The sequence below is a fragment of the Brevundimonas sp. C43 genome, from assembly GCF_030732185.1.
In the GTDB taxonomy this organism is placed as follows: domain Bacteria; phylum Pseudomonadota; class Alphaproteobacteria; order Caulobacterales; family Caulobacteraceae; genus Brevundimonas; species Brevundimonas diminuta_C.
Window position 1 is genome coordinate 2,560,960 of sequence record NZ_CP132231.1, and the last position, 56,434, is coordinate 2,617,393.

Consider the following 56,434-nt stretch of genomic DNA (forward strand, 5'->3'; position numbering starts at 1 on the left):
GTGTTCAGGACGCGCTGGACGCCGCCGCCCTGGCCGCGGCGCGGTCGTCCTATACCGATCCGAAAGACCTGAAGACCGTCGCCCTGGTGGCGCTGAGAGCCAATTTGCGCAACGCCTCGGTGGAGCCGTTCGCCGACGACGCCGTCAAGATCGAGCTGACGAAAGAGCAGATCGTCATCGCCGACATCCAGGTTCAGGTGAAGACCCTGATCGCCAATGTGGTCCTGCCGCCCTATGGCAAGATTCTGGACGACACCCTGCCCGTGAGCGTCCACTCCGAGGTGAATCGATCGTCCAAGGACATCGAGGTCTCGCTGGTGCTCGACATCACCGGCTCGATGGCCAGCAACAACCGGATCGGCGATTTGAAGAACGCCGCGAACCAGCTGATCAAACTGGTCGTTCAGCCAGCCGCGAAACAGACGCCTTACTATTCCCGCATGGCCATTGTGCCCTATTCGATCGGCGTGAATCTGGGTTCTCGCGCCGACGCCGCACGCGGCGCCTCGATCGGATCGACCAGCATCACCGGAGCCGCATGGGCGGCGGCGGCGGCCAAGTCGATCTCTGGCATTACGCGCGCTTCGCCCGGCGTCGTGACCGCCAACGGACACGGGCTATCGACCGACGACTACGTCTGGATCAGCGGCGTCAGCGGCATGACCCAGATCAACAACCGCGCTTACAAGGTCGTGCGGATCGACGCCAATCGGGTGTCTCTGCAATATCAATCCGGCGCGAATTGGTATGCGCTGAACACCACCAGCGGCAACGGATACAGCAGCTACAGCTCTGGCGGTCAGATCCGCAAATGCATGCGCTCCGACTGCTTCGTCACCATCACGTCCACCAATCACGGCTTGTCTGAGGACGAGGGTGTGCAGATCACTGGCGTGAACGGCATGACAGCGCTGAATAACAGCAGCGGCCTCTTTGAAGTTTACGAGCGCACATCAAAGGACGCCTTCGTCGTGCCGGTCGGGGGCACAACCTACGCCGACTATTCCAACGGCGGCGCTGTTCAGTGCGGCCGCGACGGATGCGCCAAACGTGTCTTCCGCGATCCGCAATACAATCGCTTGACGGTATTCGACAATACGACCTGCGTCAGCGAACGCGCAGGATCGTCCGCCTATACCGACGCGGCCCCCAGTTCTGCCTACGTCGGCCGAAACTACGCGTCTCCACGCAATCCCTGCCCAGCAGCGACCGTTCAACCACTGACGTCCAATATCGACACCCTGACCAGCCTGGTGAACGGGCTGTCTGTCACAGGCTCGACGGCAGGCCAGATCGGTCTGGCCTGGGGCTGGTACACGGTATCCAATCAGTTCAATGGTTTGTGGTCCTCAAACCCGGCCGCCGCCTATGCGCCGACCAAGGTGCTGAAGGCCGTGATCCTGATGACGGACGGCGAGTTCAACACCCCCTATTGTGGCGGCGTGATCGCTCGCGACGCCGGGTCCGGATCCGGCAATCTCTACGACAAGATCGCCTGCGACGCGACGAACGGCGACCCGTTCGATCAGGCCGCAAAACTGTGCACCGGCATGAAGGCCAAGGGCGTGATCGTCTACACCGTGGGCTTCTCGATCACGCCCGGCAGCGACGCGGCCAACATCCTCAGCACCTGCGCTACCGACAAGGACAAGGCCTTCCTGCCGCAGTCGGGCGCGGACCTGTCCAACGACTTCCAGGCCATCGGACGCGACATCACCCGACTACGGATTTCCCGCTGACGGCCTAGAGCAGGCGGATTTCGCGCAGGCGTTCGGTCAGATAATCCTCGGCCAGGATGGTCTTGCCCGCATAGCGATCGGGATTGTCCGGCGTGATGGCGCTGGCCAGGGTCTCGATCGGGAAGTCCGGGTTGAAGTGCAGGAAGAAGGGCGTCGAATAGCGGGCGAAGCCGCGACGCTCGGGCGCCGGATTGACCACGCGGTGGGTGGTCGATGGCAGAACGTGGTTGGTCAGTCGTTGCAGCATGTCGCCGATATTGACGACCAAGGCGCCGGGCGGCGGCGCGATGTCGAGCCAGCTGCCGTCCTTTTCCTTTAGCTGAAGACCGGCCTCTTCGGCGCCGAGCAACAGGGTGATGACATTGATGTCTTCGTGCGCCCCGGCGCGCACGCCCGGTGCATCGGCCGGAACCGGCGGATAGTGCAGCATGCGCAGGACGCTGTTGCCCATGTCCACCTTGTCGGCGAAGAAGTCGTCGCCCAGCTTCAGATAGCGGGCGATGGCGCGCAGGATCTTGGCGCCAAGCGCATCCAGGTCCTCGAACATGCCATAGAGATGCTCGCGGAAGCCCTCGACCTCGGTCGGCCAGACGTTGTCGCGCATATAGCGGCGATAGGGGTGGCCTTCGGGCAGTTCCCGGCCGACGTGCCAGAACTCCTTCAGATCGACCGTCTTGGCATCCTTGGCCGCCTCGACCCCGAACGGGGTCAGGCCGCGCGCGCCGCCGGTGCCGGGTTGATGATACTGACGCTTCACCTCTTCCGGCAGGGCGAAGAAGGCCTTGGCGTCGTCGATGGCTGCGGTGATGCGCGCCTCGTCCAGACCATGGTCGGCGACCACAGCGAAGCCATAGCGGGAGAAGGACGCGCCCAAGGCGTCGCTGAACGCTTGAAAATCGGCGTCGTACTGCGTCATCGAAACCGGCTGAATAGCGCGGTCGGTCGTGTGGTCCTTCTGGGTCACGCTCACGGCGTCGTCCTCGATCTGGGGATGTGCGGCGGTTCCCATACGCCTAATCGGCGGCCTTGTCAGGGCCATGGCGGGTGCGGACGTGGAAGGCATTCATGCCCCGTACAGATTGGAACCTTCACAGTAAGCGCACGTTTCCGCGCCAGATCGCTCAGAAGAAAGGGACTATTCCATGCGCGCCAAGTTTATCGTCGCCAGCGTTTCCATCGCCGCCCTGCTGGGGGCCGCCGCCTGCACCACCACCGACCCCTATCGTTCAGGTCCGGTTCGCAACAACACCGGGACCGGCGCCATCGCGGGTGCGCTGGGCGGCGCGGTTCTTGGCTATCTGACCAACACCTCGAACGGCGAACAGGGCCGCAAGAACGCTTTGATCGGCGCCGGGATCGGCGCGCTGGGCGGCGCGGCGGTCGGCCAGTATATGGATCGCCAGCAGCGCGCGATGGAGGCCGAACTGTCCGGTTCCGGTGTCGGCGTGGCGCGTCAGGGCGACCTGCTTGTGCTGCGGATGCCGTCGGACGTGACCTTCGCCACGAACCAGTCCTCCATCGATCCGCGCTTCCTGCCCGTGCTGGACGATGTCGCCCGCGTTCTGCAGCAGTATGACCAGTCGACGGTGGACGTGATCGGCCACACCGACTCTTCAGGCGGCGACGCGATCAACCAGCCCCTGTCGGAACGCCGCGCCAGCAGCGTCGCCTCCGAGCTGGTGCGCCGTGGCGTTCTGGCCCAACGCCTCTACGTCGCCGGTAATAGCTCGCGGAACCCGGTGGCCTCGAACGCCACCGCCGAAGGCAAGGCGCAGAACCGCCGGGTCGAGATCCTGATCCGTCCGTTCACCGGCTGATCGGCGTCAAAATCAGAATTCTTGAGGGCGGCGTCGCGAGGCGTCGCCCTTTTCTCTGCGTAGAAGCGTCACGCAGTAGTGAGACGGCGCAAAGAAAAACGCCGCTTCCTGTCGGAAGCGGCGTTCTGTCTTTCGACAACTTCGAAGGTTGAAGCCGATCCGGACGAACCAGATCGGCTCCTGGAAAGTCTTAGAAGTTGATGTCGATGGTCGCGCGGCGGTTGAGCGGTTCGCGCACACCGTCGGCGGTCGGCTTGGCCAGGTTGGTCTCGCCCTTGCCGTCCAGGGCGATGACACCGCCGTTGACGCCCGAGGCGACCAGCGCGTCCGCGACGGTGCGCGAACGACGGTTGGACAGACCCAGGTTATAGGCGGCCGAACCCGAGGTGTCGGTGTAGCCCACGATCAGGACGCGCGTCGGACGACCCGACTTGGCGTAGTTGGCGGCCTGCGTCACCACCGAACGGGCTTCTGCGGTCAAGTCCGAGCGATCCCAGTCGAAGTAGACGACGAACTGGCGAGCGACCGGAGCCGGCGGCGTCACCGGAGCAGGCGGCGGGGGCGGCGGCGGCGGCGGGGGCGGGGGCGGGGGGGGAGGCGGCGGCGGCGGAGCGTCTTCCGCACCGAAGCTGTAGCGCAGACCCAGGGTCACGGTGTGCGACTGATCGTAGTCGCCGTCCCATTCGCCGAACGACGTGGCGCCGGCGCCCGTGCCGACCGTCGTCGAGGCGAAGTTGGCGTCGCCCGTCAGATAGCGGTAGGTCAGGTCGATGTTGGCGCGGTCGCTGATGGCCCAGGCCAGACCGGCGATCGCTTGAGCGGCGAACTTCGTCGAATCGTCGTCAACAGCAAACGTAGCCGCACGGTTGGCGCGCAGACCACCGATCGTATCTGTCTTCACTTGGTTTACGCCGGCGCCGAGGCCAACAAACGGACGAACGCCCCAGTATTCGAAGCCGAAGTCATAGATGACGTTGGCCATCAGCGTCATCGATTCGATGTCGCCTTCGGGCGAGAAGCAGCCGCCCGTCGCCGGGGTCAGGTTGCACAGCCCCTGGGTGCCCGAGACAGCGCGAACGCGGCCGATGTCGCCCGAGCGGTAGCCGCCTTCCAGTTCAACGCGCCAGTTCGGGTTGAAGCGGTAGCCGAGGCGAGCGAACGCCGCCCAACCGTCGTTCACTTCCCAGTTCCAGTTGGCGCCGGTCGTGGACGATTCAGCGTTGATATCGTCGATCATGTGGTAGCCGGCGTCGATGGCGCCGTACCAGCCATTGGGTTCCGCCGACACAGCACCAGCCGACAGGGCCAGGGCGGCCGCTGCGCTGGAGGCCAGCACGAAAGTCTTCATACGCATAGGGGGTATCCCTCCGCCTCTGTTATAGTAGGGGGCGGGTCTACCGCCTACGCGGGTCTTATCAGCCTTGCTGTATAAGGTCGAGGCGGAAACGTGACGGTATCGATCTGCAAAGGCGAGACCGTGGCCTTGATGATACAGATGAATTTGGCGTCGAGGCGCAGAATAGTAACGTCCAGCCTTCGGCGCGTCACAATCCACGACGGCGCGACACTATAACCCATGCGAGCGTCACGGCTCGATTTTTGGATCGACCATCTGCATCCCGAGCCACTCGGCAATCAGCGCCGGCTTGTCAGCCCCGTCGATCTCGACCGTCAGTTCGTGCTTCAGCAACCAGCGTCCGCCGCCCTTGTCGTCGGCGGATATGAGTTTGAAGCGACCGCGAATGCGTGACCCTGCCGGCACAGGCGCCAGGAACCGCAGCTTGTCGAAACCATAATTCACGCCCATGACGACGCCATCCAGCGGCGCCACCGCGTCATAGCTCATGGCGGAAGCCAGGCTCAGGGTCAGGAAGCCGTGCGCGATTGTTCCACCGAACGGCGTGGCCCTGGCGGCTTCCGGATCGACATGGATGAACTGATGATCTTCGGTGCAATCGGCGAAGGCGTCGATCCGGGCCTGAGTGACATCGAACCATTTCGACACCCCGACCTCCTGGCCGATCAGTCCCGGTAGCTCACTCGTCTTGGTCATCGTGCGTTTCCTCTGTGCCTGTGAGGCGAGGTTGGCCGACCCGCGCGATCAAGTGAAGCCCTTCAGCCGCCGAAGCGCCCCTCGATGATCTCGGCGTACAGCGTCGGATCGACGTTGCCGCCAGACAGCACGATGGCCGTCGTCCGTCCTTTCGTCCCGATCTTTCCGGCAAGCAGGGCCGCAAGCGAGACGGCGCCGCCCGGTTCGAGGACAATCTTGAGATGGCGGAACGCGAACCGCATCGCTTCCGCGACCTCGCCGTCCGAGACGGTGGTCGCCCCCGCCAGCCGTCGATTGATCGGCCAGGTCAGCACGCCCGGCATCGGCGACATCAGGGCGTCGCAGATCGACGGCGCGCCTTGCGGATGACCGACCCGCTCCCCGGACGCCAGCGATCGCGCGGTGTCGTCGAAGGCTTCGGGCTCAACCACGAACACCTGCGTCGCGGGACTGCGTTCGGCCATGACCAGATTGATCCCGGCCATCAACCCGCCTCCGGACGCCCCGCACAGCAGCTGGTCGAACGGCGCATCCGCCTGATCCAGCATTTCCAACGCCGTCGTCCCCTGGCCCTCGATGATAAAAAGATCATCGAACGGAGGAACCAGGATCGAGCCGCGCTCGGCGGCGATGGCCGCGCCGATCGCCTCGCGGCTTTCGCTCCAGCGGTCGTAGAAGCGCACCTCGCCGCCGAAGCCGATCACCCCCTCGACCTTCACCCTGGGCGAATCCGACGGCATGACGATGATCGCCGGCGTCCCGACCATGGCGGCGGCGGCGGCGACGCCCTGCGCATGGTTTCCGGATGAGAAGGCGACGACGCCGCGCGCCTTCTCCTCATCGGTCAGTCGGCTGATGCGGTTGTAGGCGCCGCGAAATTTGAAGGCTCCGGCGCGCTGCAGGCTTTCCGCCTTCATGAGAACCCGCCCGTCGACCACCGCGTTCAGAGCAGGGCTTTCGAGCAGGGGCGTGCGAACGGCGACGCCGTCGATTTGTCGAGCGGCGTCGAGGACGCCTTCGTAGCTGGGCAGGTGCGTCGTCATATGCTCCCCTTAGCCCAAGACGCAGCCGGGAGAGAACCATGAGCCTGATCCTCGCCATCGACCAGGGCACGACCTCGACCCGCGCCATCGCCTTCGAGGTCGCACCTAAAGCCGCGCGAAGCGCGGTAGGCGAAGAAAAAGGGGATTTGCGTCCCGTCGCGGTCAGCCAGATCGAGTTGGCCCAGCATTTCCCCAAATCCGGCTGGGTCGAACATGACGCCGCCGAAATCTGGACCGCGACGCTCCAGACCTGTCGAGAGGTCGTGCGCAAGGCCGGCGGCGTCGCACGCTTCAACGCCATCGGCATCACCAATCAGCGCGAGACGGCCGTGATCTGGGACGCCGCGACAGGCGAACCTTTGCACCGCGCTATCGTCTGGCAGGATCGCCGCACCGCCGACGTCACCACCCGCCTGACCGCCCTAGGCCACGAGCCTAGGGTCCAGTCCGCGACCGGCCTTATTCTCGATCCCTATTTCTCGGCGACCAAGTTCGCCTGGCTCTTGGATGCTGTGCCCGGATCGCGCGAGCGGGCGGCGACGGGCGAGGTCAAGCTGGGTACGATCGACGCCTGGCTGATCTGGAAACTGACCGGCGGCCGTGTCCACGCCACCGATGCGACCAATGCTTCACGCACGTCTTTGATGGATCTGAAGACGGTCGAATGGCGTGACGATTTGTGCGCCTTGTTCGACATCCCCCGCGAAGCCCTGCCTGACATCGCCCCTTGCGCGGGTGTAATCGGCGAGAGCGATCCAGCGCTGTTCGGCCAGCCTCTGCCCATCGCCGGATCGGCGGGGGACCAGCAGGCGGCCCTTGTCGGGCATGGGGCGCTCAAGGCCGCGGACGCCAAGATCACCTACGGCACTGGCGCCTTTCTGGTCGCCAATGTCGGCGCGCAGCCGGTAGCCTCGACCCGGCGGCTGCTGGGCACGCTGGGATACCGGGCCGACGGCCAGACCGCCTATGCGCTGGAGGGGTCGATCTTCTCGGCCGGGTCGGCGATTCAATGGCTAAGGGACGGGGTCGGGCTGATCACGGAGTCGCGTCAGTCGGAGGCGATGGCGCAGACCCTCAAGGACAACGGCGGGGTCTATATGGTTCCGGGCTTCACGGGTCTGGGCGCACCCTGGTGGGAGCCGGAAGCGAGAGGGACCATCGTCGGGCTGACACGGGACTCCGGTCCGGCCCATTTCGTGCGCGCCGCCTTGGAGGCCCTGGCCTATCAGACGCGCGACCTGCTCGACGCCCTGGGCGCCGACGGCGCCCCGCCTCTTAAGACGCTTAAGGTGGACGGCGGCGTCACCGCCAACAGTTTCGCCATGCAGTTCGTCGCCGACATCTGCGACGTGGAGGTGGAGCGTCCGGCCTTCCAGGAAATGACGGCCCTGGGCGCCGCGCGCCTGGCGGCCCTGGGCGTCGGACTGCTGCCCGATCTGGAGGCGCGACCCGCTGAAGCGCCCGCCTGCTGGAAACCGCGCATGAAGGCGGACGAGCGCGAGCGTCTGCTTTCAGGCTGGCGTCGGGCCGTGAAGGCCGCCATCATCGCCGCGCCGGACCGGGCGTGAGATCCGGACGGCTCAAGGAAACGACGAGGACCGCCGCATGACCGACGCCGCCCCGCTGGACGCCCAGAGCGCCTTTTCCGGCACGCGCGAGGTCGATCCGCGCTATCGCCTGGACGAGGCGGCGCTGGACGCCTGGATGCGCACCCACGTCTCGGGATACGCCGGTCCTCTGACGGTGCGCCAGTTCAAGGGCGGCCAGTCGAACCCGACCTATGAACTGGTGACGCCCTCGGCCGCCTATGTGCTGCGTCGCAAACCGCCCGGCGTCCTGCTGCCCAGCGCCCATGCCGTAGATCGCGAATTCCAAGTCATCTCGGCCATGGCCTCGAAACGCTTTCCCGTCGCCAAGCCGCATGCCCTATGCCTGGATGAAACCGTCATCGGTTCGATCTTTTATGTGATGGACAAGGTCGAGGGTCGGATCTTCTGGGATTTGAAACTGCCCGGCCTGACGCCCGTGGAGCGGCGCGCCGTCTATGAAGCCCAGACGGACACGCTGGCCCGGCTGCACGCCTTCGATCCGGCCGCCATCGGCCTGGGCGACTACGGCAAGGCCGGAAACTATTTCGCGCGTCAGGTGGGCCGCTGGACCAAACAGTATCATGCGTCGGAGACCGAGCCGGTTCCGGCGATGGATCGGCTGATCGCCTTCCTGCCCGAAAGCCTCCCGGCCGAGGGACCCAGCCGCATCGTCCACGGCGACTTTCGTCTCGACAACATGATCCTTGCGCCGGATCGAGCAGAGGTTCGCGCCGTGCTGGATTGGGAGCTGTCGACCCTCGGCGACCCGATGGCCGACTTTTCCTATCTGCTGATCGCCTGGGCCATTCCGGCTTCGCTGCGCAACGGCCTCGCAGGCGCCGATCTGGAGGCTCTGGGCATACCGTCCGTGGAGAAGACCGTTGAACGCTACGCCGCCGCGACGGGCATGCGGCCCGCCAACCTCGACTGGCTCTACGCCTACAACCTGTTCCGTCTGGCGGCCATCTGCCAGGGCATCGCCGGCCGGGTTCGCGACGGCACCGCCGCCAGCGCCCACGCCAAGACCATGGCTGCCCAGGTCGGTCCGCTCAGCGACGCGGCCTGGGGCTTTGCGAAGAAGGCGGGCGCTTAGTCCCTGACTGCGGCGCCCAGGATGCGCTTGTCCGTCTTGCCTTGCACCAGCACCGCCACGGCCTCGCCGGGGCGGGCGGACGGCAGGGCGTAGAGCATCGGGCGGCCGTGCCATTCGCCCAGGCGCGTCACCCCGCGCACAACGTTCATGTGACGCACGGCCTGACCCCGGTTCTCGCCCTGACGGACCTCGACCACCTGAGGGCCGGGCGCGTAGGTCACCGCCACCACCTCGGCGCCGCCGACCGGCGCGCGGCCGGAACCGACGCCGACGCCGGCTCCGTTCTCGCGGAACTCGATCTCGGGCGGCCAGGCCTGACGCACCGCCTCCTGACCGATGGCGGTTTCAAGCTCGACGCTGCGGGCGCCCGACACCTGACGTCGGCCGTCGATCACGACCTGTGGCGTCGAGACGCCGCGCTGGCGCAGGGCGGCGCGATAGGCGCGCTGGCGCTGAACGAACTCGGGCCGGGCGAAGGTGTCGGTCCAACCCAGATAATCCCAGTAGTCGACGCCATAGGTCAGGGCGATCACGCCCGGCTGGGCCGCCGCCTTCTCCACCGCCGCATTGGCCTCGATGCAGCCGCCGCAGCCTTGGGCGGTGAACAGTTCGATGACCACCGGCGGGCCGTTGGCCGTCGCATGGCGCGGCGCAAGCGGCGGCCGCCCCGCCGCCGGCTGGGCCGCCGAGGCGACGGACATGAGGGCGCCCGCTATGATCGTGCCCGCGATGATCCAGCCCTTGGTGTTCATGCCGTCGTCTTTAACCCTCGGCCTTTCCCGTCGCGCCTCATAATCGCGTGAGCCAATCGGGGCTCAAGCAGCGCAATGCGCGATAGCCCCAAGGAACAAGCCTCAATCCATCAGCTGTTGCGACAGATAGACATAGTGGCGGGCCCAGCGACGGGCGTTGGCGACCGGGTCGGCGTCGTTGGAGTGGCCGCCTGCCGTGTCCTCATAATAAAGGTGGTCATAGCCCATATCGCCCAGGCGCGCGGCGAACTTGCGCGCATGGCCGGGGTGGACCCGGTCGTCGCGCGTATTGGTGGTCAGATAGACGCGCGGATAGGGTTGGCCCGGACGGAGCTGCTGATAGGCGGAATATTTCGCGATCCACTCGGCTTCTTCCGGGATGCGCGCGTCGCCGTATTCGCCGATCCACGACGCCCCGGCCGGCAGTTCGTGATAGCGCAGCATGTCCACCAGCGGGCTCTCGATCACCGCAGCATTGAACAGTTCGGGGTGCTGGGTGATCGACACCGAGGTCAGCACCCCGCCGTTCGACCGACCATAGATGCCCAGGCGACGCGGGCTGGTGATCCCTCGCTGTTCCAGATCGCGCGCCACGGCGGCGAAGTCGTCGAAGGCCTTCTGGCGATTACCGTCCAGCGCAGCCTGGTGCCAGTCGGGTCCGAACTCGCCGCCGCCCCGGATATTGGCCTGCACAAAGACCCCGCCCCGCTCCAGCCACAGCTTGCCCATCTCGGGCTTGTAGGCCGGGTTCAGGCTGACCTGGAAACCGCCGTAGCCCAGCATGACGGTCGGGCTCGACCCGTCCAGCTTCATGTCGCGCGGACGGGTGACGAAATAGGGGATTTTGGTTCCGTCGGTCGACGTCGCCTCGAACTGTTCGGTCACGTCGCGAGACGCGTCGAACTTTGCCGGGGCCGACTTCAGCGCGGTCAGGGTCGCGGCGTCCGCATCGGCTAGGCTGAGGGTCGGCGGAACGAGGAAGCCCTGGGTCGAAACGAAGACCTCGCCGCGTGATTTGGACGAGTCGCCCAGACCGACCGCGAGGTTATCGGGGACCGTGATATCCTGACGGCTCCAGCCGCGCTCGCCGTTTGACCGGAAGACCCCGGCCCGGCCCCGCACATTGTCGGTGTAGGAAACGACGACGCGATCCGACAGAACGCGAACGTCGCCCACGGCCTGACGCGCGTTGGGTGAGAAGATGAGCGGCGCGGCGTTGCTGACGATCGTCTCGCCGTCGACCCCCGCGTGAAGTACAGCAAGCGGCATCGACAGCAGGTCGCCGCCCTTAAACGCCCTCCCGCCGGGCAGATTCCAGTTCTCTTCCGGCGAGAAGATCAGGGCGTCGTTCAGCACGCCGTAGACCGAGACGCGGGCGGGCAGCTTAAGCTGGGTCGTCTTGCCGTCGTGCGCCAACTGCCATGTCTCGGACCGGAAGGTGTCCAGCGGGCGGGTTATGATGACGGCGGTCACCTTGCCGTCCTTGTCGCGATAGACGGCCGGGCTGACGCCATAGCCGCCGTCGCCCTGGTCGCCGCGATAGACCTCGGTCGCCTGGGTCAGGGTCTGGCCGCGCTTCAGCGTCTTGACGATGAAGGGATAGCCGGACTCGGTCATGGTTCCGGCGCCGAAGTCGGTGGCGACCAGAAGCGTGTCGCGGTCCAGCCATTCGATGCGGTGCTTGCCTTCGGGCAGGTTGAAGCCGCCATCCACGAAACGCTTGGTGGTCAGATCGAACTCGCGCACGACCACCGCGTCCTTGCCGCCGTCGGACAGATTGATCAGGCAGCGCGTGTCGTCCGGCGCCAAGCAGTCGGCGCCCTTGAACACCCAGTCCTTGCCCTCGGCCTTGGACAGGGCGTCGATGTCCAGCAGAGTCTCCCACTGCGGCGTCGCGGTCCGGTAGCTGGCCAGCGTCGTACGACGCCAGACGCCCTTGGGATTGGTCGCGTCCTGCCAGAAGTTGCCGATCCCATCGCCCAGGAAAGATGGGCTGGGGATGCGGTCGGTGGCGGTCAGGATCGCCTGGGCCTCGGCGCGGAAGGTCTCGTAGCGCGGATCGCCGGTCAGGGCGGCCAGGGACTTTCGGTTCTCTTCGGCGACAAAGGCCATGGCCTCGGCCCCGTCCACCTGCTCCAGCGCCAGATGATCGTCCGCCGCCGCGACGCCCGCCGGGGTCAGATCGCGGGGGAAGTGGGGCGGAGGACGTTGCATGGTCAAGGCAGCGCCATCTGGCCCAGAACAGTCATAACAGACCGGCTTCTCTTGCGCCGGAGCCGTCGCGGTGTGTGCGAGCACCGGCGTAGCCCCCATCAGAAGTGCCGGAATGGCGGCGGACAGGATCAGGTGACGCATGGCTCAAACTCTCCGCTCATCCCCGCGAAAGCGGGGACCCAGACCTTTGGGCGTTCGGCGTCGCCCGTTCGTACTCAATCTGATCCCAGTCGCCGAACCTTGCGAAAGCACTGGGTACCCGCTTTCGCGGGGATGAGCGGAACCAGAGACTATTCCTGCGCCGGCGTGTCCATCAGGCGGCGCGACAGATAGGTGTATTCCAGCGCCAGACGACGCGCGGTTTCGCGCAGGTTCGCCCCGGCGGCGTGGCCGCCGTCGACGTTCTCGTAGAACAGAACCGGATAGCCCAGCTCCTCAAGCCGCGCTGCCGCCTTGCGGGCATGGCCCGGATGGACGCGATCGTCCTTCGTCGAGGTATGGATGAAGACCTCGGGATAGGGCTGGCCCGCGCGCAGGTTCTGATACGGCGAATACTGCTCGATCCAGGCGCGCTGCTCGGGGATGTCCGGGTTGCCGTATTCGCCGATCCACGAGGCGCCGGCGAGAAGCTTGTGGAAGCGCAGCATGTCGAACAGCGGCACCTGGATGACGGCGGCGTTGATCAGGTCCGGGCGCTGGGTCAGCATCGCGCCCATGAACAGCCCGCCCTGCGAACCGCCCATGATGCCCAGCTTGGGCTGGCTGGTGATGTCGCGGGCGATCAGGTCCAGGGCCACGGCCTGGAAATCCTCATGCGCGCGCTGGCGGTTCTGCTGCAGGGCCGCCTCGTGCCAGCGCGGGCCGAACTCGCCGCCGCCGCGCGTATTGGCGATGACGTAGACCCCGCCCCGCTCCAGCCATAGCTTGCCGACCGTCGCCGAATAGCCGGGCAGCAGCGAGCTTTCGAACCCGCCATAGCCGTACAGCAGCGTGGGGTTGGAGCCGTTCAGCGGCATGTCCGCCTTATGCACCACGAAATAGGGGATCATCGTCCCGTCGGCCGAGCGGGCCTCGTGCTGATCCACCGTCATGCCGGCGGCGTCGAACTTGGCCGGCATCGACTTGACCTGATCGACCGCGCCGGTCGCCGCATCGGCCAGCCACAGGCTGGACGGGTTCAGATAGCCGGTGACGCTGACGAAGACCTTGTCATCCTTCTCCGACGCCGAACCGACGCCGACCGAGACGTTCTGGGGCAGGTCCAGCGTCGTGTGCGCCCAATCGCCTTGACCGGGGGTGTAAACCCGCACCGAGCCGCGCACATTGTCATACAGAGCGACGACCAGACGGTTGCGCGTGACGTTGACGCCCTCGATGGCCTGACGCTCGGTCGGACGCAGCACCAGCTGGGCCGGGGTCGTCTGATCGGCCAGCCAAGCCTCCAGCGGCCAGGCGATCAGGTCGCCGGTCTTGAAATCCTGCCCCGACGGCGCGGTCCAGTCTTGTTTCAGCGACACCAGAAGCTGGCCTTGGACCAGACCGGTGATGTCGGACTTGGCCGGCAGTTGAAGCTGGGTCAGGGCGCCGTCGTCGCCCAGGCGCCAGGTCTCGGATGAATAGAAGTCCACCGAACGGTTGATCAGGGTCGCCTTCACCACCCCGTCGGCGTCGCGCAGCGTATAGCCTGACACCGACACGTCGGTCGGTTGGCCGGTGAACAGGGTCTCGGCCTGGTCTGAGGTCTGGCCGCGCTTCATCCGCTTGACCACCATCGGATAGCCCGAGTTGGTCAGGGTGCCTGGACCGAAGTCGCGCGAGATCAGCAGGGTGTCCTTGTCGATCCAGGATGCGCCGCCCTTGGATTCCGGCAGGGTGATGCCGCCGTCGACGAACTTGCGCTCGACCGTGTCGAACTCGCGCAGGGTCACCGCGTCCTTGCCGCCGTTCGACAGACTGATCAGGCAGTAGCGCTCTTCGGGCTGAAGGCAGGTCGAGCCCTTGTAGACCCAGTTCTGGCCCTCGGCCGCCGCCAGGGCGTCGATGTCGAGGATGGTCTGCCACTCGGGCGTGGCGGTGCGATAGCTGTCCAGCGTGGTGCGACGCCACAGCCCGCGCACATGCTGGGCGTCCTGCCAGAAGTTGTCGATATGGCCGTCATGGGTGAAGCCGGGCGAAGGGATGCGGTCCTGGGCCTGGACGATCTCCAGCGCCTGCTGATGCAGGGTCTCGTAGCGGGGATCGCCTTGCAGGACGGCGAAGGTGCGTTCGTTGTGGGCCTTGACCCACTCCATCGCCCGCTCGCCCTCGACCTCTTCGAGCCACAGATAGGGATCGGTCGCGTCGCTGGTCGCGAAGCCGCCAGAGGTCGGAGCGGCGGAGGAGGCGGGGGTCTGGGCCATGGATACCGAGGTCAGGCTGGTGGAGGCGAGAAGCGTCGCAAGCGCGACGGCGGAAGCACGGATCATGGACAGGTCCCCGAAAACGAAGCCGGCACCTTAACGACGCCTTCCCGTGCGGCAAGCCGTGCGACCTTACCGTTTTGTCACACCGGCGGGACGCGCCGCCTCAACCCTCGTCGGGAATGCAAAGCAGCTTGCCGCACGCCTTGCAGTGGACGGCGTCGGGGTCGTGGTTCTGCAGGCCGCAGCGGTCGCAGGGAAAGTGCACCTTGTGCGGTCGGATCAGGGCTTGGGCCAGGCGCAGGAACAGGGTGATGCCGACCAGCATGACGGCGATGGACAACAACCGCCCCCACGGCCCCGGCAGGGTGACGTCGCCAAATCCGGTCGTCGTCAGAGTGGCCACGGTGAAATACAGCGCATCCACATAGCCGGCGATGCCGTCATGCCCCCTGAAGGTCGCATAGACGAAGCCGGTCGCCACGAAGACGAAGGTGATCAGATTGGCCAGGGCCCGCGCGATCCCCTCCACCCGCGTATCGTCGAACCGCGCCCCCACAGTGCGCCAGAAGAAGTCCGAGTTCAGCAGGGTCCACAGCCGCAACATCCGCAGGAAGCCGAGATTGAACAGCCAGGCCGGGAACAGCAGGGTCGCCAGCACGAACAGGTCGACCCAGACGATCGGCCGCTTCAGCCAGTCCTTGATGTTCGCATAGGCATAGGCCCGCGCGGCCAGGTCCAGGGCCAGGATAGCGGCGATGAAATAGTCCAGCGCATAGAAGGCCCAGCCCATGTTCTTCAGGATGGGCGCCGCCAGGAAAAAGCCGATGATCGCCAGGTCGATCACAATGACGGTCAACCGGAACTTCACCGCCGCCGGCTGGCTGCCGTGATACAGGAAGCGCAGCCGGGCGCGCAGTCTCAGGCCGTTGTCCTTGGGGTCGGTTTCGGTCTGGGACACGCTGGTTTCCGCGACGCTGGGTTGGGCCTATATGGCCTGCATGACCCGTCCTTTCGTCAAGATGAACGGCGCCGGCAATGACTTCGTCGTCGTCAATGCGCTGGAACAGCCGTTCGCTCCCGGCGAGGACCAGATTCGTGCGCTGGGCGACCGCCAGACGGGCGAGGGCTTCGATCAGCTGATCGCCATCGAATCGTCGGATACGGCCGACGCCTTCATGCGGGTGTGGAACGCCGATGGATCGATGGTCGAGACCTGCGGCAACGCCCTGCGCTGCGTCGGCTGGTTGCTGATGCAGGCGAACGGATCGGACCGCGTCCTCATCGACACGGCGGGCGGGCCGACGACGGCGACCCGCGCCGGCGACCACCGCGTGACTGTGGACATGGGCAAGCCTCGACTGGACTGGACCCAGGTGCCGCTGGCCGAAGAGATGGACACCCGCGGGATCGAGCTTCAGGTCGGGCCGATCGACGCGCCGATCCTGCATACGCCGGGCGCCGTCTCCATGGGCAATCCTCACGTAGTCTTCTTCACCGACCGCCAGGACGACGGCTTCGTCACCGGATCCGGCTCGCTGGTCGAGCATCACCCCTTGTTTCCGCAAGGGGTCAATGTCGGATTTGCTAATGTGCTGGACCGGGATCACATCCGCCTGCGGGTGTGGGAGAGGGGCGCCGGCCTGACCAAGGCCTGCGGCACCGGCGCCTGCGCCGCCCTGGTCGCTACGGCGCGGCGGGGCCTGTCCGACCGCAAGGCGACGGTCGTCGTCGATGGCGGCGAACTGGTCATTGACTGGGACGCCGCGACCGATCACGTCCTGATGACCGGGCCGGTCGAGATCGAACGGACGGGCGTGCTGTCGATCTGACGGCGTTGACGCTGACGCGCAGGTCAAGCTCGGGACCGATTGCTCAGGCTTCCTCCGCGTCAAGGGTTGGCGCGGCCCGTCCCAGCCTCTAGGACACGAACGGTTACAGCCACGCCGACGCCCTGGACGACCGATGCCCGATCAGACCGAAAAGCAAACCTTCTCCGACGACGAAGCGCTGGACTTCCACCGCATCCCGACGCCGGGCAAGATTTCGATGGCGCCGACCAAGCCGATGGCGACCCAGCGCGACCTGTCGCTGGCCTATTCGCCGGGCGTGGCCGTGCCGGTCCTGGCCATCGCCGCCGATGCGGACAAGGCCTACGACTATACTTCCAAGGGCAATCTGGTCGCCGTCATCTCGAACGGCACGGCGATCCTGGGCCTGGGCAACCTGGGCCACATGGCCTCCAAGCCGGTGATGGAGGGCAAGTCGGTCCTGTTCAAACGGTTCGCCGACGTCGACAGCTTCGACGTCGAGGTGAAGACCACCGACCCGGACGAGTTCATCACCGTCGTCAAGAACATCGGCGACACCTGGGGCGGCATCAATCTGGAGGACATCAAGTCCCCGGAATGCTTCGTGATCGAAAGCGAGCTTCAGGACCTGCTGGACATTCCCGTCTTCCATGACGACCAGCACGGCACCGCCATCATCTCGACCGCCGGCCTGATCAATGCGGTCCATATCGCCGGCAAGAAGCTGGACGAGATCAAGGTCGTGCTGGCCGGCGCCGGGGCGGCGGGCCTGTCCTCCATCGCCCTGATGAAGGCCGCAGGCGTCAAGGCCGAGAACACCGTGATCTGCGACCGCGACGGCGTCGTCTACAAGGGTCGCGATCACGGCATGGACCAGTGGAAGGCCGCCCACGCCACAGACACGCCGCTGCGCACCCTGGCCGAGGCCATGGTCGGCGCCGACGTGGTGCTGGGCCTGTCCGCCAAGGGCGCGATCACCAAGGAGATGGTCGCCTCCATGGCGCCCAATCCGATCATCTTCGCCATGGCCAATCCCGACCCCGAGATCACGCCCGAGGACGTCAAGTCGGTGCGCTCGGACGCCATCATCGCCACGGGCCGCTCGGACTATGTGAACCAGGTCAACAACGTCCTGGCCTTCCCTTACCTGTTCCGAGGCGCGCTGGACGTGCGCGCGCGCCGCGTGAACCACGAGATGAAGATCGCCTGCGCCCAGGCCCTGGCCGCCCTGGCGCGCGAGGACGTGCCGGACGAGGTCGCCGCCGCCTATCGCGGACGCAAGCTGAAGTTCGGCCCGGACTACATCATCCCGACGCCCTTCGATCCGCGCCTGATCTGGTACATCCCGCCCTTCATCGCCCAGGCGGCGATGGACACCGGCGTGGCCCGCGTTCAGATCGAGGACATGGACGCCTATCGTCACGCGCTGCGCTCGCGCGTCGATCCGTCCGCCGCCCTGATGCAGAAGATCAGTTCGGCCGTGCGCGGCGGGCCGAACAAGCGCGTCGTCTTCGCCGAAGGCGAGGAGCCGGCCGTCATCCGCGCCGCCTGGGGCTTCAAACAGGCCGACCTGGGCACGCCGATCCTGGTCGGCCGCGAGGATCTGATCCGTCAGAACGCCGCCGAGGCCGGTCTGAACTTTGACGAGTTGGGCATCGAGATCACCAACGCCCGCGTCTCCGACCACAATGTCGAGGACACCGACTGGCTGTACGAAAAGCTCCAGCGCCGGGGCTATCTGCGCCGCGACGTCCAGCGGATGATCAATCAGGACCGCAACTATTTCGCCGCCACCCTGGTCGCCAAGGGCCGGGCCGACGCCATGGTCGCGGGCGTGACCCGCAACTTCAACATGGCGCTGAAGGAGGTCCAGCGCGTGCTGGACGTGGATGACACCCTGATCGGCCTGTCGATCCTGCTGGCCAAGGGCCGCACCCTGTTCGTCGCAGACACCACCATCCACGAACTGCCGAACGCCGAAGAGCTGGCCGACATCGCCATCAAGGCGGCCGACACCGTCAGGAAGCTGGGTCGCAATCCGCGCGTGGCCTTCCTGTCCTATTCCACCTTCGGCAACCCGCCCGGGGACCGCGCCGAGAAGGTGCGTGAGGCGATCCGCATTCTGGACAAGAAGGGCGTCGATTTCGAATACGAAGGCGAAATGCCGCCGGAAGTCGCGCTGGATCCCAAGGGTCACGCCGCCTACGCCTTCAACCGCCTGACCAAACCGGCCAACGTTCTGGTCATGCCTGCCATCCATTCCGCCGCCATCTCGACCAAGCTGGTTCAGGCCCTGGGCGGCGCGACCGTGATCGGTCCGCTGCTGGTCGGTCTGGAGAAGCCGGTGCAGATCGTGTCGCTGGGCGCCTCCGTCAGCGAGATCATCACCGCCGCCACCTTCGCCGCCTATGACGCCGGTCCCGCCTTCCAGGGCTCGGGCCTGACCTCGGCGCCGCGCCCTCCCGCGGCCGTGGTCGAGCGTTGAGCGAAGCCTCGCCCTTTCCACCCGCCGCCCCGCCGCCCCGGCGGGTGGAGCCGGGCCTCTATCTGGTCGCCACCCCGATCGGGAACCTGCGCGACATGACGCTGAGGGCGCTGGACGTGCTGGCCGCCGCCGATCTGGTGCTGGCCGAGGACACCCGCGTCACCGCCAAACTGCTGAGCGCCTATGGTCTGAAGGCCAGGCTGGAACGCTGCGACGACCACGCGTCCGGTCGCGCCGCCGAACAGGCGATCGAACGGCTGCGTGAGGGGCAAGTCGTGGCCCTGGTGTCGGATGCGGGCACGCCGTTGGTCAGCGACCCCGGCTTCGTCGTCGCCCGCGCGGTGATCGCGGAAGGCCTGCCCGTCCATCCGATCCCCGGCGCCTCGAGTCTGCTGGCCGCCCTGTGCATCGCCGGTCTGCCCGCCGACCGGGTGCTGTTCGCCGGCTTCCTGCCGCCCAAGACGGCCGGGCGCACCGCCGCATTGGAAGCTTTGAAGAGCCAGCGCCAGACGCTGGTCTTCTTCGAAAGCGGGCCGCGTCTGAAAGACAGTTTGACCGACATGGCCGCCGTGCTGGGGCCGCGCCCCGCCGCCGTCGCCCGCGAACTGACCAAACTCTATGAAGAGTGCGTGCGCGGGACGCTGGACGACTTGGCCGCCGATCCGCGTCTGGACAGTCCCAAGGGCGAAATCGTCGTCGTCGTCGGCCCCGGCGAAGAGGTCCAGGCGACCGAGGCCGACGCGGACGCCGCCCTGATCGACGCTCTTCGGACCTTATCGACCGGCGACGCCGCGTCGGAGGTCGCCAAGGCCTTGGGTCTGAACCGAAAGACCCTGTATCGCCGGGCGCTGGAGCTGAAGGGCAAGTGAAACGCCTGTCTCGTCCCGCGCCGGTCCGTCGCCCCAAGGCGGCGTGGCGTCAGGCGAAGGGCGGGACGGCGTTCAAGTCCGGTCATGCCGCCGAATGGATCGCAGCCTTCTGGCTGATCCTGCGCGGCTATCGCGTTCTCGGCTTCCGTCTGAAGAGCCGGGCCGGCGAGATCGATCTGCTGGCCTGTCGCGGTCCGGTGCTGGCGGTCGTCGAGGTCAAGCGCCGCGCGACGATGGAGGCGGCCCTGATGGCGCTGAAGCCGGTCCAGTACGATCGACTGGTCGCAGCGGGCGAGGCGATCCGGCGCAATCGGCCGGGCCTGCAACGTCTGGAATTGAGAATTGATATGGTGGCGCTGGCTCCCTGGCGCGTTCCACGTCATCTTCGCGGCGTCGAGAGGCGCTGACGAGGGGATCGCATGACGCGCGAGGAGGCCGAGGCCGTCCTGACCGCCGCCGGTCAGGCCGAAGACGACGCCTTTCCCTTGCTGGAGGCGGCGATCGCCTGCGCGATCCATGACCATCCGTTGCGTGATCCCGAGCCTGTGCGCGCCCTGGCCCGCAACGCCTGCGAGCGGCTGAAGGAGCGGATCGGCGGCGAAGGTCCCGATGAGGCCCTGGCCGAAACTCTGTGCGCCGACCTGCGGCTGAACGGCGACCTGATCCATTACGACCATCCCGACAATACCGACATCATCGCGGTCGCCGAGCGGCGGCGCGGCCTGTCGGCTGTGCTGGCGGTCTTCTATCTGCACGCGGCGCGCGCGGCCGGCATCACGGCGGCCGGCGTCGATTTTCCCGGCCATTTCATGGTTCGCGTCGAAACGCCGGAAGGTCCCGTCGCCCTGGACCCGTTCAGCCAGGGGCGGCTGATCCTGCCCAGCGAACTGACCCGGCGCGCGCTTCGCGCCGGTCTGATGCCGCACGTCGCGGATCGGCTGGATCTTCTGATGGCGCCGGTGACGGATCGTCAGTCGCTGATCCGGCTGCAGAACGTGCTGTTCAGCCGCGCCATTCGCGGTCGGGATTATGAAGGCGCCGAGCGGTCGGCCCTGCGCCGCGCCCTGCTGGACCCCGAGGACCACCGACCGTGGCTCGACGTCGCCTCGGCGCGCGAAAAGCAGGGGGCGCTCGCCGGCTCGCTGCAGGCCTTGGCGCGGGCTCAGGGCTTGGACGGCGTCGAGGAGGCGCGGCGGTTCACGACCTTCGAGCGCGTGCGGATGCAGTTGAACTAGACGACGGCCTCGCCGCGCAACAACCGGGGCAAGTCGCCCGTCGCGCCGCCCGCTTCCTGCATGAAGGCGCGGCGTAGAGGGCCGATGCGATTGACCGCCGCCATGCCCAGGTCGCGCGCCAGACGCACCGGTGCGATGTCGTTCGAAAACAGGCGTACAAAGGCGTCGAAACCCGCCGCCAGGGCCGCATTGTCGAACCGGCGCCATCGCGCGTAACGCTCCAGAACGGTTTCCGACCCGATGTCCTCGCCCAGACGCGCAGCCTCGGCCAGAACCTCGGCCAGAGCGGCCGCATCCTTCAGTCCCATGTTCAGACCCTGGCCGGCGACCGGATGCACGCCGTGCGCGGCGTCCCCGATCAGGGCGATGCGCGGCGCGATCAGTTTTTCCGCCAGGCTCAGCGACAGCGGATAGACGAAGCGCGGACCCTCGACGGTCGCTCCATCAAGAAACTCGCCGAACCGCCGCATCAGATGGGCGTGGAAAGCCTCGTCCGACGCGTCGCGCAGGGCCTCGCCCCGCCGCGTCGTCTCGGTCCAGACCAGGCTGGCGCGCTGATCCGTCAGCGGCAGAATGGCGAAGGGGCCGCTGGGCAGAAAATATTCGTGGGCGACATTGCCGTGGTCGCGACCCAGCCGCACCGTTGCCACGACGCCGCTCTGGCCGTAGCCCCAGCCGACCGTCTCGATCCCGGCGGCGCGACGCAACGTCGATCCCCGCCCCTCGGCGCCGACGACCAGGGGCGCGATCAGGGTCGATCCATCGGCCAGGATCACGGTCGCCTTGCCCCCATCGGTCTCGACCTTGGCGACCGACGCCGGCGCCCGAACCGTGATCCCCGCCCGCGTCACCGCCTCGGCCAGGGCCGCACGGATGCGGCGGTTCTCGACCATGTATCCTAGCGGCTCGCCCCCGGTGCGGCCGCCGATCTCGTCGGCGTCGAAACGCAAGAAGGCGGGCGAGGCGGACTGGCTGGCCGCGCCCGGCCGACGCCCGTCCGTCACCAGAATATGATCCATCCGGCAGGCGTGGGGACGCAGGGTTTCGCCAAGGCCAAGCGCGTCCAGCATGCGGAAGGTTGAAAAGGCGACGGCGGTCGAACGCCCGTCGAAGGTCGGCGCCAGCTGGGCGCTGAACGGCTGCGGATCGACGATCACCACTTTCAACCCGCCTTGCGCCGCCGCCAGGGCGAAGGCCGCCCCGGTCAGCCCCGCGCCGGCGATGACGATGTCGTAGGGTTCGGTATCAGCCATGGAAGGCTTGTCGCGCCGTCGAGGCCAAAGGTCCAGAGGACGGTTTGTCCATCGCCAAGGCCAAGCTGGTAAACAGCCCCTTAACCCTGTGAGTGCGACAAAGGCGGTCGAACGTCAGCCGCCGGAAGGTTCGATCCTTCATGTCCACCGCCCTCGTCATCGGCCGTCAGGCCTGGATCAGCGCCCGCATCCTGTGGGACGCGCCCTTCGTGGTGCGGTTCAGGGGGGTGCTTCAGGCTCTTCTGGCGACACTGCTGCTGGTCGCCCTGATGTCGTGGAATCCGGCGGACGCCAGTCTGAATGCCGCCTCCAGCCTGCCGACGACCAACTGGCTGGGGGCCAACGGCGCCCTGTTCGCCGACCTGTTCATGCAATCGCTGGGCCTTGCGGCCTGGCCCGCCGCCCTGCTGCTGGTCGCCTTCGGCATGGCGCGCGCGGTCGGCGATGCGATCCAGCAAAGGCTCAAGCCCACGCCGTTGAAGGCCCTGGCCGCGACCGGCGGGGTGCTGCTGCTGTCCAGCGCGCTCGCCGCCCTGGCCGCGCCCGCCGCCTGGCCGCTCGCCGCCGGTCTGGGCGGTCTGTGGGGCGATGCAGTGACGGGGCTGGCGGCGCGCGGCCTCGGCGCCCTGCATATCCCCGGCGGCCGCATCATTGCGGGTCTCGTGTTCCTGATCGCCGGGCTGTGGCTGGTCGGCTTCGCCATCGGCCTGCGCGCCATGGATTTCTTGGACGCCCTGCACTGGAGCAAGTCGTTGCGCGCACCCGCGTCGCCTCAGCCGAAGCCCCAGGCCGCCCGCCAAAAGGCGCCCGCCAAGGCCCGAGCGCCCCGCGCCGCCCCACCGGAAGAGACGCCGCCGGCCCCGACCTATGCCGAAGAGCCGCCTCAGACCGCCTATGACGACCTGCCGCCTTGGGAGGATGACGCCGTCCAGCCCGCGCCCCGCCCCTCGGCCGCCCGCCCGGTCGAGCCGCGCGTCGCTGCGGTCAAGGCGCCCAAGGCCCGCAAGGACGACGTGGACCAGCAGGCTTTCGACTTCACTCGGCCCGAAGGTGATTTCGACCTGCCGCCGCTGGGCATATTGAGCAAACCCGGTCAGCGCACCGCCTCGGTCGACGAGGAGTCTCTGAAGCAGAACGCCAAGATGCTGGAAGGCGTGCTGCAGGAGTTCGGCGTGCGCGGCGTGATCGACCAGATCCGCCCCGGCCCTGTCGTGACGCTCTACGAACTGGTCCCCGCGCCGGGCGTGAAGCACGGCCGCGTGGTCGCCCTGGCCGACGATATCGCCCGGTCGATGTCCGCCCGCGCCTGTCGGATTTCCGTGGTCCAGGGCCGCAACGCCATCGGCATCGAACTGCCCAACGCCAAGCGCGAGACCGTCTATCTGCGCGACCTTCTGGCCAGCGCCGAATACGACAAGAAGGGCCATCTGCTGCCCCTGGCCCTGGGCGAGACCATCGGCGGCGAGCCCTATGTCGCCGACCTGGCGCGCATGCCTCACCTGCTGATCGCGGGCACCACCGGCTCGGGCAAGTCGGTCGGGGTCAACGCCATGATCCTGTCGATCCTGTATCGCCACAGCCCGGCCGAATGCCGCTTCATCATGATCGACCCCAAGATGCTGGAGCTGTCGGTCTATGATGGCATCCCGCACCTGCTGGCCCCGGTCGTCACCGATCCGAAGAAGGCCGTCGTCGCCCTGAAATGGACGGTGCGCGAGATGGAGGATCGCTATCGCCGCATGTCCAAGCTGGGCGTGCGCAACATCGCCTCCTACAATGAGCGCGCCCGCGAAGCCCAGGCCAAGGGCGAGCATTTCGAACGCACGGTCCAGACCGGCTTCGACGACCAGGGCCGCCCGGTTTACGAGTCCGAGAAGATCCGTCCCGAACCCCTGCCCTTCCTGGTCGTGGTCATGGACGAAATGGCCGACCTGATGCTGGTCGCCGGCAAGGACGTCGAGGGCGCGGTTCAGCGTCTGGCCCAGATGGCCCGCGCCGCCGGCATCCACCTGATCATGGCGACCCAGCGCCCGTCGGTGGACGTCATCACCGGCACCATCAAGGCCAACTTCCCGACCCGCATCTCCTTCCAGGTCACGTCCAAGATCGACAGTCGCACCATCCTGGGCGAACAGGGCGGCGAACAGCTGCTGGGCCAGGGCGACATGCTCTATATGGCCGGCGGTGGGCGGATCACGCGCCTGCACGGCCCGTTCGTGGACGACAAGGAAGTCGAGGACGTCTGCAAACATCTGAAGGCCCAGGCCGAGCCCGACTATCTGGATCTGATCACCGACGAACCGGACGGCGACGGCGACAACGGCTATGACGAGGGCGGCGGCGGCGGATCCGGCGACGACCTGTACGACCGCGCCGTCGCCGTGGTCACCCGCGACCGCAAGGCCTCGACCAGCTACGTCCAGCGCCGGCTCCAGATCGGCTACAACCGCGCCGCCTCCCTGATCGAGCGGATGGAGCAGGAAGGCGTGGTCAGCCCCGCCAACCACGCCGGCAAGCGCGATGTCCTGGCCGGCCCGCCGCCGATGGTGTGACGAAAATCGAGGAACGGCTGCGGCTCGGAGCCGTTGTCTGACCCGCTATCGCGTCCAAGCTTCAGCATTTCGATGAACAGGGCTTCATCGCAGCGCCGGAATATGGTCAGGCTCGCGTCATTCCGACGCCAAGCCGACCGGGCAAGACGGCAGGATCGACAACCATCCCGAACGGGAGACGAACTTCATGACCTCGCGCGCCAAGACCGTGGCTATGGCCACCCCCGACCTGCACCGCCGCAGCCTGCTGCTGGGCGCCGGCCTGACGACCGGCCTGATCGCGCTGGGCGCCTTCGACGCCGCCTATGCCCAGTCCAACCTGTCGGCCGAGGATCGCGCCGTAGTGCAGCAGGCGCAGGGCTATCTTCAGGCCCTGACCTCGGCGCAAGGGACCTTCACCGAAACGGGCCCGAACGGCCAGACGCGCCAGGGCCGCTTCTATTTGCAGCGTCCGGGAAAGATGCGCTTCGAATACACCAACCCGGCCGGTCTGCTGGTGGTGTCGGACGGCTATAACGTCAAACGCTACGACCCGCGTCTGAACAGCTTCCAGCAGGTGCCGCTGGGTCGCACTCCGCTGTCGACCTTCCTGGCGCGCAATGTGCGGTTGGACCAGGGCGTCCGCATCGAGCGCGTGACGCGGATGGCCTCGGGCGCCTTCGCCATCACGGCGCGGGATTCCAACCGCCCGAATGACGGTCAGGTCGTGCTGGCCTTCGCCGGCAATCCGATGCGTCTGCAAGAATGGACCATCACCGATCCGCAAGGCGCCCGCACCCGGACCCAACTGACCTCGCTGCAACCCGCGTCCGGCCTGTCGGCGCGCCTGTTCCAGCTCAGCGATCCGACCCGCCGGCCCGGCCGCAACTAAGGGCTTTCAGTCTAGGGTGTTCTGGGGGCGGGTGACCATTCCTCAACCCCTGTTCCCCTAGACTGGCCGCATGAGCGCGACCGCCCCGCCATCCGGCGTCCCATCGCTGAAATGGATCGCGGCGGTCGGCGCGGGCGCCTTTGCTCTTTTCATGCTGGGCGCCCTGGTGGTCGAACCGGCCCTGAACCGCCTGATGACGCCGACCGACGCCTTTGTCAGACCTCGCGTGTCCGGACAGGTCGAGGTCGGAGAAGTCGTGCTGTCCGGGCGCTACGTCGCGGCCGATTCCCACATGGCGCTCGACGTGGAAGGCGGCGCGCTGAGCACGACCACGGGCGGCCGCCTGACCTCGGCGCCGCATCGGCTGGTTCAGGCGGATCAGCCGGCCAGCGTCTCCAGAAGTTTCACTGACGCCATGGCCGTGCCGCCGATGGCCCAGATCGAGGTGAGGCGCGTGACGGCTGACGAAGACACGCGACTGTGCGCCGGTCATCCCGTCGGATGGCTGGCCCTGGCCGTGCGGCGCGACGGCTTCGTCCTGATGCCGGTGCGCCAGGGGCCGCCGCCGGGCGCCCTGTTGGCCGACGACCGCCTATGCGCCGTCCTGGACCTCAGCCGATGATGCGAGCCTTGGTGCTGGCGGCGCTGGTCGGACTGGTCGCCGCGCTTCTGACCTGGACCCGGCCGGGCGCGGAGGATCGCGAAGCGACGGATACTGTCGCCATTCTTGTGCTCGACAACGGCTTTCACACCGATATCGCCGTCCCGCGCGCCGCGCTGGAACGCCTCGGCGGCCCTCTGGCTCGTGCGGTTGAGGCTTTGGCGCCGGGTGACTGGGTCCTGATCGGCTGGGGCGATGCGAAATTCTACGTCGATCAGCGCCCGATTTCGGATCGGCTGCCGGACGGGGCGCGCGCCTTCCTGCATCCCGGCAATCGATCGGTGCTGATGCTGGCCCCTCGACGCGAGGATCCGCGGCTGGCCTATGGCGAAGACAGCGCCGCCCTGACCCTGAGCCGCGCCGCGTTCAATCATCTGGCCGCGCGGGTCGAGGCCTCACTCGATCTGTCGAACGGCCGGCCGCGCATCGCAGCCCTGCGGCCCGGCGACGACGCGCGCTTCTTCGCCAGCCGCGAGACCTTCTCCATCCTGCATCTGTGCAATCACTGGACGGCCGGCGTGCTGAACGCCGGCGGCGTGGCGATCCGTCCGGTGCCGGCCATCACCTCGGGCGAGGTGATGCGCTCGGTTCGGGCCGCCGAACGGGCGCGAAAACTGGACAGACCCACGCTGCGGGACTAGACCGCCCGACTTTCGCCTATCCGGCCGGGTCCGATCCCCAGCGGGCGAACAATAAGGAGAGGCCGATGGCCCACAAGCAACACACCCGCAACGCCTCCGGTCCTGCTGGACCCAGCCAGCGCCAGCTGCGCGCCGGCGAGCTGATCCGTCACGCCCTGGTCGACATCCTGCGCGAAGAGGATATCCACGACCCGGCCCTGGTCGGCGTTTCCGTGACCGTGACCGAGGTGCGGCTGTCGCCCGACCTGAAGCACGCCACCTGTTTCGTCGAGCCGCTGGGCGCCGGCGTCGAGACCGCGCCGACGGCTGGACACGAGAGCGAGATCATCAAGGCGCTGAACGCCCACGCCAAGTTCCTGCGCGGCCAGCTGGGCCGTCGGCTGGACATGAAGTTCACCCCTGATCTGCGCTTCCGCCACGACGAAAGCTTCGACGCCGCCAGCCACATCGACCGCCTGTTCGACGACCCCCGCGTCCGCGCCGACCTGGAGCGCCGCGACGAAGACGAGGGCGAAGACTGATGCTGGCGATCCTCTCCCGTCCTTCACGGGGGAGGGGGACCGCGCGCAGCGTGGTGGAGGGGGCGACCCCAGACACCGGCCTTGCGTCCGCCCCCTCCACCACTTCGTGGTCCCCCTCCCCCGCTTCGCAGGGGAGGATCTGAGGATGGCCCGCAAGAAGAAGGGCGACATCGTCGATGGCTGGGTCTGCCTGGACAAGCCGTTCGAGATGGGATCGACCGAGGCCGTCAGCCGCATCCGTCGCCTGTTCAACGCCCAGAAGGCCGGTCACGCCGGAACGCTCGACCCGTTGGCCAGCGGCATCCTGCCCATCGCGCTGGGCGAGGCGACCAAGACCGTGCCGATGATGATGGAGGCGCAGAAGGTCTATCGCTTCACCATCAACTGGGGTGTCTCGACCGACAGCGTGGACCGCGAGGGCGAGATCATCGGCCGCTCCGACGTGCGACCCACCGCGGATCAGGTGAAGGCCGCCCTGCCCGCCTTCGTCGGCGAGATCGATCAGACGCCGCCCCGCTTTTCCGCGATCAAGGTGGACGGCGCCCGCGCCTATGACCTGGCCCGCGACGGGGTGGAGTTCGAGCTTCAGGCCCGCCGCGTCACCATCCATTCGGCCGAGGTGACGGATGCGCCGGACGCCGACCACGTGGAGCTGACCATCCGCACCGGCAAGGGCGTCTATGTGCGTTCGCTGGCCCGCGACTTGGCCGGCGCCCTCGGCGCCGAGGGTCATGTCAGCGCCCTGAGACGCGAGCGCGTGGGGCCGTTCAGCACCCAAAACGCCGTCACTCTGGATTCTCTGGAGGAAATGGTGCATAGGGGCGCCGCCTCGGAAGGCTTGCTTGCCGTCGCGACCGCTCTGGACGACATCCCGGAACTGGCCGTGAACGAACAGGACGCCTTCTCGCTTCGGCAGGGACGCCCGATCGTTCTGCTCCCCCGTCAGGTGGAAACCCTAAAGGATCGTCTTACCGGCGGTTCGCGCACGGTTTCAGCCTTTCAGGGCCAGACCCTCGTCGCGCTGTGTCAGTTGCGGGCCGGCCGGCTAGAACCCGACCGTGTTTTCAATCTTTCCTGATCGCCTGATCAGGAGACTCCAACCCGGCCTCAAGTAGCGCGAAAGCGCGGTAGGCCACCAAGGGAGAACTACGATGTCGGTTACTGCTGAACGCAAGCACGAGATCATCGCCGATAACGCCCGCTCCGCCGGCGACACCGGCTCGGCCGAGGTTCAGGTCGCGATCCTGTCGGAACGCATCGCCAACCTCACCGAACACTTCAAGACCCACAAGAAGGACAACCACTCGCGTCGTGGCCTTCTGAAGATGGTGTCGCAACGTCGCCGCCTGCTCGACCACCTGAACAAGGTCGACGCCGGTCGCTACCAGGCGCTCATCTCCAAACTGGGCCTGCGCCGCTAAGGCGTCGGAACAGTGTAGAATACGCTTTCGAGGCGCGGGCGGTCACGTCCGCGCCTCGTTGTGCGATTAGAGACGACCTGTGCGCCGCAGGACTTACCGGCGCAGCTGCGAGGGCCATGATGGTCCTCTCCCGGTCGTCGCGATGGCGCGGCGGCCTCTGGATCGAAGGACTGAACGCCGACGCATCCGCCCCATGATGGGACCCCGCACGGAATACGCCGTCCGGGATACGAAAGACGAAATATGTTCGACATCAAACGCAAGACGATCGACTGGGCCGGCCGCCCGCTGACCCTGGAAACGGGCCGCATCGCCCGCCAGGCCGACGGCGCCGTGCTGGCGACCTACGGCGAGACCGTGGTTCTGGCCACCGTCGTCTATGGCCGCGCGCCCAAGCCCGGCCTGGATTTCTTCCCCCTGACGGTCAACTATCAGGAAAAGACCTTCGCCGCCGGCAAGATCCCGGGCGGCTACTTCAAGCGTGAAGGCCGTCCGTCCGAGAAGGAAACCCTGGTTTCCCGCCTGATCGACCGGCCGATCCGCCCGCTGTTCGTCAAGGGCTTCAAGAACGAGACCCAGGTCGTCGTGACCGTGCTGCAGCACGACATGGAAAACGATCCCGACGTTCTGGGCATGGTCGCCGCCTCGGCCGCCCTGACCATTTCGGGCGTGCCCTTCATGGGCCCCATCGGCGCCGCGCGCGTCGGCCTGATCGACGGCGAGCTGGTTCTGAACCCGGCCATCGACCAGATCCCGTCCTCCGACCTCGACCTGGTGGTCGCCGGTACGCAGGACGCCCTGATGATGGTCGAATCCGAAGCCAAGGAGCTGTCGGAAGAGAAGATGCTCGAGGCCCTGATGTTCGCGCATGCGGGCATGCAGCCGGTGATCGAAGCCATCATCGAACTGGCTGAACACGCCGCCAAGGAACCCTTCGACTTCCAGGCCGAAGATCACTCCGACGTCGTCGCCTCGATCAAGTCGCTGGTCGGCGAAGACATCAAGAGCGCCTACACCCACGCCGGCAAATACGAGCGCCGCTCGGGCGTCGACGCGGCCAAGAAGGCCGCCGCCGCCAAGCTGGTGAAGACCGACGAGAACCCCGACGGCGTCGACGGTTCCAAGTTCTCGGCCGCCTTCAAGGAGTGCGAAGCCGAAGTCCTGCGTCGCGACATCATCGAGAACGCGCACCGCGTCGACGGCCGCGCCCTCGACAAGGTCCGCGCCATCGTGTCGGAAGTCGGCGTCCTGCCGCGCACGCACGGTTCGGCCTTGTTCACGCGTGGGGAAACCCAAGCCCTGGTCGTCGCCACCCTCGGCACCGGCGAGGACGAGCAGTACATCGACAGCCTGCAGGGCACCTACAAAGAGAACTTCCTGCTGCACTACAACTTCCCCCCCTATTCGGTGGGTGAAGCGGGCCGCATGGGTTCGCCCGGCCGTCGCGAAATCGGTCACGGCAAGCTGGCCTGGCGCGCGATCCGTCCGATGCTGCCGACCAAGGAAGACTTCCCCTACACCATCCGTCTGGTGTCCGAGATCACCGAGTCGAACGGCTCGTCCTCGATGGCCACGGTCTGCGGTTCGTCGCTGGCCCTGATGGACGCCGGCGTGCCGCTGGTCCGTCCGGTCTCGGGCATCGCCATGGGCCTGATCCTGGAGCCGTCGGGCGAGTTCGCCATCCTGTCGGACATCCTGGGTGACGAAGATCACCTGGGCGACATGGACTTCAAGGTCGCCGGCACGTCGGAAGGCATCACCAGCCTTCAGATGGACATCAAGGTCGCCGGCATCACCAAGGAGATCATGCAGCAGGCCCTGACGCAGGCTTCGGCCGGTCGCCTGCACATCCTGGACGAGATGTCCAAGGCCATGGATGCGCCGCGCGCCGAACTGGGCGAACACGCGCCCAAGATCGAAACGGTCAAGATCCCCGTCGACAAGATCCGTGAAGTCATCGGTTCGGGCGGCAAGGTCATCCGCGAGATCGTCGAGAAGACCGGCGCCAAGATCGACATCGGCGACGACGGCACCATCAAGGTCGCCGCCAACGACCAAGAGAAGATCGACGCCGCCAAGGCCTGGATCCAGTCCATCGCCTCGGAACCGGAAGTCGGAACCATCTACTCCGGCAAGGTCGTGAAGGTCGTGGACTTCGGCGCCTTCGTGAACTTCTTCGGCGCCAAGGACGGCCTGGTCCACGTGTCCCAGATCGCTCTGGAACGCGTCGCCAACCCGGCCGACGTCCTGTCGGAAGGCCAGGAGGTCAAGGTCAAGTTCCTGGGCTTCGACGATCGCGGCAAGACCAAGCTGTCGATGAAGGTCGTCGATCAGGAAACCGGCGAAGATCTGACGGACAAGATCAACGCCGAGCGCGCCGAGCGTGGCGAGGCCCCGCTGTCGGAAGACACCGGCGGTCGTCCCAAGCGCGACGGTGATCGCGGCGGCGATCGCGGACGTCGTCGTCGCGACTAAGCGACCTCGCATCCAAGACTGATGAGGCCCGGCGGAGCGATCCGCCGGGCCTTATTCTTTGGTCCAGCGCACAGACTGTCCGCGATTTCACTTGCCGCTTCGGCCCATGCGGTTTCCATTGCCGCATCCAGTTTCGAGGGGCCGTTCCATGTTCGATCGTCGTCGTCTTCTTCAGTCCGCCGCCCTGGGCGCCGGTCTCGTCGCCGTGGGCGGCCCTGCCTTCGCGCGTCAGGCCGGGGTGTCTCAGGGCGACGCCGCCGCCCAGCTGAAGACCTTCATGGACGCCACGTTCGAGCAGACGCTGGACAAGAGCCCCGAGGTCGTCACGATGTTCGGCCTGGACAAGGGCGACCGCGCCGCCGCCAAGTCCAGGCTGACCGTTCCGACCAGCGCCGAGGAAGACGACCAGCGCGCCTTCACCCGCCGCCAGCGCGTGGAACTGGCCCGCATCGACCGCTCCAAACTCGATGCGCGCAACGCCAACTACTACGACAGCCTGACCCAGAATCTGGACGGGGTGATCGCCACCTACGACATCCCCTACGGCCAGGGCGGCTGGCCCAATCCGTACCGCGTCAGCCAGCAGGGCGGCGCCTATCAGTCCACGCCCGACTTCCTGGCCAACCAGCACACGATCGAGACGGCCGCCGACGCCGACGCCTATGTCGCCCGCGTCAACGCCTTCGCCGACGTTCTGCTGGCCGAGACGGACCGGCTGAAGGAAGACTATGCGCTGGGCGTCATCCCGCCCGACTTCATCCTGGCCAAGGCGATCCGCCAGCAGGACGGCGTCCTGGCGACGCCGGCGGCAACCTCGCCCCTGACCCAGTCGCTCGTGGATCGGGCCCGCGCCAAGGGCCTGACCGGCGACTGGGGCGCCCAGGTCGAACGCCTTGTGACCGAACGGGTCTATCCGGCCCTGGCCGCCCAGAACGCCGTGCTGAAGGCGGCCCAGCCGAACGCCGTGCACGAGGCCTCGGTGCGCCGCCTGCCGCAGGGCGAGCAGTATTACGCCAACAGCCTGCGCTACATCACCACGACCCGGCTGACCGCCGACGAGATCCACCGCACCGGCGTGGAACAGATGGCGGATCTGACGGCGCGCGCCGATGTGTTGCTGAAGGCGCAAGGCCTGACGCTGGGGTCGGTCGCCGAGCGGATCAAGGCCCTGGGGGACGATCCCAAATACGTGTACGCCAACACAGACGCCGGCAAGGCCGAGTTGATCGCCAAGCTGAACGCCCAGATGGCCGACATGCAGGCCCGTCTGCCCAACGCCTTCGGCCGCCTGCCCAAGGCCAAGGTCGAGATCAAGCGCGTCCCGCCCGAGATCGAGGCCGGCGCGCCGATGGGCTATTACAACTCGCCCAGCCTGGATGGGACGCGGCCCGGCATCTACTGGATCAATCTGAAGGACACAGCGGAATGGCCGTCCTGGACCCTGCCGACCTTGACCTATCACGAGGCGACGCCGGGCCACCACTTGCAGATCAGCCTGCAGCAGGAGAGCGAGTCGGCGCCGCTGCTGATGAACCTGCTGGGCTTCTCGTCCTACGTCGAGGGCTGGGGACTGTACGCCGAACAGCTGGCCGACGAACTGGGCGCCTATGAGAACGACCCGGTCGGTCAGATCGGCTACCTGCAATCGCTGATGTTCCGTGCCGCGCGCCTGGTCGTCGATACCGGCATCCATTCCAAGGGCTGGAGCCGCGAAGAGGGCATCCGCTACATGATGGAGGCCTATGGCGATCAGGAGGGCGCGGCGACGTCCGAGGTCGAACGCTATTGCGGCTGGCCGGGCCAGGCCTGCGCCTACAAGGTCGGTCACAACGAATGGGTCCGCCTGCGCGAAAAGGCCAAGACCGCGCTGGGGACCAAGTTCGACATCAAGGGCTTCCACGACACGGCGCTCGCCGCCGGCGGCGTACCCCTGTCGGTGCTGGAGCGGATCGTCGACGGCTGGGTCGCGACCCAGGCCTGAGCCCCGCGGCCGCGCCGGGCCGACGAAGAGGATCGGGACGCGTCGGCGCGACGCGTCCGCCCTTTGAGAGTTGCCGCATGATCGATCGTCGCCGACTTCTGCTGACCGCCGCCGCCACGGCTGCGGTCGCCCCCGCCGCAGCGCAGGCCAAAGCCCAGACCCAGACGACCGCTACCGATGCGCGCCTGAACAGCCTGCTGGACGGCTGGTTCGAAGCGGACATCGACGAAAATCCGGAGGGCGCGACCAACCTTGGCCTGGACCGCGGCGCGCGGGCGGGGCTTTCGGCAAAACTCAGCGAAGCCGGACCGGCCGCCATCCGCAAGGAGCGTCAGAAGGCTGTGAGCCGCTGGGCGCAGTTGGACGCCTTCGACCAGAGCGGCCTGTCGCCCGCCGGGGCGCTGAACTACGCCATCGCGGCCTTCGGGGCCGAGACGGCCGCGCAGACGGCGCGCTTCGACTACGGATCGGGACCGGGACGGCCGTCGCCCTATATCGTGACCCAGCTGTCGGGCGCCTATTTCAGCACGCCCGACTTCCTCGACAACCAGCACCGGATCGAAGACGCGGCGGGCGCCGACGCCTTCCTGTCGCGGCTCGAGGCCTTCTCCGGCGTGCTGGGGGGCGAGACGGCCAAGATCCAGGAAGACGCGGGTCTGGGCGTCATTCCGCCGGACTTCATCATCGACCGGATGCTGCCGCAGATTCGCACCCTGCGCGATACGCCCGCCGCCGATCTGGCCATGCTGAAGTCTTTGGCGCGCAAGACCGCCGGACTGAATCTGACCGGTTATGACGTCCGCGCCGCCGCTATCGTCGATCAGAAGGTCAAGCCGACCCTGGCCGCCCAGATCGAAGCGCTGGAGGCCCTGCGCCCGCGCGCCACCCACGACGCCGGGGTCTGGCGCCTGCCGGACGGCGAGGCCTTCTACGCCGCCGGGCTGAAGGCCAATACGACCACAGCTTTGACGGCCAAGGACATCCATGCTCTGGGCCGCGAGCAGGTCGCCGAGATCAGCGCCGAGATCGACGCCATCTTGAAGGCGCAGGGCTATACGCAGGGCACGGTCGGGGAACGCATCCAGGCTCTGAACAAGGAGCCGGCCCAACTGTTCGCCAACACCGATGCGGGCAAGGCCGAGCTGCTGGCCTGGCTGAACACGCTGGTCGCCGATCTTGAGCCGAAACTGCCCCAGGTGTTCGGCCGTCTGCCCAAGTCCCACGTCGAGATTCGGCGCGTGCCGGTCTCGATCCAGTCGGGCGCGCCGGGCGGCTATTATCAGGGACCGCCGCTGGATGGATCGCGGCCGGGCGCCTACTACATCAATCTGCGCGACAGCGGAAATTGGCCGCGCTTCGCCTTGCCGACCCTGACCTATCACGAGGCTTCGCCGGGGCATCACCTTCAGGTGGCGCTGCAGCGCGAGTCCGGCGAACTGCCGCAATGGCGACGGGCGGGCGGCTTCTCGGCCTATAACGAAGGCTGGGCCCTGTATGCCGAGGCGGTGGCGGCTGACGATCTGGATGTCTATGCCGACAATCCAGTGGGTCGGGTCGGCTTCCTGATGTCTTATCTGTTCCGGGCCGTGCGATTGGTTGTGGACACGGGCCTGCATTCCGAGCGCTGGAGCCGTGAACAGGCGGTCGACTATATGGCGGCCTCGGGCGCCAAGCCGTTGGATGCGTCCAACAGCGAGATCAACCGATACTGCGTCTGGCCCGGCCAGGCCTGCGCGTACAAGGTCGGCCACACCGTCATCGCGCGCCTGCGCAAAGAGGCCGAAGGCCGGCCCGGCTTCGATCTGCGGGCCTTCCACGACAAGGTGCTGGAGAACGGATCCTTGCCCCTGGCCGTCCTCGAACGCGTGGTCCGAGGACAGGCCTAGTCGGCGACCGTCAGGCCTTCGGCCTGGCGCAGGCGGTTGTGGATCTTGGTGGCGGCGACGGCGGCTTCGGCGGTTGCGACGGCGATCTGGTTGAGGCCGCGCACGACGTCGCCGGCGGCATACAGGCCCGGCACGCTGGTGGCCTGATGCAGATCGACCTCCAACCGGCCGTCGTCGGCCAGACGCGCGCCCAGCCCCCGGGCCAGTTCGGCGTTCGGCGATGTGCCCAGCGCCGAATAGACAAGGTCGAACGCGCGGCTCTGGCCGGCGTAACTCAGGGCCGTCACGCGGTCGTTCTCGATATCGATCGCGTCCAGCGGCGCCAGGATCAGTTCGACGCCCAACCGTTCCAGTTCGTCACGCCGGCTGAGCGCGTCGGGCGCGCCGATATGGATCAAGGTCACACGGTCGGAATAGGTGCGCATGAAGGCGGCCTCGCGCGCGCCCTTGTCGCTCTGGCCGATGATGGCGACAGCCTTGTCGGTCGCCTCATAGCCGTCGCAGATGGGACAGATGCGGACCAGCGCCTTTTGCACCGCCGCTTCGACACCGGGCAGATCCGGATGATGATCGACGACCCCGGTCGCCAGCAGGACGGCGCGGGCGCGGATAGCGCGGCCATCCATCTCAGCAACGAAGCCGTCGCCGTCGCCGTCGTGGGTCAGGCTCCGGACGCGACCCGGTTCGACGACCGCGCCATATTCCTCGGCCTGTTCGCGCATCCGCTTCAGGATGTCGGCGCCGGTGATGCCGGCCGGAAAGCCCGGCATATTGTGGCTGAGCGGGATCCAGCAGGCGCGGGGCGCCCCGCCATCCACCACCAGGCTCCGCCGACGAAAGCGCCCCAGATAGGTCGCCGCCGTCAGGCCGGCCGGACCCGCGCCGATGATCAGAACCTCCGGATCGGTCACCGCGTTCGCCAGGTGACAGGCCAAAGGTCGGACGGCACGCCGGCGCATTCGCCCATCACGCTTTCCTGCGTCAGGGTGAAGCCCTGTCCCGTCCAGGCCCAGGTCTGCGCCGCGCCGCAATCCCCGATGCCCCGCGCCTTGGCGAAGGCCGACAGGGTTCGGGTCTTGGGATCATAGGCGCCGTTGACGGTCGCGTTGTCCGGCATGACGGGATCGGAGCCCGACCCTTCCGATCCGGCAAGGACCGCAGGTCGCGGATCGCGGCCGCCCGGCCCCGTCAGATACCAGTTGTGCGTCAGGTTATAAGCGCCGGCGCCGCAGGGCACGGCCCACAACTCGGTGCGGGCGTCCAGACGAGCGGACATGACCATGTCGCTGATGTCGGGCGTGGCGGATTCCTTGAGGCAGTCGCCGACCTCGGTGCGAGCGCGCAGCGCGGCGGGCAGGCGCTGGTTCTGATCGCCGAACCCGGCCTGATCGACGGCCGGAGCGGGCGTCACCGTCGGCAGCGACGGCGCGATCGGCACAAGGGCGGCAGGGCGATCGCCGCGTCGGATCAGGGCGGTGGGCGTATCCAGACGTCCCTGCTTCTCGTCGATCCACAACAGGGCGGCGGCGGCGCCGTGCAGCGACACCTCCTGGGTCGAGGCTCCGCGAATGATCATGACCTTGCCCTGCGCCAGGGCGTCGAGGGCGGTGCGGGCGCCGTCGCGGATTTCACCGACGGGCGCCTCGGCGTCGCTCGTTGCGCCCAACACGGCCGGATAGGCGCGGCCGTCGATGGTCAGGCTGAGGGGGCCGGCGCCCTTGGCCTCGCCGTCGGGCCAATAGCCGAAGAGGATCTGCGGCTGGGCGTCAGGGCCCGGCGCCAAGGTGATACGGACCCAGCCGGCGGCGAACTCTGGCGCAAAGCCGAAGGCCCAGCAGGTCCCGTCGTTGCCGCAGGTGGCGCTCCAGTCCCGGAAGGTCTTGGTTTCAGGGCGGATCTGCAGCACCGGCGCGGTGGCGGCCGGTGCAGACGGGCTGGCGGCCTGGGTCGCGGCAGGCGTCTTGGCCGCATCCTTGTCCCCACATCCAGCGATGGACAGCGCAGACAGGACAAGGGCCGAAAGGGCGACGCCGCGCGACAGGCCGTTCAGGGTCATGCCTTCTTCAACTCCGACGGCTTGTGCGCCGCGCGTGCGCCGGTCTTGGCGCTCTCGACGATATACTCCGGATTATCCTTGGAGGCCGCAACCTTGTGGCCCTTGATCTTGGTCTCGGAGGTGACCTTCTTGACCACCTTGCCGGTCGTTGTGCCCTGGCTGTGGTCCCACTTCACCTTGTCGCCGGCCTTGAACGTCTTTTCTGACATGACTGAGCTTCCTGCTGTGTCGCTTCCTGTTCAGCGATCAGCCTGCGCATCAGTTCCGCATCGATCACGGGCGGCGCCTCGCAGAAGGTGACGATCCAGCGATCCACCAGCTGGCGCTCTTCTTCCGTCATCCTGCCGTCCGTCTCTGTTGCTGGGCCCAAGAGAAGTCCGGGGGCGGCAAAGGGTTCAGGACCGATCTGCGTTATTCCGGGCGGCGACGACGGGCGGCGGGGTTTGCGCGGGCGCGCGGCCTCGCTATACCGCCGCCACGACATTCCCTTCCCCACAGTCAAAGGCGGACCGCACGCATGGCCAAGATCAAGGTCGAAAACCCCATCGTCGACATCGACGGCGACGAAATGACCCGCATCATCTGGCAGATGATCAAGGACAAGCTGGTCTTCCCGTTCCTGGATCTCGAGCTGGACTACTACGACCTGGGCATGGAGCACCGCGACGCCACCGACGACCAGGTGACGATCGACGCGGCCCACGCGATCCAGAAGCACGGCGTCGGCGTCAAGTGCGCCACCATCACCCCGGACGAAGCCCGCGTGCAGGAGTTCGGCCTGAAGAAGATGTGGAAGTCGCCGAACGGCACCATCCGCAACATCCTGGGCGGCGTGGTCTTCCGCGAGCCGATCATCTGCTCGAACGTGCCGCGCCTGGTTCCGGGCTGGACCCAGCCGATCGTCGTCGGCCGTCACGCCTTCGGCGACCAGTACAAGGCCACCGACTTCCTGATGCCCGGTCCCGGCACCCTGACGATCAAGTTCGTCGGCGAGGACGGCGAAGTGATCGAGCACGAGGTCTACAAGGCCCCGGGCGCCGGCGTGGCCATGGCCATGTACAACCAGGACGCCTCGATCCGCGAGTTCGCCCACGCCAGCTTCGCCTATGGCCTGCAGCGCAACTACCCGGTCTATCTGTCGACCAAGAACACGATCCTGAAAGCCTATGACGGTCGCTTCAAGGACCTGTTCCAGGAGGTGTTCGACGAACACTACGCCGCCGAGTTCAAGGCGCGCGGCCTGACCTACGAGCACCGCCTGATCGACGACATGGTCGCCGCTGCGATGAAGTGGTCCGGCGGCTTCGTCTGGGCGTGCAAGAACTACGACGGCGACGTGCAGTCCGACGTCGTGGCCCAGGGCTTCGGCTCGCTGGGCCTGATGACCTCGGTGCTGATGACGCCGGACGGCAAGGTGCTGGAGACGGAAGCCGCCCACGGCACCGTGACCCGCCACTATCGCCAGCACCAGAAGGGCGAGGCCACCTCGACCAACTCGATCGCCTCGATCTTCGCCTGGACGCGCGGCTTCAAGCACCGCGCCAAGCTGGACGGCAACGCCGCCCTGGACCAGTTCGCCGACACCCTGGAGAAGGTGGTCGTGGACACCGTCGAGGCCGGCTTCATGACCAAGGACCTGGCGCTGCTGGTCGGCGATCAGCAGGGCTGGCTGACCACCGAGGGCTTCCTCGACAAGGTCGCCGAGAACCTGAAGACCGCCCTGCCGGACGTTGGCTAAGCCCCGCAGCCGCCCCGCCGCACCGGCCTTGCCGACAGGACGCCCAAACGTCCTCAAGCAGCCCGAAGGGCGGTAGGACAAGAACAATGAGCCCCGTCGGATCGCTCCGGCGGGGCTTTTCGTTGTGCGAAGGGCCGGGGCGTGCATGATCGGCGGTAATGAGGATGCGTTCGTGAAGCGGCTGTTCGGAAACCTGGTGCTGGCGGCGGTGGTCGTGGCGGTGCTGTCCTTCTTCGCGGCGCCCGCGGTGGCCTTCTTCGCCATTCGGTCGGCGGCCGAGGCCAACGACGTGGCGGGGCTGGCGCGGCTGATCGACTTCAACGCGGTGCGCCAGTCGTTGCGGCCGCAGCTGGCGGGGCGGCCCGAGGCGATGGCGCCCGCGCCGTCTTTCCTGGAAGACCCCATCGGCGCCTTCCGGCGTCAGATCGAGCAGAACCCGATCCTGCGCCAGCCGGACGTGGACGCCTATCTGACGCCCGCCGCCCTCAACGCCCTGCTGAAGGGCGAGGGCCGATACGCCAGCCAGCGCACGTCGGCGGGCGTGGCGCCGACCTCGGAGCGCAGCCGCAAGCCCTGGCCCAGCCCCGCCTACTGGAGCGTCAACAGGGCGCGCATGGCGGTGACGGATCAGGGCGGATCGCGCACCCTGTTCACCTTCGAGCGGCGCGGGCCGTTCGAGTGGAAGCTGGTTCACATCGGCCTGCCCGACGGGACGGCCCCGGCGGCGGCGGCCGTCACCGTCACCCCGCGATAAACCTGGCAACCGGCGCCGCCCAGCCTGCGTTGGCTTTCTAAGGAGACGACATGAGCCGCAAGATCATCACCGGAACCTTGATCGCCGTCGTCGTCGGCGTGGTCGTCGCCCTGTTCGTCTCGCCCTTCATCGCCGCCCAGGCGCTGGTGCGGGCGGCGCGCACGGGAGATGCGGCCGGGCTGGAGCGGCAGGTGGACTTCCCGGCGTTCCGCACCAGCCTGAAGAGCGAGCTGAACGCGCGCGCCACTCTGGAAATCCGCAACCGGACCAAAGGCGACACGGGTCTGGCGGCGCTAGGCATGCTGCTGGCCCCGTCGCTGGTCGAAGGCGCGGTCGACAACTTCGTCACGCCGCAAGGTATCGCCGCCATGGTCCGCTCCGGAGAGACGCCCGAACCGGAACGGCCCGTGCCCGCCAGCGACACGCCGGCCGTGGACAAGGACAAGATCCGCCAGTCCTGGGCCTATCGCGGGCTCAACACCTTCGCCGTCACCCTGACGCGCGACGACCGGCCGGACGATGCGCTGGTGCTGATCATGGAACGCCGGACGCCCTTCACCTGGAAGCTGGCCGGGGTCGATCTGACGCCCGACCCGATGGGTTGAGACGGTCTGGGGACAAAAACACCGTCTTAAGTGTCTAATTCGTCTGATTGGACGGCGGGGCGTCGATCAGAAAGTGAGTGCAATTGGTGCACTTTGTCTTGGGTGCGCGGCCTCCTCTGTGGTGAGCGCAGAGTATAGGCCGTCCCTACGGCATGCTCAGGAAGCGGACGCTGCGGCAGGTTAAGCGGCTAAGTTGCAAGGCTGTCAGGTTCGAAATTGCGATGGCTTGGCCCTTTCCCATTGGAGATGGCTTGAGCGCACGAGCGCGCAGCGATCGTACTTGCGCGAAAGGGTGAGGGTCGGCTGGTGCGACATGGCCCGCCGACCGACCCTCATCCTGCCCTGCGGGCCACCTTCTCCCAACGGGAGAAGGGCATCGTATTTACGCCAGCGCCGCGCGAACCGCCGCCAGGCCGTCTTCGGCCTTTGACGCGTCGGGCGCGCCGCCTTGGGCGAAGTCGGGTTTGCCGCCAGCGCCCTGGCCGCCCATGGCGATGACGGCGGCGCGAGCCAGGTCGGCGGCGTTGACGCGGTCGGTCAGGTCCGAGGTCACGGCGACGGTGACGGCCGCCTTGCCCTCGGTGACGCCGATCAGGGCGACGACGCCGGTTCCGACCTGTTTCCTGAAGTCCTCGGCGACGCCGCGCAGACCCTTGCCGTCCACACCGTCCAGCACGCGGGCCATCAGCTTGACGCCATTGATCTCCTCAGGCGCGGACGAGGCGCCCGAGCCGCCGCCTAGAGCCAGCTGCTTCTTCAGCTCAGCGACCTGTTTCTCCAGTGACTTGACCGAGGCGGTCAGGCTGTCGACCCGGGCCGGGACGTCGGCGGTCTGGACCTTGAAGCTCTGGGCCAGCGAACGGGCGACGCCGGCCTGGGCCAGCAAATACTGACGCGCGGCCTCGCCGGTCAGGGCCTCGATGCGGCGCACGCCGGCGGCGACGCCGGTTTCCTGAACGATCTTGAACAGGGCGATGTCGCCGGTACGGGCGACGTGGGTGCCGCCGCACAGTTCGACCGAATAGGGGGCGTTGTCGCTGACGAGCGAGCGGCCCAGCGTCAGGACGCGGACCTCGTCGCCGTATTTCTCGCCGAACAGGGCGATGGCGCCGGCCTCGATGGCGTCGGCGGGGGCCATCAGCTTGGTCTCGGCCGGGACGTTCTGGCGGATGACGGCGTTGACCTCGGTCTCGATGGCCGACAGTTCGGCCTCGGTGAGCGGGGCGCCGTGGCTGAAGTCGAAGCGGGCGCGCTCCGCGTCGACCAGTTGACCCTTCTGGGCGACTGCCGGGCCGAGCACATTCTTCAGGGCCGTATGCAGCAGGTGGGCGGCGGAGTGGTTGGCGCGGCTGGTGCGGCGCTTTTCGGCGTCCACCAGCTGGACCGCGCGGGTTCCGATCTCCAGCTTGCCGGCCGTGACCTGGGCCACCAGGACGTGCAGGTCGCCGGCGTGTTTGCGCACGTCGATGACCTCGGCCTCTCCGCCCGGCCATTCCAGGGTTCCGTGATCGCCGGCCTGGCCGCCGCTTTCGGCATAGAAGGGGGTGGTGTCGAACAAGACTTCGACGATATCGCCGGCCTCGGCCGTCTCGACCGGGGCGCCGGCGTTCATCAGGGCCAGGACCTCGCCCGAGCCTTCGATATTGTCATAGCCGGTGAAGACGGTCGGCCCCATCCGGTCGCGGATCGCCAGCCATTCGTTGGTGTTGGCGGTCTGGCCCGAGCCCTTCCAGTTTTCGCGCGAACGCTGGCGCTGTTCGGCCATGGCGGCCTCGAAGCCGTCGACATTGACCGAGAAGCCGCGACGACGCGCCTCGTCCTGGGTCAGGTCCAGCGGGAAGCCGTAGGTGTCGGACAGGGTGAAGGCCGTCTGGCCGTCCAGCATGTCGCCGGGACGGAAGCCCTGAACCGCCGTGTCGAACAGGGCCATGCCGCGGCCGAGCGTGGTGCGGAAGCGGACCTCTTCCTGCTTCAGCGTGTCCTCGATGAAGGGCTGGGCGCGGGCCAGTTCGGGATAGGCGTCGCCCATCTGGGCCACCAGAGTCGGGACCAGACGGTGCATCAGGGGATCGGCGGCGCCCAGCAGGTGGGCGTGGCGCATGGCGCGGCGCATGATGCGGCGCAGCACATAGCCCCGGCCCTCGTTCGACGGGGTGACGCCGTCCGCGATCAGGAAGGACGACGAGCGCAGGTGATCGGCGATGACCCGGTGGCTGGCGGCCTGGTCGCCGTCCGCCTTGGTCGAGGTGGCGTCTTCGGAGGCGGCGATCAGGGTCCTGAACAGATCGGTTTCGAAGACCGAATGCACGCCCTGGAGCACGGTGGTCATCCGTTCCAGACCCATGCCGGTGTCCACGCTGGGCTTGGGAAGGTTGCGAACGATCTGATCGTTCTCCTTCTCATACTGCATGAAGACGTTGTTCCAGATTTCGACGTAGCGGTCGCCGTCCTCATCCGGCGAACCGGGAGGGCCGCCGGCGATCTTGTCGCCGTGATCCCAGAAGATTTCGGTGCAGGGACCGCAGGGGCCCGAGTCGCCCATGGCCCAGAAGTTGTCCGAGCCGGCGATGCGGATGATCTTGTCGTCGGAGAAGCCGGTGACCTTTTTCCAGATCGCGGCGGCCTCGTCGTCATCGATATAGACGGTGACCAAGAGGCGTTTGGGGTCCAGGTCGAAGTCCTGGGTGACCAGGTTCCACGCCTTCTCGATGGCGTGTTCCTTGAAATAGTCGCCGAAGGAGAAGTTGCCCAGCATCTCGAAGAAGGTCAGGTGGCGGGCGGTATAGCCGACGTTGTCCAGATCGTTGTGCTTGCCCCCGGCGCGCACGCATTTCTGCGAGCTGGTCGCGCGCGGATAGGGCGGCTTGGCGGCGCCGGTGAAATAGTCCTTGAACGGCACCATGCCCGCGTTGACGAAGAGCAGGCTCGGGTCGTTCTGCGGCACCAGCGGGGCCGAATGGACCTTGGCGTGGCCGTCCGCCGCGAAATAGTCGAGGTAGGTGGCGCGGATCTCGTTCAGGCTGGGCATTCGGCGTGTCTTCGGCTGGGGCGGTCGCTAGGAACCGGCGTCATATAGGGTTTTGGCGGGGAGCGCATCATCTGGGCGGGGCGGAGGTTTGGGCACCACAAGATCCTCCCCCGAGAAGCGCAGCGAAAAGGGGGAGGGGGACCGCGCGCAGCGTGGTGGAGGGGGCGAAAATCGCACGGTGCTTGAATGAGACTTTCACCACAGATGATGCGGTCGCCCCCTCCACCGCTTCGCGGTCCCCCTCCCCCGCTGGGCGGGGGAGGATTACTTCACACCTTCGGCGGCGGGCCGAACTTGCCGGACTGGTAGTCTTGGATCGCCTGGATGATCTCGTCGCGGGTGTTCATGACGAAGGGGCCGTGGCTGAAGACCGGCTCGCCGATGGGCTCGGCGTGGCCCAGCAGGACGACGGCGTCGGTGGTCGCCGTGATCTGGACCGCATCGCCGTCGGACAGGGCGGCGAGGTTCCATTGCGGCACGGGGGCGCCCGCCACGGCGATCTCGCCCTTGACGCCATAGAGGAAGACGTTGCGGCCGGGGGCGACGGGCGTGTCGAACGTCGCGCCGGCGGGCAGGCGCACGACGGCCAGATGGATGTCGATCAGCGACAGGATCGGCGCCTTCACGCCCAACCAGTCGCCGGAGACCGGCTCGACCGTGACGCCGGCCTCGGTCGTAAAGGTCGGGATGTCGGATTTCTGCAGGCCCACATAATCCGGCTTGGTCATCTTCAGCCGCGACGGCAGGTTGACCCACAGCTGCAGGATCTCCATCGGCCCGCCGTCACGCTTGAAGGCGGCCGGGGACAGTTCGGCGTGGATCAGGCCCGAGCCGGCGGTCATCCACTGGATACCGCCCGCCTTGATGATGCTCTCGCCGCCGCCGGAATCGTTGTGGGCCAGCTCGCCGTCCAGAATGAAGGTGACGGTCTCGAAGCCCCGGTGCGGGTGCGGGCCGAACGGCAGACCGGCGTTGCCCGGCGCATAGGTCTGAGGCCCGTGGTGGTTCAGGAACAGGAAGGGATCGATCTGGTCCACGCCGGGGCCGGGCACCGGACGGCGGGTGGTCAGGTCGCCGATGTCGTCGCGATGGGCGGGGTGCAGGCGAAGGACGGTACGGGGTTGGGTCATTCGCTACATATAGGGTGGCGGATTTACGGTGGCGAGATCAGCCTGAACGGGAAGCCGTGACGGGACGGGCGCGTCCGTCGTGGATCCACTCTCCAGCCCAGCCATTCAACGCCGGATGCAGATGCAGTTCGCCCTCCGACAGGGGAATGACGACGACCTCACCCTGGGTCGAGACCGGGCCGGCGAAGCCCATTCGGTCGATCCCGGCCGGCGCGTCCAGACTTCGCCAGGCGCCCTCGACCCGACGGCCCTCGCCCCGGTCGGTCAGGGACAGCGACAGCAAGGGCTTTCCGTCCGGCTGGGCGATGCGCCAGCGGCCGTCCAGCGGACCCATTGCGGCTTCGGCGTCGATCGCGGCCTGGGCGACGCCCTGATCATAGGTCGTCTGGCTGTCGGAGGGGCTGAACTCATAGTCGCCAGCGTAGTCATCGACCGCGACGGGGGCCGTCAGAGGGCGGCGATGCAGGTCGATCTCGCCGTCCCCCTCGGCCGTTTCGCGCCCGAAACGGGACGGCGGCTGATAGGGGCGGACGGCCGGCGCGCGATAGGTTTCAGGCGTCGCGTCCAGAAGCCCTGTCGTCTGGATGGCGGGCTCCAGGGCGACGGCGGACATCAGGGCGAGCAGCAACATGAACCCACCCTGCCAAATCGTCCGGCGCGTCGCCTAGCCGTCGAACGGCCGCAGAACGCAAACGTGATCCGTCGTGATGGAACCGACGTAATCCGCACAATCCGTCGATCTGGGGGTCTGTGCGTTGACACCGGCCCCACAGGGTCACAAAAGCCTTCGCAACCGCACACGGCGATTGAATTCATTCGCTTTTGAGAACCATTCGCATGAACCAGCCCAACCCGACGCCGGGTGGCGCCTCAAGCGACCGGACGGGTCGCTTCGTCACTCAACCGAACGGACATATCGCGCCGCTGTCGCCTCACATGGGCGTCTGGCGCTGGCACGTCACCATGACGGCCTCGATCCTGTTCCGCGCGACGATCATCGCCGCCACAGTGGGCGTGCTGTTCGTCCTGGCCTGGCTGGGCGCGCTGGCGTTCGGGCCAGAGGCGTTCCAGAGCGCGCTCGATCTGGCCGCGTCGCCGCTGGGCCTGCTGGTCTTCTTCGGTCTGACGGTCGTGCTGTTCTCCTTCATCCTGAACGGCGCGCGCCACACCTATAACGACACCGGCAACGGGCTGACGGTGAAGTCGGCGACCGCCCTGTCGAACATCGCGGTGTGGGGGCCGATCCCGCTGGCCGTGCTGTTCTGGGTCGTGCTGTTCGCCACGGGGAGGGTTTCGCTGTGAGCGGCGCCGCAAAGTTCAAGAACAACGTCAAGGTTTCCGAGCGTCACGGCGCCGGCGAATGGCTGATCGAGCGCATCCTGCTGGTGGCCCTGCTGCCGCTGGGCCTGTGGGTCGCCTCGACCGGCTTCACCCTGGCGGGCGCCGGCTATGACGCAGCGATGGCCTGGTTCGCCAATCCGCTGAACGCCGCCCTGATGGCGATCACCGCAGTGATCTTCTTCGGCTACGTCAGCCTGGCCTGGAAAGTCGTTCTGGAAGACTACGTGCCCAACGTCGGAACGCGCGGCCTTCTGGTCCTGCTGCTGAACGTCGTCTTCCTGGTGCTGGCCGCCGCCAGCGTCTTCTTCATCGTGCGGCTGGCGCTGGGTTCGGCGCCGCTGCCCGCTGGTTTCGGAGCCTGATGAACTGATGGCCGCTTACGAACTGATCGATCACGAATACGACGTCGTCGTCGTCGGCGCCGGGGGCTCGGGCCTTCGCGCTGCGCTCGGCGCCGCCCAGCAGGGGTTGAAGGTCGCCTGCGTGACCAAGGTCTTCCCCACCCGCTCGCACACCGTCGCGGCCCAGGGCGGCATCTCCGCCTCGCTCGGCAACATGGGCGAGGACAGCTGGCAGTGGCATATGTACGACACCGTCAAGGGGTCGGACTGGCTGGGCGATCAGGACTCGATCGAGTATCTGGTCCGTAACGCGCCCAAGGCCGTCTATGAGCTGGAGCACTGGGGCGTGCCCTTCAGTCGCACCGAAGAAGGCAAGATCTATCAGCGCGCCTTCGGCGGCATGACCCGCAACTTCGGCGAAGGCCCGGTGCAGCGCACCTGCGCCGCCGCCGACCGCACCGGCCACGCCATCCTGCACACCCTGTACGGCCAGTCGGTGCGCCGCGAGGTGAAGTTCTTCGTCGAATATTTCGCGCTGGACCTGATCATGCAGGACGGCGCCTGCACGGGCGTGACGGCCCTGCAACTGGATAACGGTCAGCTCCACCAGTTCCGCGCCAAGATGGTGGTTCTGGCGACCGGCGGATACGGCCGCGCCTATTTCAGCGCCACCTCGGCCCACACCTGCACCGGCGACGGCAATGCGATGGTGCTGCGCGCCGGCCTGCCGTTGCAGGACATGGAGTTCGTGCAGTTCCACCCGACCGGCATCTATGGCGCCGGCTGCCTGATCACCGAGGGCGCACGCGGCGAGGGCGGCTATCTGACCAACTCCGAAGGCGAGCGCTTCATGGAGCGCTATGCGCCGACCGTGAAGGACCTGGCGCCGCGCGACATGGTCTCGCGCTCCATGACCATCGAAATCCGCGAGGGGCGTGGCGTGGGTCCGAACAAGGACCACATCTTCCTGCACCTGGATCACCTGGATCCGAAGATCCTGCACCAGCGCCTGCCGGGCATCTCGGAGTCGGCCAAGATTTTCGCCGGCGTGGATGTGACCAAGGAGCCGATCCCGGTCCTGCCGACCGTGCACTACAACATGGGCGGCATCCCCACGAACTATCACGGCGAAGTCCTGACGCTGCGCGACGGCAACCCCGACGGCGTGGTGCCGGGCCTGATGGCCGTGGGCGAGGCGGCGTGCGTTTCGGTGCACGGCGCCAACCGACTGGGCTCCAACTCCCTGACCGACCTGGTGGTGTTCGGCCGCGCCGTCGGCCTGCGCTGCGGTGAAGTCGTCGACAAGGCCTCGGCCGTGCCGTCGGCCTCCAAGAGCCAAACGGACCAGCACCTGGCCCGCCTGGACCGCTTCCGCTACGCCGACGGCTCGACCCCGACCGCCGAACTGCGTCTGTCGATGCAGCGCGCGATGCAGGCCGATGCCGCGGTGTTCCGCACCGGCGAAACCCTGCAGCAGGGCACCGACAAGCTGCGCGCCATCGAGGCGGCCGGCGCCGACATCAAGACCACCGATCGCGGCTTGATCTGGAATACGGACCTGGTCGAGACGCTGGAGTACGACAACCTGATCGCCCAGGCGATGGTGACGATCGAGGGCGGCCTGAACCGCACGGAATCGCGCGGCGCCCACGCCCGTGAAGACTATCCCGATCGCGACGACGTCAACTGGATGAAGCACACCCTGGCGTGGAAGCGTCCGGGCGAGCAGGTCCAGATCGATTATCGTCCGGTCCACAACTACACCATGTCCGACGACATCGCGTATATCGAACCGAAGGCGCGGGTTTACTAAGATGGTCCAGCTTACTCTCCCCAGAGGCTCCAAGCCGACGACCGGCAAGGTCCACAAGGCCGCACCGGGCTCCAAGGACGTGAAGACCTACAAGGTCTATCGCTACGATCCTGAAACCGACGCCGATCCGCGCTGGGACACCTATGAGGTGCCGACCGGCGACCACGGCCCGATGCTGCTGGACGCCCTGATCCACATCAAGAACACCATCGATCCGACCCTGTCGTTCCGGCGCTCGTGCCGCGAGGGCATCTGCGGTTCGTGCTCGATGAACATCGACGGGCGCAACGCCCTGGCCTGCACCAAGGGCTGGGACGAATGCGCGTCCGACAACATCACCATCTCCCCCCTGCCCCACCAGCCGGTGGTCAAGGACCTGGTGACGGACCTGAGCCTGTTCTACGCCCAGTACGACTCGATCCAGCCGTATCTGCAATCGGATGAGCCGGACCCCGAGAAGGAACGTCTGCAGACCCCGGCCGAGCGCGAGAAGCTGGACGGCCTGTACGAGTGCATCCTGTGCGCCTGCTGCTCGACCTCGTGCCCCAGCTACTGGTGGAACCAGGAAGAGTATCTCGGCCCGGCGGCGCTGCTGCAATCCTATCGCTGGATTTCCGACAGCCGCGACGACGCCACGCAGAAGCGTCTGGACGACCTGGAAGACCCGTTCAAACTGTATCGCTGCCACACGATCATGAACTGCGCCCAGGTCTGCCCCAAGGGTCTGAACCCCGCCAAGGCCATCGCCGAGACCAAGAAGCTGATGGTCGCGCCGAGCCGCAAGAAGGCGGCCTGAGTATCCGGCGCCGGGGGCCTTGCCTCCGGCGCCGCCTCGTTTAAGAGCGGCGCATGGCCAGCATCACCTATATCGAGCATGACGGAACCGAGCACGTCGTCGACGTGAAGCCGGGGCTGAGCGTCATGGAAGGCGCGATCCGCAATAATGTGTCGGGTATTGACGCGGACTGCGGCGGGGCCTGCGCCTGCGCGACCTGCCATGTCTATGTCGACGAGGCTTGGCGAGAGGCGACGGGCAAGCCGTCGGCCATGGAAGAATCGATGCTGGACTTCGCCGAAGAGGTTGAGCCGAACAGCCGCCTGTCGTGCCAGATCCGGGTGTCGGACGCGCTGGACGGCCTGATCGTGCGGTTGCCGGAAAACCAGCACTGAAATGATCGACGCGCGGCTGATCGACAGGATCGGCCGATGGATCGAACAGCGCACCGAGGCGATGGGTCGGGAAAGTCCACCGATCCTGGGGATCGCGGGGTCGCAAGGTTCGGGAAAATCCACACTGGCCAAGGCCGTCGCCGAACAGTTCGGCGGGGCGAGCCTGTCGCTGGACGATGTCTATCTGATGAAGGCGGAGCGGGCGGCGATGGCGGCGCGGGTGCATCCGATGTTCGCCACGCGCGGGCCGCCGGGGACGCACGATCTGGGGCTTCTGAACCGTCTGCTGGATCGATTGCAGACGGCGGGGCCGGACGATCTGACGCCGCTGCCGCGTTTCGACAAGCTGGCCGATGACCGGTCGCCCGAGGCGGACTGGCCGGTGGTGGAGGGTCGGCCGCGGGTCATCGTGCTGGAGGGATGGTGTTTGGGCGCGACGCCGCAGGTCGAGGGGGACCTGGTTGCGCCGATCAACGCCCTGGAGGCCCGGCAGGATGTCGGAGGCGAGTGGCGCAGGGCGATCAATGCGGCGCTGGGTCAGCCCTATGGCCGCCTGCGCGCGCGTCTGGACGCCCTGATCTTTCTGAAGGCGCCGGGGTTCGATGTCGTGCTGGACTGGCGCTGCGAGCAGGAGGCGGGATTGATGGGGCAGGACGCCGTATCGCCCGAGCGACGCGCGGCCCTGGCGGTCTTCATTCAGCATTACGAACGCCTGAGCCGGCATATGATGACCGGCGGCGTGGAGGCGGACCTGATCGTCGCCCTGGACCGGGACCGCCGGGTTCGCAGCCTCGAAGGCAGGCTTGGCGCCTGAGCCGTATCCGTGCGTTATCGGGCCATGAGCCTGTTTGGATCCAAGCCCGTCGTCGAGCCCGACCGCCGCATGGGCGCGCGCCGACCCGCCAATGCGCGCGGCGTCATCTGTGCGCCCGGCCTGGAGACGGCGTGTCTGATCGTCGATCTGTCGGACGCGGGGATGAAGCTGCGGCTGGACCGGGGCGGGACCCTGCCGCGCGAGGTGGTGGTGGTCGATGTGGCCGCAGGCGTCGCCTATCCCGCCACCGTGGTGTGGCAGCGCGGGCAGGAGGCCGGGCTGAAGCAGACCGGGGGGAAATCGCTGAGAGGCCTGGCGCCGGCGAGGCTGATCCCCGCGCGCGACGCCTGGCTGAGGGCCGGCGGGCGCTGATCGACCGGCCTAGTCCGCCGTGTCGGCGGGCATGGATCCGGCGTTGATGGCGATGCGGCCCACCAGCCCCTTAACGATCAGGTCCAAGGCCGAGCCCTCGCGATAGTCGGCGGCGGCGACGAAGTTCACCCGGTCCTCCGAAATCAGGGAATAGACCTTCTTCTGATCCCGCTCGTTCGAGCGCGGGTCATAGACGGCGATCGAGAAGCCGCCCTTGGTGTGCATCATCTTCATGGTCGGCACGTCGGTGTCGCCGTCGCCGATGAAGATCATCCGGTCGAAGGGCACGGCGCGCTCGTCATCAGGGATGAAGTGGTTGATGCGTTCATGCTCCCAATGGTTCTTCACGCCCTTGTTGATGCGGAACAGATACTGGGTCTTGGTCGTGTAGTTGACGCCGACCGCCGGCCACGCGGCCTCGCCCTTGTCGTCATAGACGTAGTGGGAGGCGAAGACGTGGGTCAGGGCGGGGCGGATCGGCGTGCCGTCGATCATCTCCTCCAGCCCGGCGGAGATGATGTAATGCTCGATCTCCAGCCCGTATTTGGCCCCGAAGGCGTTCATCCGGTCGAACCAGCTGAGGTCCTTCAGCCCTTCGAACAGGGCGACGGCCTCGCCGTGCTGACGCAGGGTCTCGCGCGTCACCGGGGCGCCGTTCTGACGCGCGTGGTGCAGCATCAGTTGCATGTACATCAGGATGCCGTCGCCGTCGGCGTCCTTGGTCAGGCGCTCGGCCTCTTCCCAGAAGGCGCCGATGCCCATGCCGACGGAGGGAATGAAGGACACCTCCTGCATATTGCCGCGCGCCAGGGTGCCGTCGAAATCATAGATCAGGGCGGTCTTCAGCAGCGGGGTCTTGGGTTCGGCCGTATCGGGCATGGGGCGAGATCCTTGGTGGAACCCGCCCTCTATATCAGCCCGCCGCGCCCGTCGATTGGCGCCGCTGGCCGAAGGTGGGCGCCGCCGCCTTCTGCTCAGCCCAGTAGTCGGCGCCCGTCGTCGGCTTGAACATGGTGCGCGGCGAGCCGTTGCGGGCCACCACGGCGAAGGTGTTGGTCGAGGCCTGGTAGATCAGGGTATCGCCATTGGGCCGTTTGACAGTTTCGGCGTCGGCGGGCGGACTGGCGGTGAAGGCCTTCACCTTGGCGATATAGTCCTGGGGCGTTCGGGCGTCGAAGTCCGCGCCATTGCGCGCGAAGAGACGGGCCGTCTTGGCGTCGATGGTCTCGGTGCGGGTCACCGTCAGGCCCGGCTTGATCTCTTGCGTCGTGGTCGTTTCGATCGTTTCGGACACAAGACCAGCCTTTGGCGCCGCCTCGGTCGTCCGATCCCGCGTCTCGACCGCCGAGCTGTTGTCGCAGCCGGCAAGCGCCACCAGACCGCACAGAACCAGCGCGGCCCCTCCCCTCGTCAGCGTTCTCATTCTTCCCTCCAGATACCCGCTGGGCGCGACGAAAGCACAACTTTATTGTTCGTGCAATGTTCTCGTCTCGACGGCGTCACGCGCGGCGGCTAGACCGTGGGCATGGACAATCGCCCCCTTTCGAACCGCAAGATCCTGCTGATCGTCGGCGGCGGCATCGCGGCCTACAAGGCGCTGGAGCTGGTGCGGCTGATCGCCAAGGCGGGCGGGCGGACGCGGGTGATCCTGACCGAATCCGGCGCCGAGTTCGTCACGCCCCTGTCGCTGGCGGCGCTGAGCGGCCATCCGGTCCGGTCAGGCCTGTTCCATCCTGACGACGAGACCAGCATGGGCCATATCGAGCTGTCGCGCTGGGCCGATCTGGTGGTGGTGGCGCCGGCGACGGCGGGACTGATCGCCAAGGCGGCGAACGGCCTGGCCGACGATCTGGCCTCGACGACCCTGATCGCCACGGACAAGCGGGTGCTGCTGGCGCCGGCGATGAATGTGCGGATGTGGGAGCATCCGGCGGTCCAGGCCAATATGGAGCGGTTGAAGGCCTTTCCGGGTTTCCACGGCGTGGCGGTGGTGGGGCCGGACGACGGCGAGATGGCCTGCGGCGAATACGGGCCGGGGCGCATGGCGGAACCCGCCGCGATCCTGGAGGCCATTGAAGGCCTGCTGGCGGGTGCGGCGGGGCGACCGCTCCAAGGACGCAAGGCCGTGGTCACGGCCGGCCCGACGTTCGAGCCGATCGATCCGGTGCGGGGCCTGACCAATCGCTCCAGCGGCAAACAGGGCTACGCCATCGCCGCCGCCTTGGCCGAGCTGGGGGCCGAGGTGACGCTGGTGTCGGGGCCGACGGCGCTGGCGGCCCCGACCGGCGTGACGCGGATCGATGTGGAGAGCGCGCTGGAGATGCAGGCGGCGACGCAGAGCGCCCTTCCCGCCGACATCGCCGTGCTTTCGGCCGCCGTCGCCGACTGGCGGATCGACACCATCGCCGGCGGCAAGATCAAGAAGGGACCCGGCGGCCCGCCGACCCTGGCCCTGATCGAAAACCCCGACATTCTGGCGGGCGTCGCCGCGCCCGGTCCGAACCGCCCGGCCTTGGTCATCGGCTTCGCCGCCGAGACGACGGATCTGGAGGCCAATGCGCGCGCCAAGCTGTCGCGAAAGGGCTGCGACTGGATCCTGGGCAATGACGTATCCGACGACGTGTTCGGATCGGACGGCAACGCCGTGCTGCTGGTCACCGCCGACAGAACCGAAACCTGGCCGCGTCAGTCCAAGACCGCCATCGCCCGGGCCGTCGCCGCCCGCATCGCCCATCATTTCATGGCCGCCCAATGACCGAGACCGCCATCCAGATCCTGCGCCTGCCGCATTCCGAAGGTCTGCCCCTGCCCGCCTATGAGACGGCCGGGTCGGCGGGCATGGACCTGCGCGCCGCCGTGCCCGAGGATCAGCCGATGACCCTGGCGCCGGGTCAGCGGGCCCTGGTGCCGACGGGGCTGAAGATCGCCCTGCCGCTGGGGTATGAGGCCCAAGTGCGGGCGCGCTCGGGACTGGCGCTCAAACACGGCATCATCTGTCCCAATGCGCCGGGCACGATCGACAGCGACTATCGCGGCGAGTGCGGCGTGATCCTGGCCAATATCGGCGCGGAGCCCTTCATCATCCGCCGCGGCGAACGCATCGCCCAACTGGTGATCGCCCGGCATGAACGGGCGGACTGGATCGAGGTCGGGACGCTGGACGAAACCGAACGTGGGGCGGGCGGGTTCGGATCGACGGGCCGGTAGGCGAATCCGGTTCGGAATCGCTAAATCTCTCGTTGCAATTTTTCAATTCATGAGTTATAAATAGAGTCAAGTGGATTGGGGGTTCCCGGTCGGCGTTATGGCCTCGGTGGGTTCACCGGGGCCTTTCGCTTTTTTAGGCTTCTGGATAGATCAAGTAGCCGACGCCCTCGTAATCTTTTCCAGCAGTGGCTCGGCCTCCGCGGCAGAAGAACTTCTTCTTTAGAATGTCAAAAGCTCGATTGGCTTGGCCAAGACGGACGACACTGAGTCCAATAGGCCTCGCCACCAAATCGGCCAGCTGGAGACCGGACGAATTCGCTTTCTTGTCCGCAAATACGACAGAGAATGGCAGCGGTGTCGAAAACCTGTTGGCGCCATCACAAACACGCCTGAACTCCAACTCAAGCTCGGCATCTTCCTTCTTGCCCCGCCCCTCGACCACGACGTGCGTCATTCCGTCCAACTGCCCCTTCTCGCTCAAAAAATCGCGCAGCTGTTCCAAGCAGAATTTCAGTGCGACGTGGTAGGGGTTGCTGGCGATTTCACCCGTCTCGACCATGCGCCGCTTGTCGATGACACATGATATGAGCACAAATTTGCTGGCCTGAATTATTCGAGACAGGGCACCCATGAAGCGATTCTTGCCAGCCGCGCCAGAGAGCCGAAACTGGCCGGTCTCCTTTCGAATATCTCTTTCGTGCAGTATTACGATGTCGTGGCCAAACTCTGCAAACTTGAAGGCCTCCAGTGAAGGCACGACTGCGCGTCCGTAATACGCCTTGTGAAAGACGCAGAGGGAAAGCACAAACACAGGATAGGCATCGTCTATCGCCACCATACTATGGTCGCCGCTCTCATCCACATAGACGATATAATCGCTGAACCTGGGCTTTTCCGCCGCAGACTCGCCGTCGGCGTTCTGGACGCCAGCGAAGAGGGGCAGTTGTTCAGCGTCAGATGACACGGATGCGTTCATTTTCGAACTCGGCGTAGATTTCTCAAAGCCATATATCCGTGAACGTGATAATTTCTCTACTTAGCGGCGAAAGAAGACCTAAACCAGCGGCGCGGTCGACTGAATCAGGCCCGCTTTGCGGCGGATATGTTCGCGCCAGGCGGTGTAGAGGCCGCTGCTGGCGATCAGGGCGGCGCCGGCCAGGGTGGTGAGGGTGGGCGTCGCGGCCATCAGCCACCAGCCGAAGACGATGGCGCCGACGATCTGGAGATAGTCGAAGGGCGCGACCACGGCGACCGGAGCCTTTTGCAGAGAGGCGGTCATGAACAGTTGCGCCAGGCCGCCGACGACGCCCGATCCGACCAGCAGGCCAAGTGTGCCGAGCGCGTGCCAATGGCCGACGAAGGGCAGCAAGATCGCCCCCACAACCGAGCAGGCGACGAAGAACCAGAAGACGATGGCGGCGACATGTTCGGTGTCGCGCAGCTGGCGCAGGGTGATGGTCACGCCGGCCGTCAGCACCGCCCCGATCAGGGCGAAGGCCACGCCGGCCAGCGGCAGGACCGAATGGCCGACGCCCGGCCGCATGACGACGATCACGCCGATGAAGCCGACCGCGACGGCAGCCCAGCGGCGCGGGCCGACCGCCTCCTTCAGCACGAAGAAGGACAGGATGGTGGCGAAGATCGGGGCGGTGAAGCTGAGGGTCGTCGCGTCGGCGAGAGGCAGCAGCGTCAGCGTCTGAAACAGGCACAGGATGGCCGCGACGCCCAGGGCGCTGCGTCCCAGATGAGCCAGGGGGCGGCGCGTCGACAGGGCCGAAAGGCCGCCCGGCTGGGTCAGCACCCAGGCCACAACGACCGGAAGGCCGAAGAAGGCGCGGTAGAACAGCATTTCCGGCGCCGCCACGCCGTCCTGCGACGCCAGTTTCAACGTCGCCGTCATGATCGAGAAGCAGCCGGCGGCGGCGATGCGCAGAAGAATGCCGCGGACGACATCCTCGCCCGCGGCTTTCGATGGGTGAGGCGAAGGCCGCGCGGCGGCGACCATGTCGCGCGCTTAAGCCTGGCCGGTTTCGACCGGCTGCTGGGCGATCTGCTGCTGGCGCGCGATGTAGATGGCAGCGAAGTCGATCGGGTCCAGCTGGAACGGGGGATAGAAGCCGCCGTCGGCCGTGGCGCCCGAGATGATCTCGCGCGCGAACGGGAACAGGTAGCGCGGGCATTCGATCAGCAGCAGGGGCTCGATGTCCTGCTCCTGGACATTGGCCAGCTGGAACAGGCCGCCGTAAACCAGTTCGACGTGGAAGACGGGCTGGTTCTCGTGCGTCGCCTTGATCGACAGCTTCAGGTCCAGTTCGAACAGGCCGTCCGGGCGGCCCTGGGCGGCCATTTCAACGCCGAGGTCGATGGCGGGCTTGCCGTCGATGCGCAGGGATTCCGGGGCGCGCGGGTTCTCGAACGAGAAGTCGCGGACGTATTGCGCCAGGATGCGGAAGCCGGGACCGGCGGGCTGGCCCTGCTGGGCGTCGCCTTGCTGGGGCTGTTCGGCGGGAGGGGCGGCGTCGGTCATGAAACGGTCTTTGGCGCAGTTTGGGGCCGATGAGGCCGGAATGAGGCGCCGCGACTACCATGCCGGGACGCTTGGCCGCAACGTCGCGCGCGCGATTGGGGGCGCGCTTCGCCTTGCCTCACCCTATATGAGCCCGTAATCACGCCAGACTAAGGGTTTGGCGCACCCGTCGTTCGC

The 56,434-nt window shown here is 66.9% G+C and carries 52 protein-coding genes (1 of these 52 cut by a window edge); 31 read left to right on the forward strand and 21 right to left on the reverse strand.

Going from position 1 to position 56,434, the window contains the following annotated elements; genetic code table 11:
• Positions 1-1,739, forward strand: partial view of a TadE/TadG family type IV pilus assembly protein gene (locus Q9R14_RS12900; protein ID WP_306002646.1) — the 3' portion only. Its footprint begins 175 nt before the window's first position; 1,739 of the gene's 1,914 nt are visible here — the last part of the coding sequence; the start codon falls outside the window, past its left edge; the stop codon is at positions 1,737-1,739.
• 4 nt (positions 1,740-1,743) lie between these two features.
• Here the strand turns inward: Q9R14_RS12900 and Q9R14_RS12905 are convergent, their stop codons facing one another.
• On the reverse strand, positions 1,744-2,655 hold the full coding sequence (locus Q9R14_RS12905) for an isopenicillin N synthase family oxygenase (RefSeq protein ID WP_306004154.1): 912 nt from the start codon (positions 2,653-2,655) through the stop codon (positions 1,744-1,746).
• Positions 2,656-2,881: 226 nt separating this feature from the next.
• Between Q9R14_RS12905 and Q9R14_RS12910 the strand changes: the two genes are divergently transcribed.
• Positions 2,882-3,556: an OmpA family protein gene (locus Q9R14_RS12910; protein WP_045811096.1), complete on the forward strand. Its 675-nt coding sequence runs from the start codon at positions 2,882-2,884 to the stop codon at positions 3,554-3,556.
• A gap of 190 nt (positions 3,557-3,746) precedes the next feature.
• Here Q9R14_RS12910 and Q9R14_RS12915 read toward each other — a convergent pair whose 3' ends face one another.
• The 3 genes from Q9R14_RS12915 to Q9R14_RS12925 form a co-directional block, all read right to left on the reverse strand.
• Positions 3,747-4,904 carry an OmpA family protein gene (locus tag Q9R14_RS12915; protein WP_306004155.1) on the reverse strand — a complete coding sequence of 386 codons (1,158 nt, stop codon included), beginning with the start codon at positions 4,902-4,904 and terminating at the stop codon, positions 3,747-3,749.
• Positions 4,905-5,141: 237 nt separating this feature from the next.
• A complete protein-coding gene (locus Q9R14_RS12920; RefSeq protein WP_306002647.1) occupies positions 5,142-5,609 on the reverse strand; it encodes a MaoC family dehydratase in 468 nt (155 codons plus the stop codon).
• A 62-nt stretch (positions 5,610-5,671) separates the two neighbouring features.
• Positions 5,672-6,652, reverse strand: coding sequence for a threonine/serine dehydratase (locus Q9R14_RS12925; protein ID WP_306002648.1), 981 nt, complete (start codon positions 6,650-6,652; stop codon positions 5,672-5,674).
• 38 nt (positions 6,653-6,690) lie between these two features.
• On the opposite strand from Q9R14_RS12925, the gene glpK reads away from it, so the two are divergent.
• Entirely contained in the window at positions 6,691-8,220 is a 1,530-nt protein-coding gene (gene glpK / locus Q9R14_RS12930; protein WP_306002649.1) for a glycerol kinase GlpK, read from the forward strand.
• Between the two features lie 37 nt (positions 8,221-8,257).
• On the forward strand, positions 8,258-9,334 hold the full coding sequence (locus Q9R14_RS12935) for a phosphotransferase (RefSeq protein WP_306002650.1): 1,077 nt from the start codon (positions 8,258-8,260) through the stop codon (positions 9,332-9,334).
• On the opposite strand, the gene Q9R14_RS12940 is transcribed toward Q9R14_RS12935, so the two are convergent.
• The 4 genes from Q9R14_RS12940 to Q9R14_RS12955 form a co-directional block, all read right to left on the reverse strand.
• Positions 9,331-10,086, reverse strand: a complete 756-nt coding sequence (locus Q9R14_RS12940; RefSeq protein WP_306002651.1) for a thioredoxin family protein — start codon at positions 10,084-10,086, stop codon at positions 9,331-9,333. The genes Q9R14_RS12935 and Q9R14_RS12940 overlap by 4 nt on opposite strands.
• Positions 10,087-10,188: 102 nt before the next feature.
• Positions 10,189-12,441: a prolyl oligopeptidase family protein gene (locus Q9R14_RS12945; RefSeq protein WP_306002652.1), complete on the reverse strand. Its 2,253-nt coding sequence runs from the start codon at positions 12,439-12,441 to the stop codon at positions 10,189-10,191.
• A gap of 149 nt (positions 12,442-12,590) precedes the next feature.
• A complete protein-coding gene (locus Q9R14_RS12950; RefSeq protein WP_306002653.1) occupies positions 12,591-14,765 on the reverse strand; it encodes a prolyl oligopeptidase family protein in 2,175 nt (724 codons plus the stop codon).
• A 100-nt stretch (positions 14,766-14,865) separates the two neighbouring features.
• On the reverse strand, positions 14,866-15,660 hold the full coding sequence (locus Q9R14_RS12955) for a potassium channel family protein (protein WP_306002654.1): 795 nt from the start codon (positions 15,658-15,660) through the stop codon (positions 14,866-14,868).
• Between the two features lie 40 nt (positions 15,661-15,700).
• Between Q9R14_RS12955 and dapF the strand changes: the two genes are divergently transcribed.
• The 5 genes from dapF (at position 15,701) to Q9R14_RS12980 (ending at position 21,099) form a co-directional block, all read left to right on the forward strand.
• Positions 15,701-16,531, forward strand: coding sequence for a diaminopimelate epimerase (gene dapF / locus Q9R14_RS12960; RefSeq protein ID WP_306002655.1), 831 nt, complete (start codon positions 15,701-15,703; stop codon positions 16,529-16,531).
• Between the two features lie 133 nt (positions 16,532-16,664).
• Positions 16,665-18,995, forward strand: coding sequence for an NADP-dependent malic enzyme (locus Q9R14_RS12965; RefSeq protein WP_137720507.1), 2,331 nt, complete (start codon positions 16,665-16,667; stop codon positions 18,993-18,995).
• Positions 18,992-19,864: a 16S rRNA (cytidine(1402)-2'-O)-methyltransferase gene (rsmI, locus tag Q9R14_RS12970; RefSeq protein ID WP_306002656.1), complete on the forward strand. Its 873-nt coding sequence runs from the start codon at positions 18,992-18,994 to the stop codon at positions 19,862-19,864. The genes Q9R14_RS12965 and rsmI overlap by 4 nt, the downstream gene beginning before the upstream one ends.
• A gap of 5 nt (positions 19,865-19,869) precedes the next feature.
• Positions 19,870-20,271: a YraN family protein gene (locus tag Q9R14_RS12975; protein ID WP_306004156.1), complete on the forward strand. Its 402-nt coding sequence runs from the start codon at positions 19,870-19,872 to the stop codon at positions 20,269-20,271.
• A 12-nt stretch (positions 20,272-20,283) separates the two neighbouring features.
• The gene (locus Q9R14_RS12980) at positions 20,284-21,099 is read left to right on the forward strand and encodes a SirB1 family protein (RefSeq protein ID WP_039246771.1); all 816 of its coding nucleotides are present in this window, start codon (positions 20,284-20,286) and stop codon (positions 21,097-21,099) included.
• Here Q9R14_RS12980 and Q9R14_RS12985 read toward each other — a convergent pair.
• Complete coding sequence (locus Q9R14_RS12985; RefSeq protein ID WP_306002657.1) at positions 21,096-22,352, reverse strand: UbiH/UbiF/VisC/COQ6 family ubiquinone biosynthesis hydroxylase; 1,257 nt, start codon at positions 22,350-22,352, stop codon at positions 21,096-21,098. The two genes, Q9R14_RS12980 and Q9R14_RS12985, sit on opposite strands and share 4 nt — an antisense overlap.
• A 140-nt stretch (positions 22,353-22,492) precedes the next feature.
• On the opposite strand from Q9R14_RS12985, the gene Q9R14_RS12990 reads away from it, so the two are divergent.
• The 10 genes from Q9R14_RS12990 to Q9R14_RS13035 all read left to right on the forward strand — a co-directional run bounded on the left by Q9R14_RS12990 (position 22,493) and on the right by Q9R14_RS13035 (position 35,361).
• Positions 22,493-24,904: a DNA translocase FtsK gene (locus tag Q9R14_RS12990; protein WP_306002658.1), complete on the forward strand. Its 2,412-nt coding sequence runs from the start codon at positions 22,493-22,495 to the stop codon at positions 24,902-24,904.
• Between the two features lie 187 nt (positions 24,905-25,091).
• Positions 25,092-25,775, forward strand: coding sequence for an outer membrane lipoprotein carrier protein LolA (locus Q9R14_RS12995; protein ID WP_052247750.1), 684 nt, complete (start codon positions 25,092-25,094; stop codon positions 25,773-25,775).
• 70 nt (positions 25,776-25,845) lie between these two features.
• The gene (locus Q9R14_RS13000; protein WP_306002659.1) at positions 25,846-26,397 is read left to right on the forward strand and encodes a hypothetical protein; all 552 of its coding nucleotides are present in this window, start codon (positions 25,846-25,848) and stop codon (positions 26,395-26,397) included.
• Positions 26,394-27,077, forward strand: a complete 684-nt coding sequence (locus Q9R14_RS13005; RefSeq protein ID WP_306002660.1) for a DUF2459 domain-containing protein — start codon at positions 26,394-26,396, stop codon at positions 27,075-27,077. Before Q9R14_RS13000 ends, Q9R14_RS13005 begins: the two co-directional genes overlap by 4 nt.
• A 65-nt stretch (positions 27,078-27,142) precedes the next feature.
• Positions 27,143-27,598 carry a 30S ribosome-binding factor RbfA gene (rbfA, locus tag Q9R14_RS13010; protein ID WP_045811010.1) on the forward strand — a complete coding sequence of 152 codons (456 nt, stop codon included), beginning with the start codon at positions 27,143-27,145 and terminating at the stop codon, positions 27,596-27,598.
• A 145-nt stretch (positions 27,599-27,743) separates the two neighbouring features.
• Positions 27,744-28,676, forward strand: a complete 933-nt coding sequence (gene truB, locus Q9R14_RS13015; RefSeq protein WP_306002661.1) for a tRNA pseudouridine(55) synthase TruB — start codon at positions 27,744-27,746, stop codon at positions 28,674-28,676.
• A 73-nt stretch (positions 28,677-28,749) separates the two neighbouring features.
• Positions 28,750-29,019: a 30S ribosomal protein S15 gene (gene rpsO, locus Q9R14_RS13020; protein WP_017506665.1), complete on the forward strand. Its 270-nt coding sequence runs from the start codon at positions 28,750-28,752 to the stop codon at positions 29,017-29,019.
• 243 nt (positions 29,020-29,262) lie between these two features.
• Positions 29,263-31,494 (forward strand): polyribonucleotide nucleotidyltransferase, encoded by a 2,232-nt coding sequence (pnp, locus tag Q9R14_RS13025; RefSeq protein ID WP_306002662.1) that lies wholly within the window; start codon positions 29,263-29,265, stop codon positions 31,492-31,494.
• A gap of 148 nt (positions 31,495-31,642) precedes the next feature.
• Positions 31,643-33,475, forward strand: a complete 1,833-nt coding sequence (locus Q9R14_RS13030; RefSeq protein ID WP_306002663.1) for a DUF885 family protein — start codon at positions 31,643-31,645, stop codon at positions 33,473-33,475.
• Positions 33,476-33,552: 77 nt separating this feature from the next.
• Positions 33,553-35,361, forward strand: a complete 1,809-nt coding sequence (locus tag Q9R14_RS13035; RefSeq protein ID WP_306002664.1) for a DUF885 family protein — start codon at positions 33,553-33,555, stop codon at positions 35,359-35,361.
• On the opposite strand, the gene Q9R14_RS13040 is transcribed toward Q9R14_RS13035, so the two are convergent.
• Genes Q9R14_RS13040 through Q9R14_RS13055 form a run of 4 tightly spaced genes read right to left on the reverse strand, consistent with a single transcriptional unit; the run spans position 35,358 to position 37,757 of the window.
• Positions 35,358-36,272 carry an NAD(P)/FAD-dependent oxidoreductase gene (locus Q9R14_RS13040; protein WP_306002665.1) on the reverse strand — a complete coding sequence of 305 codons (915 nt, stop codon included), beginning with the start codon at positions 36,270-36,272 and terminating at the stop codon, positions 35,358-35,360. The two genes, Q9R14_RS13035 and Q9R14_RS13040, sit on opposite strands and share 4 nt — an antisense overlap.
• Positions 36,269-37,417: a DUF1176 domain-containing protein gene (locus Q9R14_RS13045; RefSeq protein ID WP_306002666.1), complete on the reverse strand. Its 1,149-nt coding sequence runs from the start codon at positions 37,415-37,417 to the stop codon at positions 36,269-36,271. The genes Q9R14_RS13040 and Q9R14_RS13045 overlap by 4 nt, the downstream gene beginning before the upstream one ends.
• Positions 37,414-37,626 carry a DUF2945 domain-containing protein gene (locus tag Q9R14_RS13050; RefSeq protein ID WP_017506660.1) on the reverse strand — a complete coding sequence of 71 codons (213 nt, stop codon included), beginning with the start codon at positions 37,624-37,626 and terminating at the stop codon, positions 37,414-37,416. The genes Q9R14_RS13045 and Q9R14_RS13050 overlap by 4 nt, the downstream gene beginning before the upstream one ends.
• Entirely contained in the window at positions 37,590-37,757 is a 168-nt protein-coding gene (locus tag Q9R14_RS13055) for a hypothetical protein (protein WP_156146789.1), read from the reverse strand. The genes Q9R14_RS13050 and Q9R14_RS13055 overlap by 37 nt, the downstream gene beginning before the upstream one ends.
• Before the next feature lie 177 nt (positions 37,758-37,934).
• Between Q9R14_RS13055 and Q9R14_RS13060 the strand changes: the two genes are divergently transcribed.
• The 3 genes from Q9R14_RS13060 to Q9R14_RS13070 all read left to right on the forward strand — a co-directional run bounded on the left by Q9R14_RS13060 (position 37,935) and on the right by Q9R14_RS13070 (position 40,514).
• Positions 37,935-39,155 (forward strand): NADP-dependent isocitrate dehydrogenase, encoded by a 1,221-nt coding sequence (locus Q9R14_RS13060; protein ID WP_039246750.1) that lies wholly within the window; start codon positions 37,935-37,937, stop codon positions 39,153-39,155.
• Between the two features lie 172 nt (positions 39,156-39,327).
• Entirely contained in the window at positions 39,328-39,909 is a 582-nt protein-coding gene (locus Q9R14_RS13065; protein ID WP_306002667.1) for a DUF2939 domain-containing protein, read from the forward strand.
• Positions 39,910-39,959: 50 nt separating this feature from the next.
• On the forward strand, positions 39,960-40,514 hold the full coding sequence (locus tag Q9R14_RS13070) for a DUF2939 domain-containing protein (protein ID WP_306002668.1): 555 nt from the start codon (positions 39,960-39,962) through the stop codon (positions 40,512-40,514).
• A gap of 382 nt (positions 40,515-40,896) precedes the next feature.
• Here Q9R14_RS13070 and alaS read toward each other — a convergent pair whose 3' ends face one another.
• The 3 genes from alaS to Q9R14_RS13085 form a co-directional block, all read right to left on the reverse strand.
• Entirely contained in the window at positions 40,897-43,542 is a 2,646-nt protein-coding gene (gene alaS, locus Q9R14_RS13075) for an alanine--tRNA ligase (RefSeq protein ID WP_306002669.1), read from the reverse strand.
• Positions 43,543-43,811: 269 nt separating this feature from the next.
• On the reverse strand, positions 43,812-44,672 hold the full coding sequence (locus Q9R14_RS13080; protein ID WP_306002670.1) for a pirin family protein: 861 nt from the start codon (positions 44,670-44,672) through the stop codon (positions 43,812-43,814).
• 37 nt (positions 44,673-44,709) lie between these two features.
• A complete protein-coding gene (locus Q9R14_RS13085) occupies positions 44,710-45,303 on the reverse strand; it encodes a hypothetical protein (RefSeq protein WP_306002671.1) in 594 nt (197 codons plus the stop codon).
• Positions 45,304-45,509: 206 nt separating this feature from the next.
• On the opposite strand from Q9R14_RS13085, the gene sdhC reads away from it, so the two are divergent.
• The 7 genes from sdhC to Q9R14_RS13120 are packed head-to-tail and all read left to right on the forward strand — an operon-like array spanning position 45,510 to position 50,523.
• Positions 45,510-45,974 (forward strand): succinate dehydrogenase, cytochrome b556 subunit, encoded by a 465-nt coding sequence (sdhC, locus tag Q9R14_RS13090; RefSeq protein ID WP_306002672.1) that lies wholly within the window; start codon positions 45,510-45,512, stop codon positions 45,972-45,974.
• A complete protein-coding gene (gene sdhD / locus Q9R14_RS13095) occupies positions 45,971-46,375 on the forward strand; it encodes a succinate dehydrogenase, hydrophobic membrane anchor protein (RefSeq protein ID WP_045810999.1) in 405 nt (134 codons plus the stop codon). The genes sdhC and sdhD overlap by 4 nt, the downstream gene beginning before the upstream one ends.
• A 7-nt stretch (positions 46,376-46,382) precedes the next feature.
• On the forward strand, positions 46,383-48,167 hold the full coding sequence (sdhA, locus tag Q9R14_RS13100; protein WP_306002673.1) for a succinate dehydrogenase flavoprotein subunit: 1,785 nt from the start codon (positions 46,383-46,385) through the stop codon (positions 48,165-48,167).
• A gap of 1 nt (position 48,168) precedes the next feature.
• Positions 48,169-48,963 (forward strand): succinate dehydrogenase iron-sulfur subunit, encoded by a 795-nt coding sequence (locus tag Q9R14_RS13105; protein WP_039246734.1) that lies wholly within the window; start codon positions 48,169-48,171, stop codon positions 48,961-48,963.
• A 53-nt stretch (positions 48,964-49,016) separates the two neighbouring features.
• Positions 49,017-49,337 (forward strand): 2Fe-2S iron-sulfur cluster-binding protein, encoded by a 321-nt coding sequence (locus Q9R14_RS13110; protein ID WP_306002674.1) that lies wholly within the window; start codon positions 49,017-49,019, stop codon positions 49,335-49,337.
• Between the two features lies 1 nt (position 49,338).
• Positions 49,339-50,151, forward strand: a complete 813-nt coding sequence (locus tag Q9R14_RS13115) for a kinase (protein WP_306002675.1) — start codon at positions 49,339-49,341, stop codon at positions 50,149-50,151.
• Positions 50,152-50,160: 9 nt separating this feature from the next.
• A complete protein-coding gene (locus tag Q9R14_RS13120) occupies positions 50,161-50,523 on the forward strand; it encodes a PilZ domain-containing protein (protein ID WP_306002676.1) in 363 nt (120 codons plus the stop codon).
• 9 nt (positions 50,524-50,532) lie between these two features.
• Here Q9R14_RS13120 and Q9R14_RS13125 read toward each other — a convergent pair whose 3' ends face one another.
• Both Q9R14_RS13125 and Q9R14_RS13130 read right to left on the reverse strand, forming a co-directional pair.
• Positions 50,533-51,402 carry an HAD family hydrolase gene (locus tag Q9R14_RS13125; protein ID WP_045810993.1) on the reverse strand — a complete coding sequence of 290 codons (870 nt, stop codon included), beginning with the start codon at positions 51,400-51,402 and terminating at the stop codon, positions 50,533-50,535.
• Positions 51,403-51,436: 34 nt separating this feature from the next.
• Entirely contained in the window at positions 51,437-51,946 is a 510-nt protein-coding gene (locus Q9R14_RS13130) for an S-type pyocin family protein (protein WP_306002677.1), read from the reverse strand.
• Positions 51,947-52,048: 102 nt separating this feature from the next.
• Between Q9R14_RS13130 and coaBC the strand changes: the two genes are divergently transcribed.
• Positions 52,049-53,278, forward strand: a complete 1,230-nt coding sequence (gene coaBC / locus Q9R14_RS13135) for a bifunctional phosphopantothenoylcysteine decarboxylase/phosphopantothenate--cysteine ligase CoaBC (RefSeq protein ID WP_306002678.1) — start codon at positions 52,049-52,051, stop codon at positions 53,276-53,278.
• Complete coding sequence (gene dut / locus Q9R14_RS13140; RefSeq protein WP_306002679.1) at positions 53,275-53,730, forward strand: dUTP diphosphatase; 456 nt, start codon at positions 53,275-53,277, stop codon at positions 53,728-53,730. The genes coaBC and dut overlap by 4 nt, the downstream gene beginning before the upstream one ends.
• Positions 53,731-53,863: 133 nt before the next feature.
• Here dut and Q9R14_RS13145 read toward each other — a convergent pair whose 3' ends face one another.
• The 3 genes from Q9R14_RS13145 to secB all read right to left on the reverse strand — a co-directional run bounded on the left by Q9R14_RS13145 (position 53,864) and on the right by secB (position 56,257).
• A complete protein-coding gene (locus tag Q9R14_RS13145) occupies positions 53,864-54,706 on the reverse strand; it encodes a DUF3800 domain-containing protein (protein WP_306002680.1) in 843 nt (280 codons plus the stop codon).
• 78 nt (positions 54,707-54,784) lie between these two features.
• Entirely contained in the window at positions 54,785-55,735 is a 951-nt protein-coding gene (locus Q9R14_RS13150) for a DMT family transporter (protein ID WP_306002681.1), read from the reverse strand.
• A 9-nt stretch (positions 55,736-55,744) separates the two neighbouring features.
• On the reverse strand, positions 55,745-56,257 hold the full coding sequence (gene secB / locus Q9R14_RS13155; RefSeq protein WP_017505358.1) for a protein-export chaperone SecB: 513 nt from the start codon (positions 56,255-56,257) through the stop codon (positions 55,745-55,747).
• Between the last annotated feature and the right edge of the window lie 177 nt (positions 56,258-56,434).

Coding starts and splice junctions, on each gene's coding strand:
- Q9R14_RS13055 (WP_156146789.1), bottom strand. CDS start 37,757: ATGACGGAAGAAGAGCGCCAGCTGGTGGATCGCTGGATCGTCACCTTC.
- Q9R14_RS12980 (WP_039246771.1), top strand. CDS start 20,284: ATGACGCGCGAGGAGGCCGAGGCCGTCCTGACCGCCGCCGGTCAGGCC.
- dut (WP_306002679.1), top strand. CDS start 53,275: ATGACCGAGACCGCCATCCAGATCCTGCGCCTGCCGCATTCCGAAGGT.
- Q9R14_RS12985 (WP_306002657.1), bottom strand. CDS start 22,352: ATGGCTGATACCGAACCCTACGACATCGTCATCGCCGGCGCGGGGCTG.
- Q9R14_RS12940 (WP_306002651.1), bottom strand. CDS start 10,086: ATGAACACCAAGGGCTGGATCATCGCGGGCACGATCATAGCGGGCGCC.
- dapF (WP_306002655.1), top strand. CDS start 15,701: ATGACCCGTCCTTTCGTCAAGATGAACGGCGCCGGCAATGACTTCGTC.
- coaBC (WP_306002678.1), top strand. CDS start 52,049: ATGGACAATCGCCCCCTTTCGAACCGCAAGATCCTGCTGATCGTCGGC.
- Q9R14_RS12920 (WP_306002647.1), bottom strand. CDS start 5,609: ATGACCAAGACGAGTGAGCTACCGGGACTGATCGGCCAGGAGGTCGGG.
- Q9R14_RS12905 (WP_306004154.1), bottom strand. CDS start 2,655: ATGACGCAGTACGACGCCGATTTTCAAGCGTTCAGCGACGCCTTGGGC.
- Q9R14_RS13080 (WP_306002670.1), bottom strand. CDS start 44,672: ATGACCCAACCCCGTACCGTCCTTCGCCTGCACCCCGCCCATCGCGAC.
- Q9R14_RS12910 (WP_045811096.1), top strand. CDS start 2,882: ATGCGCGCCAAGTTTATCGTCGCCAGCGTTTCCATCGCCGCCCTGCTG.
- Q9R14_RS13060 (WP_039246750.1), top strand. CDS start 37,935: ATGGCCAAGATCAAGGTCGAAAACCCCATCGTCGACATCGACGGCGAC.
- truB (WP_306002661.1), top strand. CDS start 27,744: ATGGCCCGCAAGAAGAAGGGCGACATCGTCGATGGCTGGGTCTGCCTG.
- rbfA (WP_045811010.1), top strand. CDS start 27,143: ATGGCCCACAAGCAACACACCCGCAACGCCTCCGGTCCTGCTGGACCC.
- Q9R14_RS13115 (WP_306002675.1), top strand. CDS start 49,339: ATGATCGACGCGCGGCTGATCGACAGGATCGGCCGATGGATCGAACAG.
- Q9R14_RS12990 (WP_306002658.1), top strand. CDS start 22,493: ATGTCCACCGCCCTCGTCATCGGCCGTCAGGCCTGGATCAGCGCCCGC.
- Q9R14_RS12935 (WP_306002650.1), top strand. CDS start 8,258: ATGACCGACGCCGCCCCGCTGGACGCCCAGAGCGCCTTTTCCGGCACG.
- glpK (WP_306002649.1), top strand. CDS start 6,691: ATGAGCCTGATCCTCGCCATCGACCAGGGCACGACCTCGACCCGCGCC.
- rpsO (WP_017506665.1), top strand. CDS start 28,750: ATGTCGGTTACTGCTGAACGCAAGCACGAGATCATCGCCGATAACGCC.
- Q9R14_RS12945 (WP_306002652.1), bottom strand. CDS start 12,441: ATGCGTCACCTGATCCTGTCCGCCGCCATTCCGGCACTTCTGATGGGG.
- Q9R14_RS13145 (WP_306002680.1), bottom strand. CDS start 54,706: ATGAACGCATCCGTGTCATCTGACGCTGAACAACTGCCCCTCTTCGCT.
- Q9R14_RS13045 (WP_306002666.1), bottom strand. CDS start 37,417: ATGACCCTGAACGGCCTGTCGCGCGGCGTCGCCCTTTCGGCCCTTGTC.
- Q9R14_RS13005 (WP_306002660.1), top strand. CDS start 26,394: ATGATGCGAGCCTTGGTGCTGGCGGCGCTGGTCGGACTGGTCGCCGCG.
- secB (WP_017505358.1), bottom strand. CDS start 56,257: ATGACCGACGCCGCCCCTCCCGCCGAACAGCCCCAGCAAGGCGACGCC.
- Q9R14_RS13030 (WP_306002663.1), top strand. CDS start 31,643: ATGTTCGATCGTCGTCGTCTTCTTCAGTCCGCCGCCCTGGGCGCCGGT.
- Q9R14_RS12925 (WP_306002648.1), bottom strand. CDS start 6,652: ATGACGACGCACCTGCCCAGCTACGAAGGCGTCCTCGACGCCGCTCGA.
- Q9R14_RS13070 (WP_306002668.1), top strand. CDS start 39,960: ATGAGCCGCAAGATCATCACCGGAACCTTGATCGCCGTCGTCGTCGGC.
- Q9R14_RS13110 (WP_306002674.1), top strand. CDS start 49,017: ATGGCCAGCATCACCTATATCGAGCATGACGGAACCGAGCACGTCGTC.
- Q9R14_RS13150 (WP_306002681.1), bottom strand. CDS start 55,735: ATGGTCGCCGCCGCGCGGCCTTCGCCTCACCCATCGAAAGCCGCGGGC.
- Q9R14_RS12950 (WP_306002653.1), bottom strand. CDS start 14,765: ATGATCCGTGCTTCCGCCGTCGCGCTTGCGACGCTTCTCGCCTCCACC.
- Q9R14_RS12965 (WP_137720507.1), top strand. CDS start 16,665: ATGCCCGATCAGACCGAAAAGCAAACCTTCTCCGACGACGAAGCGCTG.
- Q9R14_RS13000 (WP_306002659.1), top strand. CDS start 25,846: ATGAGCGCGACCGCCCCGCCATCCGGCGTCCCATCGCTGAAATGGATC.
- Q9R14_RS13125 (WP_045810993.1), bottom strand. CDS start 51,402: ATGCCCGATACGGCCGAACCCAAGACCCCGCTGCTGAAGACCGCCCTG.
- Q9R14_RS12995 (WP_052247750.1), top strand. CDS start 25,092: ATGACCTCGCGCGCCAAGACCGTGGCTATGGCCACCCCCGACCTGCAC.
- sdhC (WP_306002672.1), top strand. CDS start 45,510: ATGAACCAGCCCAACCCGACGCCGGGTGGCGCCTCAAGCGACCGGACG.
- sdhA (WP_306002673.1), top strand. CDS start 46,383: ATGGCCGCTTACGAACTGATCGATCACGAATACGACGTCGTCGTCGTC.
- Q9R14_RS13105 (WP_039246734.1), top strand. CDS start 48,169: ATGGTCCAGCTTACTCTCCCCAGAGGCTCCAAGCCGACGACCGGCAAG.
- Q9R14_RS13085 (WP_306002671.1), bottom strand. CDS start 45,303: ATGTTGCTGCTCGCCCTGATGTCCGCCGTCGCCCTGGAGCCCGCCATC.
- Q9R14_RS12915 (WP_306004155.1), bottom strand. CDS start 4,904: ATGAAGACTTTCGTGCTGGCCTCCAGCGCAGCGGCCGCCCTGGCCCTG.
- Q9R14_RS13035 (WP_306002664.1), top strand. CDS start 33,553: ATGATCGATCGTCGCCGACTTCTGCTGACCGCCGCCGCCACGGCTGCG.
- alaS (WP_306002669.1), bottom strand. CDS start 43,542: ATGCCCAGCCTGAACGAGATCCGCGCCACCTACCTCGACTATTTCGCG.
- Q9R14_RS13130 (WP_306002677.1), bottom strand. CDS start 51,946: ATGAGAACGCTGACGAGGGGAGGGGCCGCGCTGGTTCTGTGCGGTCTG.
- pnp (WP_306002662.1), top strand. CDS start 29,263: ATGTTCGACATCAAACGCAAGACGATCGACTGGGCCGGCCGCCCGCTG.
- Q9R14_RS13050 (WP_017506660.1), bottom strand. CDS start 37,626: ATGTCAGAAAAGACGTTCAAGGCCGGCGACAAGGTGAAGTGGGACCAC.